Below are 57671 nucleotides of genomic sequence, written 5' to 3' on the forward strand. Positions count from 1 at the left end.
AGAAGCTGGCCGATCAGAGCCGCTTCTCCTCGAAGCCTCCTGAAATTCTGCTGACGCATCCCCTGCCCGACAGCCGTCTGGCGGATGCCCGCAACCGCGCTAACCAGATGCGGCCGGTGGTGGTGCAATCTACAGAAGATTTCTATCTGGCAAAAGTGCGTTCACTGGGCATGTACTCCACCGGGCGTAATCAGCTCACCGACGAACTGCTGAGCCAGTATGCCAGCGGCAATTCTCGTGAGCAGCTGGCGTCACAATATGGCAAAGCCATACAGTTTTTGCAGGCGAAAAGCTTTGCCGATGCGAAGCGGATTATGACGCCGCTGCTGGCGAAACAGCCTAATAACGTCTGGTTCCTGGATCTTATGTCAGATATCGATATCGGCCTGAATCAGCCACAACAGGCGATCGCCCTGCTCAGCGCCGCCACCAGTGCAAAAAACAGCCCGGTGGTGCAGCTCAACCTGGCCAATGCCTACGTTGAAGCGAAACAGTATGCCAATGCCAGCCGCATTCTGAATCGCTACACCTGGGCTAATAAAGATGATCCCAACGGCTGGGATTTGCTGGCCCAGGCGTCTGCACAGCAGGGACTGAATGATGAAGAGTTATCGGCGCGGGCAGAGAGTCTGGCGCTGAATGGCCAGCTCGATCAGGCGATCACCGCGCTTGGCAGCGCCAGCGCACAGGTGCCGCTCGGCAGCCTGAAACAGGCGCGCTACGATGCCCGTATCGATCAGCTGCGCCAGTTACAACAGCGCTTTAAGCAATATCAGAAAGGTTGAGCATTCACGCTGCGAATAAAGGAGAGTCTGAGATGGTGACGATTTACCACAACCCGCGCTGCAGCAAGAGCCGCGAGACGCTGGCACTGCTGAACGCCCGCGGGATAGAGCCGGAAGTGGTGCTCTATCTGCAAACGCCGCCCGATCGCGAGACGCTGCAAATCCTGTTACAGAAACTGGGAATGCAGAGTGCACAGCAGTTGATGCGGACTAAAGAGGCGATCTATAGCGAACTGGCACTCAGCGACAAAAGCGAAAGTGCACTGCTGGATGCGCTGGTGGAACATCCGGTGCTGATTGAAAGGCCGATAGTGATCAATGGCGACAAGGCGCGGATCGGACGTCCGCCCGAAGCGGTGCTCGACCTGTTTTAAAGGCCGAGTGTCTCTTTCACAAACGGAATGGTGAGTTTACGCTGGGCGCTGATCGAGGCGCGATCAAGCCGATCCAGCGTATCAAACAGGGTGCGCATTTCACGATCCAGTCGCTTCAGCAGGAAGCGTCCCACATCTTCCGGCAGCTCAAATCCGCGTAACCCGGCGCGCAGTTGCAGCGCCTGTAATTTGTCTTCGTCGGAGAGAGGCTGCAGGCGATAGATCTGCCCCCAGTCCAGCCGCGAGGCGAGATCGGGCAGTTGCAGATTAAGCTGGCGTGGTGGACGATCGCCGGTAATAAACAGCCGCGTATTGCCGGTTTCCAGAATACGGTTATAGAGATCGAAGATCGCCATTTCCCATTCAGGCTCGCCTGCAATGCACTCGATGTTATCGATGCAGACCAGTGACAGCTGCTCCATCCCTTCCAGTACTTCCGGTACAAACCAGGTGCGTTTGTCCAGCGGAACGTAACCGACCGCTTCGCTGCGCGCTGACATCTCGGCGCACGCGGCGTGCAGCAAATGGCTCCGCCCTCCGCCTTCGCGTGACCAGAAGTAGAGATAGCTGCCATGTTGTTGGTTGAGAGCGCCTTTCAGCGCGGCAATCAGCGACGGGTTTTCCCCCGGCCAGAAGCTGGAGAAGGTTTCATCGTCAGGTAAATAGAGTGGCAATGACAATTGTGCCGGCGTGTTCAGAAGCACCTCAGCAAGAGAACAAGCAAAAAATCGGGGGAAGTCTAACACAGTTTTCAGAAAGAGATGAATGGGGCGTCCCTGCCCCGATCCTGTCAGGCTTGCTGCGATCACGGCTCGCGCGATTCTTCAGCCTCCAGCACCACTTCTTCCGGACGCAACAGCGAGATCACACGGAAGATCAGCGCTAATCCAACCCCTACGATTGTCGCCAGCGCCATGCCTTTCAGCTCCGCAGCACCGATATGTACCTTCGCACCGCTGACGCCGATGATCAGGATCACCGAGGTCAGGATCAGATTTTGCGCTTTGTTGTAATCGACTTTGGATTCGATCAACACCCGGATACCGGATGCGCCGATCACGCCATACAGCAGCAGCGACACGCCGCCCATTACCGGTACCGGGATCGCCTGGATCACCGCCGCCAGTTTGCCGACACAGGAGAGCAGGATCGCCAGAATCGCCGCGCCGCCAATCACCCAGGTACTGTAGACGCGGGTAATCGCCATCACACCGATGTTTTCACCGTAGGTGGTGTTAGGCGTTGAACCAAAGAAGCCGGAGATGACCGTTGATAAGCCGTTGGCGAACATCGAACGATGCAGGCCAGGGTCGCGAATCAGATCTTTCTTTACGATGTTGGCGGTGACCACCAGATGCCCGATATGCTCGGCAATCACCACCAGCGCCGCAGGCAGGATCGTCAGCATCGCCACCCATTCAAAACGCGGGGTATAGAAGGTTGGCAGCGCAAACCAGGGGGCTTTGATCACGCCGCTCCAGTCAACGATGCCCATAAATGCAGAGAGCAGATAACCCGCCACCACCCCGACCAGAATCGGGATGATCGCCAGGAAGCCACGAAACAGCACGGAACCGAATACCGTCACTGCCAGCGTGACCAGCGAAATCAGCACGGTTGTACTGTCGGGCGCACTGCCTTCCGCGGGCAGCAGACCCGCCATATTAGCGGCTACCCCTGCCAGCTCCAGACCGATGACGGCGACAATCGCGCCCATCGCCGCCGGGGGAAACATCACATCGAGCCAGCCGGTGCCCGCGCGTTTGACAATCAGCGCCACCAGACAGAACAGCACGCCGCACAGGATAAATCCGCCCAGCGCGACCTCATACCCCAGCGGCAGCAATAGCAGTACTGGCGAGATAAAGGCAAAACTGGAACCGAGGTAAGCGGGAATTTTGCCTTTACAGATAAAGAGGTAGATCAGCGTGCCTACGCCGTTAAATAACAGCACCGTCGCCGGGTTGATGTGGAACAGAATCGGTACCAGTACCGTGGCACCAAACATGGCGAACAGGTGTTGCAGGCTGAGTGGAATGGTTTGCAGTAACGGCGGTCGTTCACTGACGCCAATGGCGCGACGAGTCATCATTTATCCCCTTGTGTTATTTATCCCCCAGGGCGCGCGCCTCTGGCACAGCAGCAGGCACGCCGGTGAGCCTCGCAGCCACACCAAACCCGTTCGGGGATCTTTTTTTTGCCAAAAAAAAGCCGACTCTCTGGTCGGCTATGCGATTTATTTGGTTCCGAAAATCTTGTCCCCGGCATCGCCGAGCCCGGGAATGATGTAACCCTTCTCATTCAGTCCCTGATCCACTGACGCGGTGTAAAGCTCAACGTCAGGATGCGCTTTCTCCAGCGCGGCAATCCCTTCTGGTGCGGCAACCAGTACCAGCACTTTAATGCTGGTGCAGCCCGCTTTCTTCAGCAGGTCGATGGTGGCGATCATGGAACCGCCTGTCGCCAGCATAGGATCGACGACCAGCGCCAGGCGCTCTTCGATGTTAGAGACCAGCTTCTGGAAATAGGGAACCGGCTCCAGTGTCTCTTCATCACGGTAAACACCCACCACGCTGATACGGGCGCTGGGAACGTGCTCCAGCACCCCTTCCATCATGCCCAGGCCGGCACGCAGAATCGGCACCACCGTGATTTTTTTGCCTTTGATCTGATCGATCTCTACCGGGCCATTCCAGCCCTCAATGGTTACGCGCTCTGTTTCCAGATCGGCGGTCGCTTCGTAGGTCAGCAGGCTGCCCACTTCAGACGCCAGCTCGCGAAAACGCTTTGTACTGATATCATGCTCACGCATCAAGCCCAGTTTATGTTTGACCAGCGGGTGTCTGACTTCCACGATCTTCATTGGTGTTCTCCCGGAATGAGTTGAGCTAAAAAAAATCGCGGGATTATACCGCCTTTTGCGCTCCACGCCACCTGCTCTTGCGCAAAGCCGCGGGTTTTACCGGGACAAATAGAGGATCAATGAAAATCGCCCGATGCGCAATCCCGGACTCGCAAACGTTTGCCTGCACTGATAGAATTGCCGCGCTTTATTTTAAACCACCAACCGCAACTCGCGTGGGGACCTCGCAGTGACCGACAAAACCTCTCTCAGTTACAAAGACGCCGGTGTTGATATTGATGCTGGTAACGCTCTGGTTGACCGTATTAAAGGCGTAGTGAAAAAGACGCGTCGCCCGGAAGTGATGGGTGGACTGGGCAGTTTTGGTGCGCTTTGCGCGCTGCCGCAGAAATACCGTGAACCGGTGCTGGTCTCCGGCACCGATGGCGTTGGCACCAAGCTGCGTCTGGCGATGGATCTCAAACGTCACGATGCCATTGGTGTTGACCTGGTGGCGATGTGCGTCAACGACCTGGTGGTACAGGGCGCCGAGCCCCTCTTCTTCCTCGACTACTATGCTACCGGCAAACTGGATGTGGATACCGCCTCTGCGGTGATCACCGGCATCGCCGAAGGTTGTCTGCAGTCGGGTTGTGCGCTGGTGGGCGGTGAAACCGCTGAGATGCCAGGCATGTATCACGGTGAAGATTACGATGTGGCCGGTTTCTGTGTTGGCGTGGTGGAAAAGTCAGAGATCATTGATGGCAGCAAGGTGCAGGATGGCGACGTACTTATCGCCCTCGGCTCCAGCGGCCCGCACTCCAACGGCTATTCGCTGGTGCGTAAGATTCTGGAAGTCAGCAACACCGATCCGCTGGCTGAACAGCTGGAAGGCAAACCGCTGGCCGATCATCTGCTGGAACCGACCCGCATCTACGTGAAAAATATCCTGAGCCTGATTGAGCAGGTCGATGTGCACGCTATCGCACACCTGACCGGCGGCGGCTTCTGGGAGAATATTCCGCGCGTGCTGCCCGACAACACTCAGGCCGTCATCGACGAGAAGAGCTGGCAATGGCCGGCCGTCTTCAGCTGGTTACAGCAGGCAGGCAACGTCAGCCGTTTCGAGATGTACCGCACCTTTAACTGCGGCGTCGGCATGATCATCGCCCTGAGTCCGGCAGACGCGGACAACGCGATTGCGCTGATGCAGGCTGCGGGCGAGAAAGCCTGGAAGCTCGGCGTAATTAAAGCGTCTGATGCCGAAGAGCGTGTGGTCATCAACGGATGAAAAAGCTGGTTGTACTGATTTCCGGCAACGGAAGTAACCTTCAGTCCATCCTTGACGCCTGTGCAAGCGGGCGGATTCACGGCAGCGTGGCTGCCGTGTTCAGCAACCGCGCCGCCGCTTATGGCCTGACGCGGGCGCAGGAGGCAGGCATTCCTGCCCACTCGCTTGCCGCCAGCGACTTCACTGACCGCGAAGCCTTCGATCGCCAGCTCATCGCTGAAATCGAAGCCTACAGTCCAGACCTGATTGTGCTGGCAGGATATATGCGCATTCTCAGCAGCGCGTTCGTAGCCCATTTTCACGATCGCCTGCTGAATATCCACCCTTCCCTGTTGCCGAAATATCCGGGTCTGCATACGCATCGTCAGGCGCTGGAAAATGGCGATAGCGAACATGGCACCTCCGTGCATTTCGTCACTGATGAGCTGGATGGGGGTCCGGTGATCCTGCAGGCAAAAGTCCCGGTTTTTCCCGGCGACAGCGAAGCGGAGATTACGGAGCGGGTGCAGCATCAGGAGCATGCCATCTATCCGATGGTAATCGGCTGGTTTGTTGAGGGTCGTCTGGCGATGCGTGACGGCCAAGCCTGGCTGGATGGCGAACCGCTGCCGCCGCAGGGTTATGCTAACGACTGACGCGACAGGGGAAGCCGGGGCTTCCCCTGAAGTGCTGGCGGTCGGGGTAAAGGCTCAGGGAACCTTTGAGCCGTCTGACATAACAACCTGCTCTGCTCCCGTTACTGACTTAACCGTAGCGCCCCGTAATATAATCTTCGGTCCGTCGCTGTTTTGGCGCGGTAAAGATACGGTCAGTCTCATCAAACTCCACTAACGCGCCCTGATGCATAAACGCGGTGTAATCTGACACGCGAGAAGCCTGCTGCATGTTGTGCGTCACCAGCACCAGCGTGAAATGCTGCTTGAGCGTGGTCATCAGCTCTTCAATCACCAGCGTGGAGATGGGATCCAGCGCGGAGGTCGGCTCATCCAGCAGCAGAACTTCCGGTTCAATCGCAATGGCGCGGGCAATCACCAGCCGCTGCTGCTGTCCGGTCGAGAGCGTCAGCGCATTCTGTGACAGCTGATCTTTGACCTCACTCCACAACGCCGCCGCGCGCAGCGCACGTTCACAGGCTTCGTTTAGCACCCGCCGATCGCGTACACCCTGTAAGCGCAGCCCGTAGACCACATTTTCATAGATCGATTTTGGAAAAGGATTGGGGCGCTGAAACACCATGCCGACCCGACGACGCAGCGCCGAGAGATCCTGCTCAGGTCGCAGGATCGGCTGCGATCCCAGCAACACCTCACCCTCGACCCGGCAATGATCAATCACATCATTCATGCGATTAAAGCAGCGCAGCAGCGTCGATTTGCCACAGCCGGAGGGCCCAATCAGCGCGGTAATCTTGTTTTTCGGCACCTGCAGCGAAATAGCCTGCAGCGCCTGGCGCTCGCCATACCACAGCGATAGCTGGTTAACGGTCAGCGCGATATCCGTGTCGGACGTCATAGTCATAGCCTGTTATTGAGTCATAAGGCGATAGCGTTCACGCAGACGGTGACGCAGTCCCATCGCCAGCAGATTAAGCGACAGAATAATCAGCACCAGCAGCAGCGCGGTGGCGAACACCAGCGGCCGGTCAGCTTCAATATTCGGACTCTGAAACGCCAGATCGTAAATCTGGAAGCCCAGATGCATAAATTTGCGATCCAGATGCAGATAAGGAAACACCGCGTCGACGGGCAGTTCCGGCACCATTTTTACCACGCCAACCAGCATCAGCGGCGCGGTTTCACCAGCGGCACGCGCCACCGCCAGAATCAGGCCGGTCAGCATGGCAGGCACCGCCATCGGCAGCACCACGTTCCACAGGGTTTCCGCCTGAGTCGCGCCCAGCGCCAGCGACCCCTGCCGCAGGCTGTTGGGAATACGGGATAGTCCCTCTTCGGTCGCCACAATCACCACCGGCAGCGTTAGTAACGCCAGAGTCAGCGACGCCCACAGCAAACCAGGTGTCCCGAAGGTGGGATTGGGCAGCGCGCTGGCGAAGAAGAGCTGGTCTATCGTGCCGCCCACCAGCCAGACAAAGAAGCCCAGACCAAATACGCCATAGACGATTGAAGGAACGCCTGCCAGATTGACCACCGCGATGCGCACCAGTCTGGTCAGCGCATTGCGTCCGGCATATTCATGCAGCCAGATGGCGGCGATGACACCCAGCGGCATCACGACCACCGACATCAGCAACACCATCAGCACGGTGCCAAAGATCGCCGGGAACGCCCCGGATTCACTCTCGCCTTCAGCGGGTGAATCACTGACGAAACGCCACAGCTGATGCAGAAAATGCAGCGTTTTGCCGGTCAGCGTCATCGCGTTCGGCTTCCAGCTGTCAACGATTTCGGTCAGCGGGATCGCATGTTCGGTGCCATGCACATCCCGCAGGATTAACAGATCGCGCTGACTCTGCTGTTGCAGCGAAGCCAGTGTCTCGCTCAGCTGATTAAAACGGCGCTGCAAAGCGGCCTGATTGGCCTGATATTCTGACTCGGCCTGCAAATCAAAGCGCCCGGCAGCACGGTTTGTGGCCGCCTGCTCATCAAGCTGCTCACGCTGGCTGTTGAGGCGCGCCATATCGACCCGGCGAATCTGATTAGCCTGCCGCACCAGCATCTGCACCTGTCCGAGCCGCTGATGTAGCAGTGCATCAGGATCCTGCGCAGTCAGCTCTTCATTATCCTCACGCAGGCCGACAAACCAGCCGTATGCCTGACCGTGGCTGCGGCGCTGCAGCACCATGATGTCCGCAGGCTGGCTGACCTGCGCTGCCGTGCGACTGTAAACCACCCGGAAATCGGGTGCGTCCCAGTCACGGTTACCGGTTTTAATCAGATAACGATTAACCTGTCCGCCGCTGTTGCCCTGCTCATCTGCCGGGGCCGGAAAGCGCCGCTGATGTTCCAGGGTTTCACCCAGCAGGCGCGTCTCGGCCCCTTCAGGCTGGCTAAAAGTGTAGAGATCGACGCGCTGCGGCCAGAAAGCGCGCACGCCCTGCCAGGCCAGTAACCCAATCAGCAGCGTAAAGGCCAGCAGGCAGACGGCTACGGCACCGGCGGTTAGCCAGCGCCAGCGATCGTTCTGTTGCATCGCTTTCATGCCTGCTCCTCGTGCTGGCTGTAGCGCTGGCGCAGCCGCTGACGGATCAGCTCGGCAACCGTGTTGATCACCAGCGTAAACAGCAGCAGCATCAGGGCGCTAAGAAACAGCACGCGATAATGAGCACTCCCCGCCGCCGCTTCCGGCATCTCAATGGCGATATTGGCGGACAGCGCGCGCAGGCCGCTGAACAGGCCACCTTCACTTTGCGGCGTGTTGCCGGTCGCCATCAGCAAAATCATGGTTTCTCCTACGGCACGCCCCAGACCAATCATCAGAGCGGCAAAAATACCGGCGGAAGCACCCGGCAGCACGACGCGGGTCAGGGTTTGCCACGGCGTCGCGCCCAGTGCCAGCGAGCCCTGCCCCAGTGCAGCCGGCACGCTGAACAGCGCATCCTCAGAGAGGGTAAAGATCAGCGGTACCAGCGCAAAGCCCATCGCCAGTGCGGCTACCAGCAGATTGCGCTGTTCGTAATGCGGCAGCCAGTCGCCCGCATCCGGTATCAACAGCGTGGGCAGCCACAGCGTCAGCAGCGTGACCAGCAGTAACAGCGGCAGCAGAATCAGCACTTCATGACCCGGCTGACGCCAGCGCGGCGGTAAACGCGCGCTGAATACGCCGCACAGCAGCAGCGTGCCCGCCAGCGTCAGCGGCAGCAGCAGCACACCCACCAGCGCCTGACCAATATGCGGCGCGAGCCAGATCCCGGCAATCAGCCCCACCACTACGCTTGGCAGCGCACCCATCATCTCAATGGCCGGTTTGACCCAGCGTCGCAGGCCTGGCGCCATAAACCAGGCGGTGTACATCGCCGCCGCCAGCGCCAGCGGTGTGGCAAACAGCAGCGCTAAACTCGCCGCTTTCAGCGTACCCATCACCATCGGCATCAGGCTGAACTTGGCCTGATAACTGTCACCCGCCGCGGTCGATTGCCAGATCCAGTCCGGTCCGGGGTAATTTTCATACCAGATTTTTTGCCAGAAATTGCGCCAGGTGACGTCCGGCCACGGATTATCAAGCCGCAGGGTCTGCCAGCTTCCCGCCCGTTCAATCAGCAGGCTGTCGCCTCGTGGCGAAAACTGCGCCTGCACAATGCCAGGTTCCAGCTGACGCTGCAGTATCGGGCCATTCTGCTTGCTGGCGAACAGCCTTAACAGCCCCTGTTTGCTGAGCGTCGCAAACACGCGGCGTTGTGATTCCGTCACCAGAATGGTCTCGCCGTCGCTGTTGGCAAAGGTACGAATGCGCTGCAGGCGCGGCCCCTGTTCGCTGGCGATAGCAAACCACTGCGTGACGCCGCTGCCATCCTGGATCAGCAGGCTTGTGCCGCCCACCAGCAGATGCAGACTTTTTGGCCGCTGCGGCAGGGTGTGCGTTTCGCGCAATAGTGCACGGTCATCGTCAAGTTGCCAGACCCGCAGCAGATTGCCTTCGGTGGTGTAGAGCAGATCGCCGGCCGGAGAGAGCGCCAGCAGATCCAGCTGGCGTTGCGGCAGCGGGATAACCGAGGCCTGGCGATCGGTGCCAAGCGTCAGCACCCGGAGTCCGGCCTCAGTAAGTGCGGCTATACGCCACTGACCCGCATGGCGCGTCGCCAGCGCCATCTTCGTCACTGCGCCATCGGGCAGATGAAAAGGTTTATCTCCCAGCGGAAAACGCCACTGCTGGTCGGCGGTTGGCTGCATCAGTGTCAGCGCACCCTGCATATTCAGCAGTAGCGTCTGCTCATCGGCACTCCGCACTATCTCCCCGGGCGGCGGGGTCAGCGCCAGTGCCGGTTCCGCAGGCTGACCATCCAGCGGAATAAAACGCGCCGCACCGCGCTCGCTGATGCGCCAGCCGACCTTCCCCTGATTGCCAATCGCTAAGGCTGGCGCACGATCCCAGAGTTGCTGGCTGGCCGCAACCTGCAGGCCCGGCGCATTAAACAGCGGTAATACCACGCCAATCAGCCAGCAGAAGAGCAGCAGCATCAATAGCAGGATCGCCACGCCACAGCAGGTGACCAGCCGCCGCGTCAGACGGTCAACAGCACGACGCTTACGATCGCTGAATTGGACAGGAATGTGGTTTGCGCTCATGCGGTTCCGCTAGCAGGCCAAAATAAGCCGCTATGTTGCCCGTAGCCGATTGATAAGACAACTCCTGGCGTTGGACAACGCTGCCATACTCTCGCCATAATGTTGGTGGATACTGGATCTTCAGTCCTGCAACCGCTAAATGGAGTGAGAATGGGTCAGGTAAAGCTTTATATTGAAAAAGAATTAAGCTGGTTATCCTTTAATGAACGGGTTTTGCAGGAAGCAGCAGACAAAAGCAATCCACTGATTGAGCGGATGCGCTTTCTGGGTATCTACTCCAATAATCTCGACGAATTCTATAAAGTGCGTTTCGCCGACCTCAAACGCCGCATTCTGATTGGTGAAGAGCAGGGTTCCGCCAGTACACCACGCCATCTGTTTAAGAAAATTCAGCAGCGGGTAATGAAGTCCGATCAGGAGTTTGATGCGTTATATAACGATCTGCTGCTGGAGATGGCACGTAACCAGATCTTCCTGATCAATGAACGTCAGCTTTCATCCAATCAGCAGGCGTGGCTGCGCCACTACTTCAAGCACGAGCTGCGTCAGCATATCTCGCCGATTCTGATCACCCATGAAACGGATCTGACCGAATTCCTTAAAGATGACTACACCTATCTGGCGGTAGAGATCATTCGCGGTGACAATATTCAGTATGCGCTGCTGGAAATTCCGTCCGACAAAGTCCCGCGTTTCATCAATTTACCGGCTGAGCCACCGCGCCGCCGTAAACCGATGATCCTGCTGGATAACATCCTGCGTTACTGCCTGGATGACATTTTTAAAGGCTTCTACGACTACGACGCGCTCAACGCCTATTCAATGAAAATGACGCGTGACGCCGAGTACGACCTGGTCACGGAGATGGAGTCGAGCCTGCTGGAGCTGATGTCCTCCAGCCTGAAGCAGCGACTGACGGCGGAACCGGTGCGTTTCGTCTACCAGCGCGATATGCCAGACACGATGGTGTCGCTGCTGTGCCACAAGCTTTCCATCTCAAACCTGGACTCCATCCTGCCAGGCGGCCGCTACCACAACTTCAAAGACTTTATCGGCTTCCCGAACGTCGGCAAAAACAACCTGGTGAACCGCCCGCTGCCGCAGATTCGCCACATCGGCTTTGATGGTTTCCGCAACGGCTTTGATGCGATTCGCAATCGCGACGTGCTGCTCTACTACCCGTACCACACCTTTGAGCATGTGCTGGAGCTGCTGCGTCAGGCGTCGTTCGACCCCAGCGTGCTGGCGATAAAAATCAACATCTACCGCGTTGCTAAACATTCCCGCATCATGGATGCGATGATCCATGCCGCCTATAACGGTAAAAAAGTCACGGTGGTGGTGGAACTGCAGGCGCGCTTTGATGAAGAAGCCAATATTTACTGGGCGAAACGCCTGACTGAAGCGGGCGTGCATGTCATTTTCTCCGCACCAGGCCTGAAGATCCACGCCAAGCTGTTCCTGATTTCACGCCGCGAAGGCGAAGAGATTGTGCGCTACGCGCATATCGGTACCGGCAACTTTAACGAGAAAACCGCGCGTCTCTATACGGACTACTCATTGCTGACCGCGGATGCGCGCATCACCAATGAAGTGCGTCGGGTGTTCAACTTTATTGAGAATCCCTACCGGCCCGTGACGTTCGATCATCTGATGGTCTCGCCGCAGAACTCGCGCCGGATGCTGTATGAGCTAATCGACACCGAAATTGCTAATGCGCAGCAGAATAAGCCCTGCGGCATTACTCTGAAAATCAACAATCTGGTGGACAAAGGTCTGGTTGATCGGCTTTATACAGCCTCCAGCGTAGGGGTGAAGGTCAATCTTCTGGTGCGCGGAATGTGCTCATTAATCCCTGACTTGCCCGGGATCAGTGAAAATATTCGTGTCATCAGTATTGTTGACCGTTATCTGGAACACGATCGCGTCTATATTTTTGAGAATGGCGGCGATAAGAAGGTGTTCCTCTCCTCCGCTGACTGGATGACACGTAACATTGATTACCGTATCGAAGTGGCAGTGGCGATTCTCGATCCCCACATCCGGCAGCGCATACTCGACATTATTGCTATTCAGTTGAGTGATACGGTGAAAGCCCGCATCGTCGATAAAGAGTTGAGTAACCATTACGTCCAGCGCGGCAATCGTCGTAAAGTGCGATCGCAGCTGGCCATTTATGATTACATCAAGAAACTGGAACAACCTGAATAAATCCTATGCCAATTTCTCATAAAAGTACGCCAAAACCCCAGGAGTTTGCGGCGATTGACCTGGGCTCGAACAGTTTCCATATGGTGATTGCGCGGGTTGTCGATGGTGCGATGCAGGTACTGGGCCGCCTTAAGCAGCGCGTCCATCTGGCTGACGGGCTGGATGCCCGGCACAACCTCAGCGAGGAAGCGATGGAGCGGGGGTTAGCCTGCCTGGCCCTGTTCGCCGAGCGCCTGCAGGGGTTCAGTCCGAGCAACGTGACGATTGTCGGTACCCACACGCTGCGCGAGGCGGTCAACGCCGAAACCTTCCTGCAACGTGCGGCCGAGGTGATCCCCTATCCGATCGAGGTGATTTCGGGCCATGAAGAGGCTCGCCTGATCTTTATGGGCGTTGAACATACCCAGCCGGAGAAAGGCCGCAAGCTGGTGATCGATATCGGCGGCGGATCAACCGAGCTGGTCATTGGCGAGGATTTTGAACCGCAACTGGTTGAGAGCCGACGCATGGGTTGCGTCAGTTTCGCCCAGCTCTATTTCCCGAAAGGTGAAATCAGCCGTGAAAACTTCCGTCGCGCCCGTTTAGCGGCCGCGCAGAAGCTGGAAACGCTGGCGTGGCAATATCGTCTGCATGGCTGGCAATATGCGCTGGGCGCGTCCGGCACCATCAAAGCCGCCTGCGAAGTGCTGCTGGCGATGGATGAAAAAGAGAAGCTGATTACGCCTGAGCGCCTCGAAAAGCTCTATGACGAGGTGATGAAACACAAATCCTTTGCTGCACTCAGCCTGCCGGGTCTGTCGGAAGAGCGTAAAGGTGTGTTTGTACCCGGGCTGGCGATTCTTTGCGGCGTATTTGATGCGCTGGCCATTCGCGAATTGCGCCTCTCCGACGGTGCGCTGCGTGAAGGCGTGCTCTATGAGATGGAGGGCCGTTTCCGCCATCAGGATATTCGCAGCCGTACGGCACAGAGTCTGGCGAACCATTACGCTATCGACAGCGATCAGGCACGACGCGTGCTCGACACCACCGAGCAGCTTTATCTGCAGTGGCGCGAGCAGAATCAGAAACTGGCGAATCCACAACTGGCCGCACTGCTGAAATGGGCGGCGATGCTGCACGAAGTAGGCCTGACCATCAATCACAGCGGCCTGCAACGCCATTCAGCCTATATTCTGCAAAACACCAACCTGCCGGGCTTCAATCAGGATCAACAGATGCTGCTGGCGGCGCTGGTCAGATTCCATCGTAAAGCGATAAAGCTTGATGAGCTGCCGCGCGTGACGCTGTTCAAGAAAAAGCAGTTTGTGCCGCTGATCTTCCTGCTGCGCCTGGGTACCCTGCTGAATAATCAGCGACAGGCCACCACGCGTCCGGAGGCGTTAACCCTGAAATGCGATGACGGCCACTGGACGCTGACCTTCCCGGCGGGCTATTTCACGCAGAACAACCTGGTTCAGCTCGATCTTGAACGGGAGCAGGTTTACTGGAATGACGTCACGGGATGGAAACTGATCCTCGAAGAAGAAGTCTGACAACACGGGCGCCTGGCGCCCGTTTAACTGAAATGATGAATATGACACAACCAACCGCACCCCTTTCAGGCGAAAACTATTTTGCCGAAACCTATGGTTTAACGCCGCCCCACTCCGAAGTGGTTGCGGCGCTGCCCCAGCTCAACGTCGGCAAGGCGCTTGACCTTGGCTGTGGCGTGGGACGCAATACGCTGTTTCTGAATCAGCACGGTTTTGACGTCACGGCGTGGGATCATAATCCGCAAAGCCTGGCGCGCCTGCAGGAGATTATTGCGCAGGAAAATCTCAGCGGCATTCATATCGAGCAGCGCGACCTGAACAACACGCGCTTTAATGGCGGCTTCAACTTTGTGCTATCGACTGTGGTGATGATGTTCCTGCAGCCGCAGACTATTCCGCAGCTGATTGCCGACATGCAGGCCTGTACGGTCAGAGACGGTTTTAACCTGATCGTGGCGGCGATGAACACGGACGATATGCCCTGCCCGGCTGATTTCTCCTTTGCGTTTAAATCAGGTGAGCTCAGCCACTACTACCGCAACTGGCACATCGTGAAGTACAACGAGCACCCCGGTCAGCTGCATCGCACAGATGAAAATGGCAACCGCATCACCTGTCGGTTTGCGACGCTGCTGGCGCAAAAAGCGAGTTACTGATCTTTATCTGCTGTTTTTTTCAACAGCGATTGATTTCATCAGGCGACTGTGACTAAATATTGCAGTCGCCCCAGATGGGGTCATTACAGGAACCACCCCGCGTGAACAGCGCTATTTCTCCCCGAAGACGTCAAAAAACCGGCACCATGACCCGCATTGTGTTGCTGATTAGTTTTATCATTCTTTTTAGTCGCCTGATTTTTATCCTGCCTGCTGCCTTCGAGCATCATCAGCAACAGAAAGCTATTCCTGAACCGGTTGCCATAACATCAGGCGATACGCGATAGCGAATAACCAATAACGACATTTCGCCTGAAACGCACCTGACACTTAAACGTTATCCAGATAACTGGACTCTTTTTTGCATCCCTTTTTCAGGCGAAACGCTACACTTCGTGCTGGTGCTTTCAGACTTAAGGGATCCAATGTGTCTGCCTCTCACTCTCAACGTTTAAGTGAAATACGTCATCGCATTCTGACGCTGCTGCTCAGCGAGCACGATCTGGTTGATGCCCTGCTGGAGAAATCGGGCGATCTCAATCCTGAACAGCAACGTGAAAATGCGGCCCAGCGTGACGCGCTGGAGCAGGACATTCTGCAACTGCATGCCGCTGACCTCGCGGATATTCTCGAAGCCCTGCCCGAAGAAGAACGTCAGGCGCTGTGGCGGCTGGTGCCGAACGAGCGGCGCGGCCATGTGCTGGTTGAAGCGTCTGAAACGGTCTGGGCAAGCCTCACCGAAGAGATGAGCGACCGCGATATCCTGCGCGCTATCCAGCCGCTGGATATCGACGATCAGGTCTGGCTGGCGCGTTATCTGCCACGTGACCTGACCGGACGCCTGCTGGCAACGGTGGAGCCCGCCCTGCGCGCCCGCATGCTCGATATGGTGCAGCTTGACCGTGACCGCGTAGGCCGGGTGATGGATTTCAATATCCTGACGGTGCGTGAAGATGTCACGCTTGCAACGGTGCAACGCTTTCTGCGCAAGCGCAAAAGCATGCCGGGCGGTACCGATAAACTCTTCATTACCAATAAAGATAATCAGCTGCTGGGCGAACTGCTGCTGACGGACATCCTGCTTAACAAACCCAAAACCCTGGTGAGCGACGTGATGAACGCGCGCCCTACCACCTTCCAGCTTAACGATAAGGCCGAAGACGCTGCCAGTGCCTTTGAACGTTATAACCTCATTTCAGCCGCCGTCACCGACGCCAAGGGCAAGCTGATTGGCCGCGTGACCATTGAAGACATCATCGACCTGGTGAATGCCGAAAACGAAAGCAACATTCGTAAAATGGGGGGTATCAGTCAGGAAGAGGATGTGTTCGCGCCGGTGCGTAAATCGGTACGTAAACGCTGGGCCTGGCTGGCGATTAATCTCTGCACTGCCTTTGTCGCCTCCCGGGTTATCGGGCTGTTTGAAGGGACGATTTCGCAAATCGTGGCGCTGGCCACGCTGATGCCGATCGTCGCGGGTATCGGCGGCAATACCGGTAATCAGACCATCACCATGATTGTGCGGGCGCTGGCCTTACATCAGGTTGAACCGGGCAACTTTTCGTTTTTGATCGTCCGCGAGCTTGGCGTGGCGCTGATCAACGGCCTGTTCTGGGGCGGCATCATGGGCGGCATCACCTGGCTGATGTATGACAATATGGCGCTGGGCGGCGTTATGATGCTGGCCATGGCGCTGAATCTGCTGCTGGCCGCGCTGATGGGCGTGCTGGTGCCGCTGGTCATGACTAAAATGAATCGCGATCCCGCCGTCGGCTCCAGCGTATTGATCACTGCCCTTACTGACACCGGCGGCTTCTTTATTTTCCTGGGGCTGGCGACGATCTTCCTGCTGCCGCACTAATCGTCAGGCTTGCAGGCCGTAACGTTGCAGCGACCCGTTAAGATTGCGCTGCCGCGTTACCTGTGCCAGCTCTCGGGTCGCCGCAGGCAGCGTATAGTTACCACGCTGACTCAGCCACTCCAGCACATCCGCTAAGTGCCAGATGGCGGTTTTACCGTCATGCACCGGCAGCGGAAACGGCGGGCGGTGGCTGAGCATCAGCTTACGCATATTCTGACGCGTCATGCCGATGATGTCCGCAACATCCGTCAATCCCACAAAATCGGGTGCGGCTTCCACCAGCGTGGCCCCCGGTATCGCACGCAGCACATCCTCTTCTGCCTGCTTCAATACATCCGTTGCAGAGTCGGACTCCCGGGTGAACTCCAGTGCAATTCTGCCCGGCATGCCCAGGCCGATTAGCGCATCATCACAGCCTGCCGCTGCCAGCGTTTCCAGCAGTTCATCCACCGGCGCATGCCCTTCCGGCAGGCTGAACCGTAATGTGAAACAATATTCCATATGCTTCTCCTTGTGCTGCATCAGGACTTCAGATAGTGACAGTTGTCGACCACGCGTCGCAGCGCGCGGGCATGCTGATGTGCGTTTTTTGGTGTGATCCAGATACAGGTCAGACAAAACTCCCCACATCGGCACATCAACAGATTTTTCGGACAGTACATTTTGCCCCAGGCGTGATGGCCTCCCGTGACGACCAGCCAGCCATGGGATTCGGCGTAACGTAACGCCGTTTCGATCTCTTTGTTGGGATGCCGCTTCCTTGCCATGTTTTTCCCTATCCTGACGCCGAATTGATAAGTTGTCAACTGACAACCTGATGAAATTATCTTAGTGCGGCTCAGCATGCGCAGACTTTTTCTCGCAGTAAAACAGTCAGGGTATAAACTGGAAAACGTCACACAAAAAACGATCAGCGCCAGAAGTCATCTGGCAGCAGAAACGATTAACAACGGAGGCAATATGTTTAAAGCAGATGATTTTGTTCAGTCGAAAACCGGCGGCCCGAAAATGCAGGTGCTGCGCGTAGAAGGCGACACCTTATGGTGTGCACGCGTTGATGATGCGGCGAAAAAAGAGATCGAAGTGAAAGCAGAGAGCGTCAATCTCTATCACGAAGAGGGTGACTTTGGCGTGTGCTGAGGTGAAACGGCCCCTGACGGGGCCAGACTGTCAGGGCTTATCCTGCTGAAGGTTGTCATTTCCCAGACCGCCAATAAACGGCAGACGCAGCCGGAACGGTGTGAAATCGACTCCCATGTTCAGACCCAGCAGATTGACTTCAAGTCCCTCTTCTGCACCCAGCGTCACTCCCGCCACGCCCAGAATCGACACCTGCAGGCCGCGCCCGGATGGCGGCAGCCCGACCGGACGCCACAGTGGCCGGTAATCTTTTCCCAGCGCGTTAGCGGGCAGATCAAGCCTTAAAGCGGGTACTTCGCGGCCAATATGCGCCAGGAAGGTGTTGCTGTTTGGTCCAGGCCAGGCGCGATAGGTTGTCGGCCACGGATAGGATTTAATGGCGGCTTCAATCTGCGGGATCATCGCTTCTGCTTCCGGTCCGCGATGTTCCACCAGCAGCCGCGGTTTTGCGCCATACCAGTAGCCATCAGGCAGGTTGGTGTTGCGCCGGACTTTATCGCCGCTGCCCCAGCTAATCACTTCGTAGCGAGTGAAACGCGTTTCACCTGCGCGCTTGAAGATGATCCACGGATGCACCGCCACCGCCCCTTTCCAGCCGTAAGTCGGCGCAGCATAGACCTGTACGATAGCCAGGCTATATAAAGCGCGCGGGTCGGGCGCTATCCCGGCCGAATCGCGGCGAGCCGACCACCAGCCGCCCTGCTCTGTGGTATCGCTGTGACGCGTCGCCTGCGCGATGCTGGCTCCCAGCGATAGCAGCAGTACGGCAACAAAAAACAGGCTGAACACTTTAAGTGAGAGCATGACAACATTCCTGGTGACGTAAGAATCGCGAAACGCCTGTTCAGCAGGCAGTTTCAGTAAGCGGCGGCTTTGGGATACGGACGATCGATGAAAGCGGCGGATAAAAGCGGGACACAAATGACGTCAGTTGCGGGCTTTTACTGCATGGAGGATAGCGTAATTTCCGGCAAAGTGAATAATAAAACGCCAGCGGCGAGGCGGGATGCGCTGAAAAGTTAAAACGGCGAGTCTGCGCACGGTCAGAGCAATAAAAAAAGCCCGCTGAGGAGCGGGCTGCAGACTTATCAGGGATTAACTGGCTGAGGCCAGGTTATCCCACTCCATTATAAAATAAATTAAAATTAATCGAAATAACAGTCACTTAGAAAGTCGATCTTTCTCGATACCATAATCTATACCATGCGGAGATTTTTTTTATTTTTTCTGCTCATCGACGTTTATTAAGCTCAGGCTCATACTGAGAAGACTCTCGCACAACATGAATCAAATATAAAATTAAAAATAAAAATCAGTATGTTAGGAAAATTTATGCACAACCTCCATTTGAACTCCTAAGCAGATTCTACCGTCCATGACATCTCTTGTATTTCATGCCACTGCCACATGGACAAGGGACATTACGGCCAATCTTTTTGCTCTTGCGACCAAAGTGGACTTGTTTTTCCCGTTCGAGATTGACCGTACGTTCAGGATTGGCAATTCTCGCCGCGTCTTCATAAATGTGTGCGTTTTCTGCTGTTTGCTCCGTCGGTATGTAAATTTTGAAAGACCGCGCCTGGACATAAGTACCATCGGCACTAACTTCAGCCACAACGCCAATGACGTTAGTAGCCTTGGCGCTCAACGCAACTGCGCTAGCCTTATTGTTCACCTTAGTCCAGTCAATTGGATGACCATGCCGTTGAAGCCAAACGAAGAGCGGTACACCGTCCCCGCCCAGAACAAAGTAACGAACGGGATGCTGAATCAGTGTTTTTCGAAGGTCGGACAGCATCTTGGCCAGATTATTCCGGCCTTCCTCTCCTAGGTCACGGATATGACTCTCTGCTGAAAGCCAGCCGCTAGCTCGGGTGCTATCGAGTGCTCCAAGCAGCTTCAGAACCTCCTCCGGGAACTTCTGACTTGGGAACGGTTTGCTTTCCCACTCCTCACCTTCGAAGGTCCTGTCGACGATGTCACTCATGCCATCCCAGATAACCATGTTCGCTTTCTCTTCCTTCAACTGCTCGATAATATCCTGATCAAAACGGTTCTTCTTCAGGTAAGCACCCAAGTGATCGAACTCGTCGAAGAGATGAGCCCCGCGTATTCCGGCCACGGTTTGCCGCACCTCCAAGTAATGGACGAACTCCCCGGGTGTGGGCAAGAGTCGCTTGAGCACAAACAAATCGTCGATGGACAGTGAAATGAAAGCATGCTTTCCAAGTAAAGGCTCAACCTGCGGTAATTCTTTACAGTACGTGGAAAAGGGCGAGAACGACTCGACTGTCAACCCAATCGGCACCATCACCCGGTAGTCAGAGCGACGCACACGACAACACTCTTCGTATTTGCCATTCACGAGGTGATAGAGGGACACTTCATCCGCCGAATTCATATAATTGAAGAAGCGCGCACATTGTTTATATGCCTTGAGTACTAAGTCCTGCACTGATTGAGCATGGCGGCCAAAATCAAGCGCCGGTGATGCAATGGTGGCAGCTGCACCAGCCTTAGCCTCAACTAGTAACAGCACATCATCGACCAGGATTAGAGTATCGTTTTCGGACCACTGCTTGCTATCAGGATCCTTGTAGTAAACCTCCTGAAGAACTGTGGCTCCCGGAAGCTGGGCATAGAGAATGTCGGCAAAGGCTGCTTCGCTCATCATTTTCTGCCTATCTTTAAAGGCCTTATTGTAATCCGGCTTTCGCTGAAGGAGATTAAATAGGAGCGCACGATACCCCGCATCGCGAGCAAAACAGGGATCGACCGCGTAGTAGTCCGACCCAAGCTGAATTAGAGGTTTCTTACGTGCTGGCAGTGTCCGAAAGGGTGTCCCCTTAAAATCGCCCGCTGCGAAGAACTCAGTATCTTCTCCTCGCTGGTATGACAAGTCTGCTAGCAATGTCGGTGGCAAATTCGTGTGACGGCTTACATTGGCAATACCGCCGCGAAGCATATCCTCCATCGCCCCCCGGGCCGCTTTGGACTGCTCCTCATTTTCAGCAATCCATGACTCCATAGCGTCTTCCATAGACTTACTTTGCTCTATAGAAAAAGCTTTTACCGCCTCAAACTGCTTCATCATCTCAATGATTGCGTTGGCCTGCCCAGAACGAGTAGCGTCGGCAATGGCCTGAAAGCCTTCCGCAATATCGGTGGCACCAATGCCGTACACCTCCTCCAAAACATCATTGTGAGGCGCCAGAACGTAGCGATAGAACTCGCCCTCCAAAACTTGATAACGATTCCCGCGTATCATGACCCAAGTGGATTTCGCACGGAATTCAATGTCGGCCGTATTAGGACCGAAGATGCCATCTTTGGTATCAGCAGAGGTGGCCATAGCATAGAACATGGCCTGCTCTCTCAGTTTTCGGCTACGTTCAAACAACTCAGCGCACAGTGCTTCGTCGAATTCCATATCCGCAGGAGCGGCCTCAGATGCCAGAACCGCGTGAACATACTCCAGTAAGAACTGGGTTTCATTAACTACGTCAGCTGGGCTACCCTCTTGGCCTTGCTTTTCGCCCCCAATTTGGTTTCCCATTTTTTTCATCATGTGCTGAGCGTAGATGTACCCGAGCAAATCATGCGGAGGCATTTTGACAATCAACTCACGCATTCGGTCAGCAATGGATTCCATATCCTTCAATAAAGAAGCTACAGCCTTCTTTCGATCTACTTCCATATTCATTCTTATCACCCCATTTTGAACTACTGATCTTTCGAGCACCATAATGCTCACTCGTCAATCATATCAGCTCAGTCCTGCATCTTGGCTTTACGCTGTTCACGATAATCAGCTTTCTTATATATCGCCCTTACTCTGGTTACGTCGAGGTTTCGAGCACTTACTGTAGTGGATAATTTTTGTCGGGGTGCCTACCTTGTGATTGCATACTGAATATGGCCGCCTGCATAGTGGGGATATTGTAAATAGACCCGTTTTAGTTACACGCACTTTTTGAGATCTCGGCCGGATGGTTTTGCAATCGATATTCCTCCGGTGTCAGGTTGTTCAGTGATTCATGTGGACGTTAATAGTTATATTCTAAAAACCACCGCCCTGTAGTTTGTCGTACTTTGTTCAGTGTCCTAAACATATTGACATCGAGTATTTCAGTGCGATATGTCCGGTTAAATCGTTCAATAAATGCGTTCTGAGTCGGTTCACCCGGTTTAATAAATTTTCGCTTCACTGCGTGCTTTTCTGCCCACTAAGCCAGAGTCAGTGAAATAAATTCCGGGCCGTTATTCATGCGAAGCATCGCGCGAAATCCCCGGTTTGCTGCGATCCTGTCGAGCGCCCGAACCACTCATTGAGACGGCAGGTTCATGGTTCGATAGACAAAGCCTCGCGATTAAATTCATCGACTACAATGAATGTGCGAAATCAATGGCCGCAAATTAGCGCGCCATGCATCAAATCAACAAACAAACTCTGGTTCAGATCTTCAGGTGTGGTCGTCGGCGATGGGTTACGTACCGGAAGACGCTGTTTGCCTTTGCGACGAAAATTCAGTTTGAACAGGCAGTAAATACGGTGGGTCCGTTTATGGTTCCACTGGTATCCCTGCTGCCGCAGAACCTTAAACAGCTTCGGGAAGCCGTATCGTGGATATTTTTCTGCAGCCGTCTGCAACGTGCAAATAACGGGTTCGTCACGTGTGCGAGCGACAACCTTTACTAATGACGTTCACCGGTAAATCCAGTTTCAGCGCCGGCACTCCATGAGCATTGTGCGCCAGAAACGTATTGCTGTTGGGTCCTGGCCACGCATGATAAGTGGTGGGCCACGTATAGGAATTTATCGCAGCTTCAATCTGCGGGATCATCGCCTGCGCGGCAGCACCGCGGTGCTTAACCAGTACTCGTGGCCGCGCTCCGTTCCAATAACAGTCCAGCAGATTGCAATTCAGCCGCACTTTATCGCCGCTGCCCTAGCTGATTACATGATAGCGGTTGTAGTACGTTTCGCCGGCACGCTTGTAGATGATCCACGGATGAACCGCCACCACGCCTTTCCAGCCATAAGTGGGTGCGGCGTACACCTGCACGATGGCTTAACGGGCGTAACGCTGCGGATTGAGTTCCAGTCTGGCGGAATTAGGCCGCGCGCTGGCACAGCCGCCGCGTTCACTATTCAGCTCGCCGCTGCGCGTGGCCTGCACCAAGCTGGTCGCCAGCGACAGCAGCACCACGGCAAGAAAAAGCGAGTAGAAACGCTTTCAGTGGAAACCTCGACTGCATTTTTTGAGTAATAATTCACCCGCCATTAGAATCGAATCGTGGTAAGTTATATTGTCCAAAAAAAGCAACTTTAAGTATCAAAATATATAATATTTTTAACCACTTTCATTAACTAAAAACTGACTCAAACTTTAAATAATAATCACTCCATCTTTTACACCTTGGATAATATTCTGATATCACTTTTAATAGTCTCGAAGAAATTAATAAGGCAATCTGGCGTTCTCACGTATTGCGCCAAAGAAGAAAGCATATGATCATGCAAAGATGGATTATCAAGTTTTAAGTTATAAGAAAATCGATCTTCAACCTCTTTAGTGAGAAAACTATTATCTTTAAGGAGCTTCACAAATTCTTTTAAAAAACCTATCTCCTGCTTGCCTCTAAACCTTGCTCCTGGATTACTCAGAACTTCCTTAACCTGAGCATTACTCTTCAAAAAATGAATAAACTTTATCCTTTCTATTTTTTTTAAATTATTAAACTCGCTTTTCCAGTTCAATTTAATTAAAACATCACCCTCTACAATATCGATATTTATTTTTAATATTTTATCGAGACTTACTTTTTTAGTGATAAATCCCTTCCTAATGTATAGAAATATAATATTTGCAATAATTAGCCTTCTGTTACTGTGAAATAATGACTGAAGTTCAAGGTATCTCACCGTAAGATATTCTAAAATTTCACTGCGATGGGGGATTTTATAGTTACTTAAACCGCATTCACCAACCAACATCTTCCTTACAGTCGCTGGTTCACAATAAATATTTTCAATAGAATAAGAAGGCGTGGTATAAACATCTTTCTCGCGTATCTCCTCATCAAAATCTTTATCAATCATAAAAAAAGTCTTATCCGTACAATATATAGGATTATCTTTGATAGCACGTCGTAACTCTAAGACTTTACTTTTTCCACCAACAGAGAGAAAATCCCATTTATCATAAAAAAAATTTGCTATCTTAGATGTATAAAACTTTGGATCATCTTTTCCTTCAATTATAAATATTAGCTGTTCATTTCCCCTAACCCTAGAGTATTCTAAGAAGAACACTTCAGTATCATCCATACTTTCTGTCAGGTATTTTACTCGTGACATTACTCCCCCTCCTTTTCCAAAAAGTAGGATTGGAGATCAGACGTATACTTTGTTAGTCCAGAAAAAATAAACGGACTATGTGTCATAGCCAACAACATTGAACAACTTTCACACTCCATAACATCTTTGATAAGAATTTTCTGCCATTCCACTGAAAGAGACAACTCAGGTTCATCAAATAATATGAAATACCGGCTATCTCTTTCAAGGATTAGTGTCGAAAATAATGAAACGATCTGTTTTTCACCGGAAGATAACTCCCCAAATTTTATTTGCTCATCTCTCTCTAATGAAGTAATGACAACACTAATCGATGTTGCATCATAGGTCATTTTTTTGTTCTTAAAATATTTAGAGCAAACTTCCGAAAATCTCGTTAAAGCTTTATCTTTAGTTTGCTGTTCAAAAAAAGCATTATACATCTTTGAAAGGAAGTAGATGAGGGTGTCATTTTCCTTTTTGCCAACTTCATATTTATTCTTAACTAAACTTATTATTTTATTCTTATCAGATGGTGTTAATGAGCGACCAAATCGATTAAGTAAAAGCTCAATATCATCAGAATTATTGATAATAATAGATCTATCATCATCATTAACTGTTAGGCCATTGACAAGCCTATTTAAAATTTCACTATTAATACGTGACATTGAATCGTTCGATGAAGTGAGTATTTCCTTCTTTATAGACTCTAACTTGTCTTCAACATCCGTCAAACCAAACTGAATATAATCCTGACCTTGTTTTTCCTTATCAACATTCAAAGAAGACAATAAATCCTCTACTCTCCTATAAGTTGGAAGATACAATGTCTTAAGAGTAAACTTCTCTTCTATTTGTTGAAAAAAATCCATTTTTTTAACACCCAGAAGAAGTGATTCCTTTTCTTCAAAAAGATCTCTTATTGCCATCATACTAAAAGGCAAAGAGGATCTTATTCCTTCTGGATGACTTAGTTGAGATTTAGAATTCACTTCATAATAATTTTTTAGTTTAGTTCTAATGGCATTCAAATTACTTTCTGACATTATTATTTCAATTATATTTGAAAGCTCCTCTTGAGAAACTCTTTCAGAAATATGCCGATAAGCCTTTGATTCCCAATCATAGTCCAAATCTGACTTCATAATAGAAATTGGTTCAGATGAACTCGCGAATTTTATCTCTACACTACCAAAATTAACATCTCTAAGTTTTTTAATATTCCCATTTAATGTAGCATCAATAATTTTTAATATAGTTGTTTTGCCTTGACCATTTTCGGACAGCAATATTTTATATAAATCGTAAAAATCCAATCTAACATTTTTGTATCCATGCATATTTCCAATGAAAAAGTACTCAATTGGTGGAACCATCCCAAACTCCTTTTATTATAAATAAAATAAATACAAGCATCATATATTTATACAAAAAGATGCATGAAGGCAAGAAAAGACGCATAAAAAAGCCCGCAGTTACGCGGGCTTAGAGATGTTTTACTGCTTATACGTGCAGGCTGTTGCCAGACGTTAAATCATTCCCACTCAATCGTCGCTGGTGGCTTACCGCTGATGTCATACACCACGCGGGAGATGCCGTCGACTTCATTGATGATGCGGTTAGAGACACGACCCAGGAAATCATACGGCAGGTGTGCCCAGTGTGCGGTCATAAAGTCGATGGTTTCCACCGCACGCAGCGAGACAACCCAGTCATATTTACGGCCATCGCCCATCACGCCGACTGAACGTACCGGCAGGAAGACGGTGAAGGCCTGGCTGACTTTGTTATAGAGATCCGCTTTATGCAGCTCTTCAATGAAGATGGCATCGGCACGGCGCAGCAGGTCGCAATACTCTTTCTTCACTTCGCCCAGCACGCGCACGCCCAGACCTGGGCCCGGGAACGGATGGCGATAGAGCATGTCGTAAGGCAGGCCCAGCTCCAGACCAATCTTACGCACTTCATCTTTGAACAGCTCACGCAGCGGCTCAACCAGGCCCATCTTCATCTCTTTCGGCAGGCCGCCGACGTTGTGATGCGATTTGATGACGTGCGCCTTACCGGTTGCAGAGGCCGCAGACTCAATAACATCCGGATAGATGGTGCCCTGTGCCAGCCACTTAACGTCCTGCAGCTTCAGCGCTTCTTCGTCGAAGACTTCCACAAAGACGCGACCGATAATTTTACGTTTCGCTTCCGGCTCATTCTCACCTGCCAGCGCGTCGAGGAAGCGCGCTTCGCCTTCAACGTGAATAATGTTAAGGCCGAAGTGGTCGCCAAACATATCCATAACCTGTTGTGCTTCGTTCAGGCGCAGCAGCCCGTTATCTACGAACACGCAGGTCAGACGGTCGCCAATGGCGCGATGCAGCAGCATTGCCGTCACGGAGGAGTCAACACCACCAGACAGGCCGAGGATCACTTTGTCGTTGCCGACCTGAACACGCAGGCGTTCAACCGCATCTTCAATAATTTTGGCTGGCGTCCACAGGGCTTCACACTCACAGATGTCGATAACGAAGCGCTCAAGCATCCGCAGGCCCTGGCGGGTATGGGTCACTTCCGGGTGGAACTGCACGCCGTAGAAACGCTTCTCTTCGTTAGCCATGATGGCGAACGGACAGGTTTCTGTGCTGGCAACGGTCACGAAGTCAGCCGGGATCGCCGTGACTTTGTCGCCGTGGCTCATCCAGACATCCAGCAGCGGTTTGCCAGCGGCGCTGATCGCATCTTCAATATCGCGAACCAGGGCGCTTGGCGTCGTCACTTCAACCTGCGCATAACCAAACTCGCGCTCGGTTGAGCCAGCAACGGTGCCGCCCAGCTGCATCGCCATCGTCTGCATACCGTAGCAGACACCCAGCACCGGCACGCCAGCGCTGAAGACATATTCAGGCGCACGCGGGCTGTTCAGTTCGGTGGTGCTTTCCGGGCCACCGGAAAGGATGATGCCGCTTGGATTGAACTGGCGAATCTGCTCTTCGGTGACATCCCATGCCCAGAGTTCACAGTAAACGCCCAGCTCGCGCACGCGACGTGCAACCAGCTGAGTATATTGTGAGCCGAAATCGAGAATCAGAATGCGATGCTTATGGATATTTTCCGTCGTCATTGAGGGTTTTCCAGAACGGTGACTTGAACAATAAAAGCGCCCGGCTGAAGCCGGGCGGGAAATCGTGATTATGAACCCATGCGGTAGTTCGGTGACTCTTTGGTGATGGTCACATCATGCACGTGGCTCTCATTGATGCCGGCGCCGCTGATGCGGACAAACTCCGCCTTAGTGCGCAGGTCATCAATGGTCGGGCAACCGGTCAGGCCCATGCACGAGCGCAGGCCGCCCATCTGCTGATGCACGATCTCTTTCAGACGGCCTTTATAGGCCACGCGACCTTCGATACCTTCCGGCACCAGTTTGTCAGCGGCGTTATCGGTCTGGAAGTAGCGGTCAGAAGAGCCTTTAGACATCGCGCCCAGTGAACCCATACCGCGATAGGATTTGAACGAACGGCCCTGATAAAGTTCGATCTCGCCCGGTGACTCTTCGGTCCCCGCCAGCATCGAACCGACCATGACACAGGACGCACCGGCGGCGATCGCTTTCGCGATGTCACCGGAGAAACGGATACCGCCATCGGCAATCACCGGAATACCGGTGCCTTCCAGCGCGGTGACTGCGTCAGAGACGGCAGTGATCTGCGGAACGCCCACGCCGGTCACGATACGGGTAGTACAGATAGAGCCCGGGCCGATACCCACTTTAACGGCGCTGACACCTGCCGCAACCAGCGCCAGTGCGCCGGCACCGGTGGCTACGTTGCCGCCGACGATTTCAAGGTCCGGGTATTTGGCACGGGTTTCACGGATACGTGACAGCACGCCTTCAGAATGGCCGTGTGAAGAGTCAATCAGCAGCACGTCAACGCCCGCTGCAACCAGCGCATCGATACGCTCTTCGTTACCTGCACCTGCGCCAACTGCCGCACCGACACGCAGACGACCCTGCTCATCTTTACAGGCGTTAGGTTTACGTTCGGCTTTCTGGAAATCTTTAACGGTGATCATGCCCAGCAGATGGAAGCTGTCATCCACCACCAGCGCTTTCTCAACGCGCTTTTCATGCATCCTGTGCAGCACCACATCGCGCGCTTCGCCCTCTTTTACCGTCACCAGACGATCTTTCGGGGTCATGACTGCAGAGACAGGCTGTGAAAGGTCAGTGACAAAGCGCACGTCACGACCGGTGATGATACCCACCAGTTCGTTGTCGCGGTTAACCACCGGATAGCCCGCAAAGCCGTTGCGCTCGGTCAGCGCTTTAACGTCAGCCAGTGGGGTGGTTGGCAGAACGGTCTGTGGTTCAGTCACCACGCCGCTTTCATGTTTCTTCACCTTGCGCACTTCGTCCGCCTGGCGTTCGATTGACATATTTTTATGGATGAAGCCAAGGCCGCCTTCCTGTGCCAGCGCAATCGCCAGACCCGACTCGGTCACGGTGTCCATGGCAGCGGAGAGCATAGGAATATTTAAACGGATATTTTTGGTCAGCTGAGTGCTGAGATCGGCCGTATTCGGCAGGACGGTGGAGTGTGCAGGGACGAGCAGAACGTCGTCAAAAGTGAGTGCTTCTTTAGCGATTCTTAACATGGCAATACTCCACCTCGGGTGATTGAGAATAGATAAAATATTGCCGCGGCATTATACAGGCCGTAATCGATTGCCTCCAGCATTATTTACGAAAAACTCTTGATCCGCACTGACAGCCCTGTAGTATCGATGAATTAACCTGCTGATTTGGAATTTGATCTTCGTCACATGTCGCTGCCACCCATCGCCAATATTTTTACCGTCAGCCGTCTCAATACGACAGTGCGTCAGCTGCTGGAGAAAGAGATGGGCCTGGTCTGGATCAGCGCCGAGATCTCCAACTTCACGCAACCGGCATCCGGTCACTGGTACTTCACGCTGAAAGATGATGGCGCTCAGGTTCGCTGTGCTATGTTCCGCAACAGTAACCGACGCGTTACCTTTCGTCCGCAGCATGGTCAGCAGGTGCTGGTTCGCGCCAACATCACTCTCTATGAGCCACGCGGTGACTATCAGCTGATTGCAGAAAGTATGCATCCGGCGGGTGAAGGCTTGCTGCAGCAGCAGTTTGAACTGCTGAAAGCAAAACTGGCTACCGAAGGACTGTTTGATCCGCAGCATAAGCAACCGCTGCCGGAACCGGCGCGTCAGGTCGGGGTGATCACCTCTTCCACCGGCGCGGCGCTGCACGATGTGTTACGCGTGCTGCATCGCCGTGATCCCTCTCTGCCCGTGGTCATCTACCCGACCGTGGTTCAGGGCGTCGATGCGCCAGCGGCTATCGTCCGCGCAATTGAAATCGCCAACCTGCGCAACGAGTGCGACGTCTTAATTGTCGGACGCGGCGGCGGTTCGCTGGAAGATTTGTGGGGCTTTAACGATGAACGCGTGGCGCGCGCCATTTTTGCCAGCCGCATTCCCATCGTCAGCGCGGTGGGTCATGAAACCGATGTCACCATTGCCGACTTCGTTGCCGATTTACGCGCGCCCACCCCTTCCGCCGCGGCTGAAATTGTCAGCCGTAACCAGCTGGAGTTGCTGCGTCAGTTGCAGTCACAGCAACAGCGGCTGGAGATGGCGATGGATTACTACCTGGCACGTCAGCAGCGGCTTTACTCCCGCCTTGAACATCGTCTGCAACAGCAGCATCCGCAGCTGCGTCTGGCCCGTCAGCAGACCGCCCTGTTCCGCCTGCAGCAGCGACTGGGAGAAGCGATGGAAACCCGCCTGCGTCAGGCCACGCGTCAGCAGGATCGCCTGTCGCATCGACTCAATGCCCAGCAGCCTCAGCAGCGGCTGTTCGATGCGCAAAAACAGCTGCAAAGCTGGCACTACCGCCTGCAGCAGAGCATGACAAAACAGCTGAGCACCAGCAAACAGCACTTTGGTCAGTTGGTGGCGCAGCTGGAAGGCGTCAGCCCGCTGGCGACGCTGGCGCGCGGTTTTAGCGTGACCACCGACACCGCCGGACAGGTGGTGAAGAAAACCGCACAGCTCCAGAGCGGCGACCTGCTCCGTACCCGTCTTGATGATGGCTGGGTTGAAAGCCAGGTGACGCAGTTACTGCCTGAGAAAAAGCGCCGCCGCAAAACCGCCTCCTGACTCTGCCCGTCAGCTCACACTTTTACACTTAACGCTGGCCTTACTAATGAGGTCTAACCAGCCTGACGGGTCTATACTTTCTGGCACATTCTCTGTCGCCAGGGCGTTTCAGATGGCTTGCCAACGTTGTTGCCTAAGAAAAGCGCCGCCGCAAAACCGCCTCCTGACACTGCTCGTCAGCTCACACTTTTACACTTAACGCTGGCCTTACTAATGAGGGCTAACCAGCCTGACGGGTCTATACTTTCTGGCACATTCCCTGTCGCCAGGGCGTTTCAGATGGCTTGCCAACGTTGTTGTCTCAGAAAAGCGCCGCCGCAAAACCGCCTCCTGACTCTGCCCGTCAGCTCACACTTTTACACTTAACGCTGGCCTTACTAATGAGGTCTAACCAGCCTGACGGGTCTATACTTTCTGGCACATTCCCTGTCGCCAAGGAGTTTCAGATGGCTTATTGCGTTATTCCTCCCTATATCCTTCGCAAAATCATCGCGCACGGTTCCGGCCACCAGCAGGAGCAGGCGCGTCGCACCCTGACACACGTCCAGCACCTGATGGCGGAACACTGGCAAAAGCAGCCGGTGGCAAAATCCGCGGCAGGCGGCCACGTGGATCGTGAAATTTATGATGCGCAAAGTCAGCAGACCCTGCCAGGTAAGTTGATTCGTCAGGAGGGCCAGCCCGGCAATGACGACGTGGCGGCTGAGGAAGCCTGGAACTATCTTGGCGTAACCTATGACTTCTTCTGGCAGGCTTATCAGCGTAATTCGCTGGATAATCAGGGGCTGAAATTGCTCGGTACCGTGCACTACGGTGACAAATACCAGAACGCCTTCTGGAACGGTCAGCAAATGGTATTTGGTGATGGTGACGGCGAAATCTTTAATCGCTTCACCATTGCGATTGACGTTGTGGCGCACGAACTGGCGCATGGCGTGACGGAAAATGAAGCCGGCTTGATCTACTTCGAGCAGGCTGGTGCACTGAACGAGTCGCTGTCAGATGTGTTTGGCTCGCTGGTGAAACAGTTCAGTAAAAAACAGCGCGCCGATGAGGCGGACTGGATTATCGGCGAAGGCCTGCTGGCAAGCGGCATCAATGGGCGTGGTCTGCGATCGATGTCTGAACCTGGCTCGGCCTATGATGACCCGATGCTGGGCAAAGATCCGCAACCGGCACACATGGATCACTACGTGAAGACACGTGAAGATAATGGCGGGGTTCATATCAACTCCGGCATCCCTAACCGGGCTTTTTATCTGGCAGCAACAGCGCTGGGTGGTTATGCGTGGGAACAGGCGGGATATGCCTGGTACGATACGGTGTGTGACGACGAACTGCCACAGGATGCTGACTTTAAGACCTTTGCCCGCTTCACCGTTCAGCATGGTAAAAAACGGTTCAACGAATCGGTCGGCAGTGCCATTGAACAGGCGTGGAAGGAGGTTGGCGTGCTATGAGTGACCTGCCCGAACTCACTGATGACGCCACCATCATCGTCGCGCGTGAAGGCGGCATGGCCTTTATTCCGGGGCTACGCGCCGAACGACGCTTTATGCTGGGCGATCTGCCGCCGCCAGAAAGAGAACGCGTCTGCCATGCGCTGCAGCAGGCGATGCCGCTGGGCGAACCTGAGGAGAAAGCCGCGCAGGTGGGCAGTGGCGACCAGCGCTATTTTCGCATCCAGATTCAGTATGCAACCCACCGCGAGGTCGGGACGATAGTGCTGTTGATTCCGGAACAGGTGGCGCCACCTGAGTTGCAGGCGCTGTGGCGCGACGGCAAATAAGCAAAAAAAAGGGCCGACTATGTCGGCCCTCAGACTGCTGATAATTCGATGTGCATCTGTTAGCAACAAATGAGCTTAAAGCGAAGGTAATACGTTCAGAGGAGGAAAGCGTCCCGCGCCATGGACGGCGCGGGCCGAGCAGTCATGGATGACGATTTTGCGACTTTCCGATCTGACCGTGTTCCCTGAGCATGCTCGGTCTTACAGCGAACCAGGCAAGACTTTTCCGTAAAAAAGGGCCGACTATGTCGGCCCTTTTCATTAAGTGTTGTTACTTACTGTCTGGCAGTGCGTAAGCAATCACATAATCACCACGGTCCGGTGACTGACGTGCGCCACCTGCCGAGATCAGGATGTACTGCTTTCCATCTTTCGGTGAGACGTAGCTCATCGGGCCACCCTGACTGCCCACCGGCAGACGTGCTTTCCACACCTCTTTCCCGGTTGAAGAATCAAAGGCGCGCAGATAGTAATCCTGCGTACCCGCGATGAACACCAGGCCGCCCTGCGTGGCCAGCGTACCGCCCAGCGTTGGCATGCCAACCGGCATTTTCACGCGCATCTTGATACCGAATGGTCCGGTATCCTGCACCGTGCCGACCGGCACCTGCCAGACGATTTTCTGCGTTTTCATGTCAATCGCCGACAGCGTACCAAATGGCGGTTTCTGACATGGGATACCCAGCGGTGACATAAAGCGATTTTTATTCACAGCATATGGCGTGCCTTTCAGCGGAACGGCACCCATACCGGTGTTGATCGCTTCGCCGCCGTTGCTGCCACGCGCAATATTGCTGGTATCAGCCGGAATCATCTGAACCCACAGACCCAGACGCATATCATTGACGAACAACAGGTGGTTGTTCGGATCGACCGACATGCTGCCCCAGTTCATACCGCCCAGCGAACCCGGGAAGCTCAGAGACTTGTCGGTGTCCGGCACGGTGAACAGGCCATCATAGCGCATGGATTTGAAGCCAATGCGGCAGGCCAGCTGATCAAACGGCGTGGCACCCCACATGTCAGACTCTTTCAGCGTCTGGTTGCCAATCTGCGGCATCCCGGTCGAGTGTGGCTGCGTTTTGGTGTACTGCTCGTTCGGGATATGACCCTGCGGCATCGGCAGTTCTTCGACTTTGGTCAGCGGCTTGCCGGTCATACGGTCAAGCACGAAGATCATGCCGGTTTTGCCGCCAATCACTACCGCAGGTGTGGTAGTGCCATCTTTTTGCGGGAAGTCGATCAGGCTTGGCTGCATCGGCAAGTCAAAGTCCCACAGATCGTTATGCACGGTCTGATAAACCCACTTCTCTTTACCGGTCGTGGCATCCAGCGCCAGAACCGATGCGCCATATTTGTGATCCAGTTCAGTACGGTTCGCACCCCAGAGGTCAACCGACGAACTGCCCATTGGAATGAACACGGTGTTCATTGCCGGGTCGTAAGACATTGGCGCCCATGAGTTCGGCGTACTGCGGGTATAATCTTTACCCGGCATCAATATCGCATTCGGGTCAACATTGCCTGGGTCAAACGCCCAGCGCATCTGGCCGGTGATAACGTCAAAGCCACGCAATACGCCACCCGGCATATCCGTCTGCACGTTATCCGCTACGCGACCGCCGACCACCACAGTGGTGCCAGCCAGGGTTGGCGCTGAGGTCAGCTGATATTGCGGATCCGGTGCCTTGCCCATGCCCGCTTTGAGATCAACGATGCCGTGATCGCCAAAGTTTTCACAGAACTCACCGTTGTCAGCATTGATCGCAATCAGACGCGCGTCGATGGTGTTCATCAGAATACGACGCTGACAGCTGTCACCGGCTGGCAACACTGCGGCAGTCACAGGTGAAGACCCCGGCTTATCTGGCTGCTGCAGCGGTTTTGTGGCGTCAAAGTAAGCCAGACCACGACAGCGCGGCCAGACTTCCGCTTTGGCATTGATTTCACGTTTCCAGATCTGCTTACCGCTGTTGGCTTCAACGGCGATGACGTTGTTGTGCGGTGTGCAGAGATAAAGGGTGTTGCCAATCTGCAACGGTGTCTGCTGATCTTCTGCGCCGTTGCCGGTCGGGCTGACAGGGGTATCACCGGTGCGGAAGGTCCAGGCCACCTGCAGATCTTTCACGTTGTCGCGGGTGATTTGATCCAGCGCCACAAAGCGGCTGCCCTGCGGAGTATTACCGTAGTTATCCCAGTCTTTCTGCTGTTTCGCTTTATCTACCGGGATCAGCGGCAGCTCTTCGCCCGTGCCTGCAACGGTAGGATGTGGCTGGAACATCTGCACCAGCGTAACAACCATGCCTGCCGCCAGCAGCGCAGAGAACGCATAAGAGGGTTTTGCCAGTGAGTGCTTACCTTCATGCTTACGCAGTGAAGGCCAGATCAGGAAGGCAAGCAGCATCAGTCCGGCAGGCACCATCAGGCGTGATACCAGCGGCCAGAACTCCAGGCCCGCGTCGAACAGCGACCAGATCAGGGTGCCGACAAAGACCAGCAGGAACAGAACCACTGCCGAGGATTTGCGACGGAAGAACTGAATTGCGGAGAGTACAGTGACGATACCCGCAATTAAAAAGTACCCGCTGCCACCAAGTGCAACCAGTTTGCCGCCGCCAATTGTAAAAAACAGACCGGTGGCAAGCAGCACCAGTCCGAGCAGCACGGATGCTATTCCCAGCCCCTTTCCGGAGCGGGAGGATGTTTCAGCCATAATACTTACTCTCCTGAATAAACAGAGCGCCCGGACAGATGCCATCCGGACGCCGGCGCGTTAAGACAGTCCGCGCCAGGCATCGCTCGGTTTCAAATCGAATATAAACAGACCCGCGTCCGTGAAATCGAGGGGCCGGAAGAACACGGATGTGGCTTGCCCCTCCCACGACGCGGCAGGATTGTACCACCTGGTACATTACAGAGTGAACATCTACAACCCATTTGTTACGGCGCAATAGCATTTTTGCTACAAAATGAGCCAGTCGTCGCTCTGAATTCTCAGACGTTTTAAGCGTAGCTGAAAGCGGCGTCAGTGACCTGGCGGCTGGAAAAGGACGCGCTTGCGGGAGATAAGGCCATGTCCGTTCCGGCAAAAATAGTCCACCGCGCCGCAGGCTTTGAGCACCTCAAGCGGTTGATGACACGCCGGACAGCAGGGTTGTGCGGGGTAATGCGTACCGCAGGTATTACAGATAAATTCACCGTCACTGAGCGACAGCGGTTGCTGACATTTTTCGCAAATAATAGTCACTATTTTCTCCCTGCTCCGGTTTATTCAGAGCAAAAAAAAGAGGGCCAGATGGCCCTCTATTCTTAACGCTTGTTCTTTTTCATATGCGCCAGCAGACGCTTACGTTTACGCTGCTGCGTTGGCGTCAGCAGGTTACGTTTGCCTTCATAAGGGTTATCACCCTCTTTGAACTGAATACGAATTGGCGTTCCCATCACGTTGAGTGATTTACGGAAATAGTTCATCAGGTAGCGTTTGTAAGAATCGGGCAGATCCTTAACCTGATTACCGTGGATTACCACGATAGGCGGGTTATATCCCCCCGCGTGCGCGTATTTGAGCTTAACGCGACGACTGCGTACCAGCGGTGGCTGGTGATCGTCTGCCGCCATGTTCATGATACGGGTCAGCAGCGAGGTGTTTACACGCTTCGTCGAACAGTCATAGGCTTCAGTGATCGACTCAAACAGATTGCCGACGCCGCTGCCGTGCAGCGCAGAGATAAAGTGAATGCGGGCGAAATCGATAAAGCCCAGACGGTAGTCCAGTGTCTCTTTCACTTCATCACGCACTTCCTGCGACAGGCCATCCCATTTGTTGACCACAATCACCAGCGAACGACCACTGTTGAGAATGAAGCCAAGCAGCGACAGATCCTGATCGGAAATACCGGCATGGGCATCAATCACCAGCATCACCACGTTGGCATCTTCAATCGCCTGCAGCGTCTTGATCACCGAGAATTTCTCTACGGTATCAGAGATTTTGGCACGCTTACGCACGCCCGCCGTGTCGATCAGAACGTATTCACGTCCATCACGCTCCATCGGAATATAGATGCTGTCGCGGGTGGTACCCGGCATATCGTAGACCACCACGCGGTCTTCACCGAGAATACGGTTGGTAAGCGTTGACTTACCTACGTTAGGACGGCCAACAATCGCCAGTTTGATCGGCAGGCCCGTCGGGTCGAAGTTTTCTTCTTCCTCGGCGGCTTCCTGCTCAGCAATCTCGTCAGCTTCAAGCGCAGCCCAGTACGCCTGGTTCTCTTCTTCTTCCGTGAGCTCGACCGTCTCAACTTTGTCCATCCATGGCAGCAGTGCCTCTTCTATCAGGCTGCTCACACCACGACCATGCGATGCCGCAATGGCGTGGATCTCGCCCAGGCCCAGTGAATAGAAGTCCACAACCGCCTGATCAGGATCCATCCCGTCAGTTTTGTTGGCCACCAGGAAAGTCGCTTTCTGGCGGGAACGGAGATGCTTAGCGATTTGCTGATCGGCGGCCATCATGCCCGCACGCGCATCGACCATAAAGAGCACGACATCCGCTTCTTCAATCGCCAGCAGTGACTGCTCGGCCATCCGCGTTTCAACACCCTCTTCGGTGCCGTCGATACCACCGGTATCAATAACAATAAATTCGCGCCCTTCCACTTCGGCGCGACCATATTTGCGATCGCGAGTCAGTCCAGGAAAATCCGCTACCAGCGCATCACGTGTGCGGGTTAAGCGGTTAAATAGCGTAGATTTTCCCACATTGGGACGCCCAACCAGCGCGACCACAGGTACCATAACAAAATGCCTCAATAAATAATTAATCGCCCGAATGGCGTGATTATAACGGCTCTGGCCGTCAAGTTCAGGCTTAAGGCGCAAAGAATACCATGCCTGACTAAAAACGAAACGGCCCCTGATTAAATCAGGAGCCGTCGGAACGGAGGATTTCACCTGCCAGACGTGTACCCGTTAACGGGTAATCGCATAAACCTCACCATCTTTCGACTGGATCAGCAGCTTATCGCTGGCGACCACCGGCTCGGTCTGGAAGCCTGAGCTATCCAGTTTCTGCTGCGCAACAAAACGACCATCCGTGGTGTTCAGCCAGTGCAGATAACCTTCACTGTCGCCGACAACCAGATAGCCGTTGTAGAGCACCGGCGAAGTCAGGTTGCGATGCAGTAGATCGCTTTGACGCCAGATGGCGACACCGCCGTCAGCGTTGAGCGCAATCACACGATCGTCCTGATCGACCAGATAGATGCGGCCGGCATCCACAATCAGATCTTTCACACCGCCAATTTCGCGTTTCCACAAAATCTGGCCGGAACGCAGATCCAGTGCTGTCAGATTGCCGTTATACGCCAGCGCGTAAACCACGCCGTTGACGATAACCGGTGTGGTATCGACATCGTTAAGACGATCGATCTCAGTGGCACCGCTGACCTGGGAAATACGCTGCTGCCAGACCAGTTGTCCCTGGTTCAGCACCACGGCACTGACACGACCATTGTCGCCACCGACAATCGCGCCACCAAAAGCGACAGCCGGAGCAGATTCACCGCGCAGAGACAACGCTGGCATATCCAGGTTAACGCTCCACTTCACGGCACCGCTGCTCTGATCCAGGCCCTGCAACATGCCGTTGCTGGTATGAACCAGCACCAGACCATCGCTGACTACCGGACGTGACAGGGCTTCACCGGCGACTTTCGTCTGCCACGCCAGGCTACCATCACTGCTGTTGAGGGCATAAACCTGGCCGCGCTCGCTGCCAACATAGACCCGATCGCCATCAGCCGTCAGGCCACCTGATAACATGGCTGAGCGATTTTTAGAGAAGAAGCCGGTTTTCTCAGAGAGATCGACTTTCCATTTTTCTTTACCGTCTGCGGCATCGAGCGCTTTGACGATACCAAAGCGGTCGGCAGCATAAACCGTATTATCCTGCCAGGCAGGATGCAGATTTGAGTAGAAATCACCGACACCATCGCCTACCGAGGTGCTCCACACTTTCTGTGGCGTGAACTGATTTTCCACCTTCGGCAACGGGGCCATTTTTACTACATCTTCTTCGCCGCTAAACAGCGAACAACCGCTGAGCAAAGTGACTGAAATCAGTCCCGGCAGCAGGTATTTACGTAATTCCATGCGCTCTCTCTTGACTGGCTTAGCTTAAGTTATTCATCTTCATCTGCATCATTTGCTTCAATGCCGGAGAGGCGTCAGATTCAACCCCTTTACTCCAGGCATCGCGCGCGCCCTGCTTGTCGCCTTTGGTCAGCAGCGCTTCGCCGCGAATATCGGCCACAATGGCTGTCCAGCCATCACCCTTCACACCGTCAAGGGTTTTAAGCGCCGCATCCGCTTGATTCTGTTGCAGTTGAATGCGTGCCAGGCGCAGGTTAATCACCGCCTGCAGATTGGCATCTTTGGTATCTTTCAGTCCGTTTTGCAGCAGCGTCGCGGCTTTATCAAGCTGACCGGCGTCAACATACTGCTTCGCCAGATCCATCGCAGCCAGCGCACCGTAGGTGTTGCTGTTTTCACTGGCAAAACGGTTTACCGCTTCCAGCGTCTCCGGTTTGCCCGCCTGCATGGCGCTGGTGAGCTGCTGATACTGCGCTGATACTGTCTTCGCCGTATCGTCCTGATGACTGCTCCAGTAACGCCAGCCGCCCAGCGCAGCAATGCCGATCACCACGCCAATAGCTAACGCTTTGCCATTGTTGGCAAAAAAGTTGCGCAGCGCGTCGGTCTGCTCGTTCTCATTGCTATACACTTCCACGCAATCCCTCTCCTTTCTATGGTTGGTGCTGTGTCACGCTTACTGTAACAGCGAGCGCAAGACAGCAGCAGCCTCTGCCTGATCCAGCGTTTGCTGCTCGCCACGGCGCAGATCTTTAATCACGACCTGACCGGCTTTGACCTCGTCCTCGCCTAACACCAGTGCGACGCGAGCGCCCCACTTGTCAGCACGGGCAAACTGTTTCTTGAAGTTGCCGCCGCCAAAGTTGGTCATCAGCCTCAGTTCTGGCGCTTCATCACGCAATTTCTCAGCCAGCTGCATTGCTGCAGACTGCACGCCCTGACCTGAAGCGATAACATAGACATCCACATTGCTCGTCGGTTCAAATTCAGGATTAACCGCCTGAACCAGCAGCACCAGACGCTCCATGCCCATGGCAAAGCCAACGGCAGGTGTTGCGCGGCCACCGAGCTGCTCAACCAGGCCATCATAGCGACCGCCACCACATACCGTGCCCTGTGAACCCAGGCTATCGGTGACCCACTCAATCACGGTGCGATTGTAATAATCAAGACCGCGTACCAGACGCTGATTGACGGTGTAGCTGATCCCGGCGTCATCCAGCAGGGCACACAGGCCGCTGAAATGTTCACGTGATTCGTCATCAAGATAGTCGCCAAGCTGTGGCGCATCATTCAGTAACTGCTGAATATCGGGATTTTTAGTGTCGAGAACGCGCATCGGATTGGTGTACATGCGGCGTTTACAATCCTCATCCAGCACCTCTTTATGCTGTTCAAGGAAGGCGACCAGCGCGTCGCGGTAATGCGCGCGTGCTTCCAGCGAACCGATAGAGTTGAGTTCCAGACGAACGTGCTCAGAGATACCCAGGGCTTTCCACCAGCGGGCGTTCAGCATGATCAGTTCAGCATCGATGTCCGGTCCCTGCAGACCAAACACTTCCACGCCAATCTGGTAGAACTGACGATAGCGGCCTTTCTGCGGACGCTCATAGCGGAACATCGGGCCCATATACCACAGGCGCTGCTCCTGGTTGTAGAGTAAACCGTGTTCAATACCGGCTCGCACGCAACCTGCAGTGCCTTCCGGACGCAGCGTCAGGCTTTCACCGTTGCGGTCTTCGAAGGTATACATCTCTTTTTCAACCACGTCGGTGACTTCACCGATGGCGCGTTTAAACAGTGGGGTTTGTTCCACCAGCGGTAAGCGAATTTCGCTGTAACCGTAACTCGCCAGCGTCTGCTTGAGAACGCCTTCAATCCGTTGCCAGAGGGCGGTATCCGCAGGCAGGTAGTCATTCATCCCGCGAATCGCCTGAATATTCTTCGCCACGTTAGAATCTCTTAATGCAAAAAAACCTGTCCGGCATCATACCTTATGAGGATGAAACCGCACAGGTTCAGTCAAAAAAGTCACGCACGCAAACCGCGTACGCCATTATTTTTCCAGATGCTGCACATCAATACGGCGACTGGCATCCAGCATCGACGCTTTAGCACGAATGCGCGCTTCCAGCTGATCGATCATGTCATTGTTGTCGAGACGATCGCGCTGACGCACACCATCCTCGTAGAAACCACTCTTCTTGCTGCCGCCGGTCACGCCCAGCGTAGAGAGGGTCGCCTCGCCAGGTCCGTTGACCACGCAGCCGATAATGGAGACATCCATCGGGGTGATGAGGTCTTCCAGACGCTGCTCCAGCGCGTTGACCGTGCCGATAACGTCGAACTCCTGACGTGAGCAGGTCGGACAGGCGATGAAGTTGATGCCACGAGAACGGATGCGCAGTGACTTGAGGATATCGAAACCGACTTTGACTTCTTCTACCGGATCGGCGGCCAGCGAGATACGCAGCGTATCGCCGATCCCTTCTGACAGCAGCAGACCCAGTCCAATCGCCGATTTCACTGCGCCAGCCCGCGCGCCACCCGCTTCGGTGATACCGAGATGCAGTGGCTGTTCAATCTGTTTCGCCAGCAGACGATAAGATTCAACCGCGAGGAAAACGTCAGAGGCTTTAACGCTGACTTTAAATTGATCGAAGTTAAGACGGTCGAGATGATCGACATGGCGCATGGCAGATTCCAGCAACGCCTGCGGCGTCGGCTCGCCATACTTTTCCTGCAGATCTTTCTCCAGCGAACCGGCGTTCACGCCGATTCGAATCGGAATATTGTTGTCGCGCGCGCAGTCGACCACCATACGGATGCGCTCATTGTTCCCGATGTTACCGGGATTGATGCGCAGGCAGTCGACGCCATACTCGGCGACTTTCAGGGCGATGCGGTAGTCAAAATGAATATCTGCAACCAGCGGGACGTTTACCTGCTGTTTGATCAGCCTGAATGCTTCTGCGGCATCCATGGTAGGCACCGAGATACGAACGATGTCGACACCGACTCGCTCAAGGGCTTTGATCTGATTTACCGTCGCCTCCACGTCAGTGGTGCGGGTGTTGGTCATCGACTGGACAGCGATGGGTGCGCCGTCACCGACCGGCACCTTGCCGACGTAAATGCGTTTGGATTTACGACGGATAATGGGTGCTTCGTTATGCATATTTCTTCTCCACAATTGCCCGGTACGCGATACGCTGTTATTGCGCACCCAACGTCAGGCGAGCAACCTGGTTATTACGGATAAAACGACTTAAATCAACGGGCTGATTCTGATATTGCAACTGAACAGCGGAAGGCGCGCCAATTTTCAGACGATACGGAGGCGTTCCTGCGAGGCTGAGTTTACCACCACTGCGCTGAATGCCGCTGAACAGTTTTTTGCCGGTGGCATCGCTCACTTCCAGCCAGCAGTCGGCGTTAAAGGTCATCACCACCGCATTAGGGTCAGCAGCCGGTTCACTGACCGCCGCTGCACCTACTGGCATCTGAGGTGCCGTGCTGTTATTGGTATTGGTGTTCGCGGCCGCAGGTGCAGCCGCTGAGTTGTCCACGGGCGCCTGGCTCGGTGAAACCACGGCATTGCTGGTGGTATCCGGCTGTGCGGTGGTCGCGCTATTGCTGCCAGTGGCGGCCGGAGCCGCACTCGCTGGCGCACTGGCTGCGCTGTTGTCACTGGTGGTATTGCTTTCGTCAGGCGCGGCAGGTGCCGCGCTGTCACCACTGGATTCACCCAGCGGAATCGACTGGCCGCTATCACCGCTGCTGCTGTTCTGATCGGTCATCGGCACCAGATCATCCTGCGACTCTTTATGATTCTGCCACCACCAGGCACCGGTCAGCCCCACCACCACAAACACCACCAGCCAGGTGAAAATCATCAACCAGCCGTCGCGTTTCTTGCGGCGTTTGCCCAGCGAGAAACTTTGCATCGGCTCGATCTTTGAAGCCCGAATCGGTGTCTGTTTCGCCATCATCGGCAGCAGTTCCTCTTCAGGAATGTGCACCAGACGCGCGTAGGAGCGAATGTATCCGCGCAGGAACGTGGAGGCCAGATCGGCAGGCGATTTGTCTTCCTCGATATCACGCACGGTAGAAAGTTTCAGGCACAGGCGTTCAGCGACGTTCTGCTGCGTCAGCCCCATCTGCTCACGGGCCAGACGCAGGCGTTCACCTGTTGAATGTAATGCAGAGTTTTCTTGAGTGGCTTCAGTATTCATTAGCTAAATAACGCTGGTACTGTATCGATTGCGGAAAACGTCGCGCTAACTGGTCGCCATAACGTGAAACGTCAGCGGCATCTCCCTGTAGCGCGGCGAAACGTAAGTGTAACGCCAGACTTCGTGCCGTTGCGGGCAGCTGTTGCTGGTAAATATCAAGCAAAACCTGCACCTTCGCCAGATGGTTATCTGCCAACTGCTTTTCAGCTTCCGACAGCAGCGAATCAGCTTTGCGTCTGTCAGCCTCAATGGCCTGGCGTAGTGTCCTGCGGGCAGCGGCAATATCGCCAGCCTGCAGATAACAAAACCCTGCCAGTTCAAGCGCGTCATTGCGTGCATCAAACTGCGGTGCTGCGCTTGCCCGACTAAACTGTTGATGCGCTTCGCCATACTGCCTTAAAGCGCAGAGAAACGCACCGTAATTGTTAGCAACAAAACCATTATCCGGGGCCTGCTGCTGTGCCAGTATAAACCGTGCCTGCGCCGCTGTCTGATTACCCTGCTTCTGCGCCAGTCGAGCCAGCGCAAGCGAGACCCGGTAATCCTCTGGCGCGGCGGCCTGTGCCCGCAGAAAGTTTCGCTCAGCTGCGGCATAGTCGCCACCCGCCAGATAGTGCATCCCTAACTGCAGACGCACCTCTTCTGCTCCGGGTTCGTGATGCTGGCTGACACACCCGCTTACAACAAACAGCGCCAGTAAAACTGCAGGTAATCCGTTACGCATAATCGTTTCCATCCGGTTGACGTTGACAGGCTGCAGCCTGCCACGCGTCATCACTTCAGGAAACGCTCTGAGTCACTCTTCTAGAGAGCCTTCACAGAGATGGCTTCACCCGCCATTTTTTTACGCATCGTACGCTTGGTACGGTCGATCACCTCACCGGCTAACTGACCACAGGCGGCATCGATATCGTCGCCACGGGTTTTACGCACGATGGTCGTAAAACCATAGTCCATCAGGACTTTGGAGAAACGATCGATGCGGCTATTGGAGCTACGGCCATAAGGCGCGCCCGGGAAGGGGTTCCAGGGGATCAGGTTGATTTTACACGGTGTTTCTTTCAGTAATGCGGCGAGTTCATGCGCATCATCTGTGCTGTCATTGACGTGATCCAGCAACACGTACTCGATGGTCACGCGTCCCTGATTGGCGTTAGATTTGCCAATGTAGCGTTTCACCGCCGCCAGGAAGGTTTCGATATTGTACTTTTTGTTGATCGGGACAATATCATCACGCAACTTATCGTTAGGCGCGTGCAGGGAAATCGCCAGCGCGACGTCGATCATATCGCCCAGTTTATCCAGCGCAGGTACCACACCCGAGGTAGAGAGGGTCACGCGACGCTTCGATAGACCAAAACCGAAGTCATCCAGCATGATCTCCATCGCCGGGACCACGTTATTGAGGTTGAGCAGCGGCTCGCCCATGCCCATCATCACCACGTTGGTGATAGGACGCTGGCCGGTGATTTTGGCTGCGCCGACAATTTTCGCCGCGCGCCACACCTGACCAATAATTTCTGACACCCGCAGGTTACGGTTAAAGCCCTGCTGTGCGGTCGAACAGAATTTACACTCCAGCGCACAACCCACCTGTGAAGAGACACAGAGCGTGGCGCGGTCCCCTTCCGGGATATAGACCGTTTCCACCAGCTGGTCGCCCACGCGAATGGCCCATTTGATAGTGCCGTCGGTAGAGCGCATCTCTTCTGCCACTTCTGGCGCACGGATCTCCGTCAGCTCCATCAGCCGGTTACGCAGCTTTTTGTTGATGTCGGTCATCTGCTCGAAGTCATCGCAGCAGTAGTGATAAATCCACTTCATGACCTGATCGGCGCGGAAAGGCTTTTCGCCCAGCGACAGGAAGAATTCGCGCATCTGCTGACGGTTGAGATCCAGCAGGTTTATTTTCTGGCTTTTGGGGGAGACGACAATAGGGGATGCTGACGCGGACGTCACAATCTGTTCGGACATAATATTCTCTGGCCTCGTTGTTACACGTTATGGCGCTGTTCAGGGATAGGTGAAAAAAATTGCGCCTTCATTAAGCTGAGTCAATGAAGGCGCAATATTGTACAACATCTGCAGCCTGATAACAGGCGGGAGTGACCTCCCCTACGCAGATTTTTGTAAAGCCGACGTAACGTTTATCGCCAGGCGATTAACGGGTACGTGGGCAGATCTCGTTTTCGCCAAAGAAATAAGCGATTTCGCGGGCAGCGGATTCAGCAGAATCTGAACCGTGCGTGGCGTTTTCGGTGAAGCTGTCAGCGTAGTCAGCACGCAGTGTGCCAGCCAGTGCGTTTGCCGGGTTAGTGGCACCCATCAGGTCACGGTGACGCTGAACGGCATTTTCACCTTCCAGCACGGAAACAACAACCGGGCCAGAGGTCATGAATTCAACCAGACCATCGAAGAATGGCTTGCCCTGGTGCTCAGCGTAAAAACCTTCAGCCTGCTCTTTGCTCAGCTGCAGCATTTTTGCGCCAACGATTTTGAAGCCAGCGCTTTCAAAACGGTTGTAGATAGCACCAATCACATTTTTAGCGACGGCGTTTGGCTTGATGATAGAAAAAGTACGTTCGATTGCCATGATGACCTCTGTCTTAACGTTCTGAAGAAACCGGTGGCGTCCGCCCCGGTTAAGAAACGGCGCCGATTATAGGGGCTGAGTCCGGCATTGCCTATCAGAGATCCCTAATTTGATGAAAATTCTTGATCTGAGTCGAAGCAGACGCGCCATAGTTATGATTTAGCGCAAAAAAGCGTCAGCCCCGGCTGAAGGTGACGGAGACAAGTTGCCCCTCTTCATCCATCACCACCAGCTGATACTCGCCCGGATGATCGAGCTGCAGCGACAGGCTGTCTGCGGCGTTCTGCGTCATCAGAGGCTCACCATTCAGGAACCACCAGCGCTGTGTGCCCTGCCCTCCCTGCACCGCGACCGGCATTGTCAGCGCGCTCCTGCCCGGCAGCGGTCTGACAATTTGCCCCTCAATCACGCCGGTAACGATCAGCGGTGCGCTGCTGCCCTGCTGTAACGGCGGACACCGGGCATCGACAGGGGGCAGACGTTGCGCCCGCCGCTCCTGAGGCGGCAGCCAGGCCTCCAGCGGCAGCGGCCAGACCAGCCGTTCATGGCGGGTGGCGTCGGGGCAGTCTGCTGCGACGCGCAGTCCCTGCGCATTCTGCCAGTAGCCCAGGCGTAATCCGCTGAGGCTCTCCTGACCGGGAGCCAGCAATGTAGGCGGCAGCGTGTCGGCGGCAACCCAGCTTTGCCGCCGCTGGCGACAGTTTTCGTCTCCGGCGGGCAACGGCTGACCGCCAGGCCAGCAAATGGTCGCCACCGTCACCGAGGCCGGCCGCGGATCGCCCGGAACGTCACGTCTGCCGAGGCGACTCATCAGCAGGCTGTTGATCTGATTCATGACGGGCACGGCAGAGGCAAAACCAAACTGCCCGGCAACCGGCGTCGCATCCGGTCTTCCGACCCAGACGCCAATCAGATAACGGGGATTGATCCCCACCGACCAGGCGTCGCGGTAGCCATAACTGGTGCCGGTTTTCCAGGCCAGTGGCACCACATCGGGTACGCTGCCATTGCCCGCGGGCTGCGCTTCCCCGGCCAGGATACGCCGGATGATCCACGCCGACTCAGGCGAAAGCAGCGGCCGCTGCTGTAAGGGTTGATCGGGCATCCAGCGCAACTGGCCGGCGTTACCGTGGCGGGCAAAGGCGCTGTAAGCTGCCACGATCTCATCCATGCGCGCTCCGGTGCCGCCGAGAATCAGGGAAAGATTAGGTTCAGCGCCGGGGGGAAAACGTAAGTTCAGACCGACGTTGCGCAGGCGCGCTGCAACGTTTTTCGGTCCCAGCGCCTCCAGAAGCTGTACCGCAGGCAGATTCAGCGACCGCACCAGCGCGTCACTGGCGCTGACCGGTCCGTGAAATCCGGTATCGAAGTTGCCTGGCCGGTAATCACCAAAGCGACGCGGCACATCCTGCAGCAGTGATTCAGCATGAATCAGCCCCTCATCCAGCGCCATGCCGTAAATAAAGGGTTTTAACACCGAGCCTGGCGAACGCACGCTGGCGATCATATCCACATGGCCAAAACGGCTGTCATCGGTAAAATCAGCCGAGCCGACGTAGCCGCGAACCGCCATAGTGGTGTGATCCACCACCAGCATCGCCAGCGAGGTTCGTGGTGGAAGCTGATTTTTAACATTCAGCGCCAGACTTTCCAGTTCGCGCTGCAGTGAGGGGTCAAGCGTAGAGACAATCTTATCGCTGTGGCTGATCGACAGCAGCCGCCGGGCCAGCAGCGGCGCCATCTGTGGCATCTGGCGCGGCGGCAGCCACACCGGCTCCTGACGGATTTCCGCCACCTGTTCAGCGGACCAGATGCGGTATTCCGCCAGCCGATCCAGCACTTTGTTGCGTGCGGCTTCTGCCCGCTCAGGCCAGCGATCGGGCCGCAGACGGCTGGGTGCCTGCGGCAAAACGGCCAGCAGCGCCGCCTCGCCCGGCGTCAGCTGTGACGGGGCTTTTCCCAGCCAGCTCCAGCTGGCCGCGCCCACCCCTTCCAGCGTGCCGCCAAAGGGCGCACGGTTAAGGTAGAGCGTCAGGATGTCACGTTTGGAAAGATGCCATTCCAGCTGCAGCGCCCGCCACGCCTGAATCAGCTTGCCGCGCAGCGTCCGGGGTTGCGGGTCGATAAGGCGTGCCACCTGCATGGTCAGCGTGCTGCCTCCGGAAATCACGCTCTGATGGCGCAGATCCTGCCAGGCGGCGCGCAGCAGAGCCAGGGGATTGATGCCGGGGTGATACCAGAACCAGCGATCTTCGTAGGTCAGCAGCGCCTGCAGATAGGCCGGAGCCACCTCCTCTGGCGTGACCGGATAGCGCCAGATCCCCTTGCTGTCAGCAAAGCGCCACAATGGTGTACCGTCGCTGGCAACAACCACCCGCGCAGGCTGCACCTGTTTAAGCGGCAACGGGAAAAGCCGATCCAGCCCCCATATAGCCAGCCACAGCGCCAGAAAAAAAAGCGGCAGCGCGAGCCACCACTTTTTGATGCTGCTGACGTTTACCACGCGTCGCGTCACTTACTGAATATGCAGCTGTGACGGCGTGCTGCCGGTGGCGCGCCACTCCGGCACATACATCGACTCGACCTGCGGTGGTGGCATCAGATAGCGACCCGGTGTGACCGCCCGCGCCAGGTAGACCAGCGTCGCGGGACGATAAGTATCCACCGCCAGTGCCGCCACAAAGCGATCGTCACGGAACTCAATGTGTCTGATGTCAGCCTGCTGCATGTCACCCATGCTCTCCTTCAGCGCATCCGCACTGTCGCCGAGGCTGGCGCTGCTGTCAGCCAGGTTCTGGTTTTCCAGCTCCAGACCGGCAGGCAGCAGATCCACCACCAGCGCATCGGTGATGCTGCGCTTCGACGAAACGGTCAGACGCACCACCAGCAACTCGCCGCTGCGCAGATTGCTGAGATCGGCGGCTTTGCCATCCAGCGTAAAGTATTCACGTTTTATCCCGAGCACATTGCTCTCCGGCTGTGGCGCGGCCAGCGGATAACCGGTGACATCCAGACGACCATACAGCGGCGCACTGCCCGGATTACTGATGGCTAAGCCCTGCAACAGTCGTTCAGCCCCCAGCCCTTTATTCAGTGGCGCATCACCCTGCAGAGGCTGTGCATTGCCCGACAGTTGCGCCTGCCAGCTTCCGCCCTGCGCACGCTGCAGCGTATGCGCCGCTGAATAGAGCGCGTTATTCTCCTGAGTCGAGAACCAGCGCTTGCCGTTGACCTCTTTTGACAGCGACAGCAGCAGACTATTCTGTAGATCGGGCTGCAGCTTATTCTCTGCTAACAGGGATATCATCATCCCCTCATCGCGCACCGTGCTGCCATAGTCGCCATACCACTCTTTATCTGAGCGCGTCAGACTGGCACCCTGCATGATCGCAAGCGATGCGCGCTGCCCGTCACCCATCAGCTTCAGCGCCACGCCAAGCTGCATCAGCGCCAGGCCGGAGCGGGCCTTCTCACGCTTTTCATACAAGGCGCGCAGCGCCCCCAGCGGCGCACGCTGCTGACGCGCCAGCACCAGTCCGGCGTAAGCCTGCACGCTGAACTGCAGCGCGGCGTTGTTATCACTGCCGCCGCCGCTGATCTGCGCGGGATCCTGCAGATAGCGCAGCAGCCGTGCGTTAGCGCGATCAACGATATTATCCGGCAGCGCATAGCCCGCCTCGCTGGCGCGAAGCAGGAAATCGGTCACGTAAGGCGTCAGCCAGAACTCCTCCTCACTCTGTTTGTCCCACAGCCCGAAGCTACCGTTGGCCCGCTGCATGCCCGCCAGACGGGCAATGCCGGTGTCGACGGCGGCCCGGCGCGCCTCGTCACTGCTGGTTTTTATCCCCATCTCGGTCAGCTCGGCATGGCTGGTGTAGAGCGACGGCCAGAGGCCGCTGGTGGTCTGTTCCAGACAGCCGTAGGGATAGGCGTAAAGCGCACTGATATAGCTGGCGATATTGAGCGGCGGACGATTGCTCAGCGTCAGCTGTCCACTCAGGGTCTGAGCATCAAGGCCGGTAAACGCGGTTGCCGCGACCTGCCAGGGCTGATCGGAATTGATGACGGCATCGAAATTCAGCGTCCGGGCCGGATAAGGTGGTCTGACGCCGATTTTCCACTGCTGTTTGCTGGGCTTCACCTGCTCGCCCGGCAGGTTCAGACCGGAAATCTGCACGGCAACCTCGCCATCACCAAAGCCGGTTTTCGCCATGACCGGAATCTGAAGTGTGGTACGCGCGCCTTTGGCCAGCGTCACACTCTGGCTGGCAGCCCCGGCCAGATCCACTAAGCCACTGCTGCTCAGATCCACCTTCAGAGTTTGCGGCAGATCGGTCAGGTTAGTGAGATCCAGCGCCAGTGAGGCTGTATCGCCGCTGGCAAGGAAGCGCGGGGTGGCCAGTTCGCTGATCAGCGGCGCCGCGACCACCAGTTTACGTTCGGCCGCGCCGAAGCTGTCGTCGCTCCATGCCTGGGTCATCAGCCGCAGTTCACCGTTAAAGGCCGGGATCGGCAGCGTAATCGATCCGTTGCCCTCTTTATCCAGCGTCACCGCCTGTAACTGCTGCGCCACGATATTGACGTGCGTCACTGGCTTTTTGCCGCCGCGCGTCATCGATTCATCTTCGCCATCACCACCAAAACGCAGTGCCGCGAGCCGGCCACCGCCTTCGATCAGCTGGCCAAAGACGTCGTACTGATCGACGTTATAGCGTTTACGGCCAAAGAACGCCTGCCACGGATCGGGCGTTTTAAAATCCGTCACGCTCAGAACGCCGCTGTCCACCGCTGACAGCAGTACATTCACTTTTTCAGGCAGCGGGCCGCCATCACGACTGGCGTGGACTTTTACCGTCAGGCGTTGCTCAGGACGGATTTTATCGGGCGCATCCAGCGTCAGATTTAAGCGGCGCGCCTCCGTCGCCATCGGCAGATGCAACAGCCCCACCGCGCGTTTTGGCGTTGCGCCACTGACCTTATCGCCGTCTCGCACCACGATGGCGCTGAAGTAGAGATCGTGACGCTGCCAGCTCTCAGCAACAGGGACATCCACCGTTGTGCCGCCCTTTGGTACGGTCAGTGGCTGCCACCAGAGCGTGCCGCTGCTCGACTCCACCATCAGGTAACCTTTACCGGCCGCCGGTGACTCAACCTGCAGATGCACGGTGTCGCCCGGCTGGTAAGCCGCTTTGTCCAGCTTCAGTCTGACCTGATCCGGGCGCAATGCACCCGTGCCGTTGGTGTTATCCTGCCAGTCATAACCCGCCTGGAACCGGACGCTGCTGACGATCTTCTCGCCCGCCTGCACTTCCAGCCGGTAGTGGCCCCACTCGACCGGGAAGCTGACTTTGGTGCTGCCATCAGCCGGGACAGAGATGGCGCGTTCATCTTCCTGCAGATCCTTGTCGCTATACTGCGACTGCCAGCCTTCGCTGTCAGAGAAGCTCCAGTAGTAATCATGGCGTTCACGGATCAGGCGAACATCCAGCTTCTCTGCCGCCAGTTTTTTGCCCTGACTGTTGGCATAGACAATGTCGAATTCGGCCAGGCTCTGTTCCGGCACGGTCGGCTCATCGTGATAGCTGTCACTGCGGTAGTCATAAACCGCCTTGTTACCAAACAGCGGCCGGATACCCGGCAGCGCTTCAGCGGGCCAGATGGCCTGGGTGGCACTACGGGTGACCGGACGTCCGCCGGTTTCCAGCAGGCTGGCCTGCAGGATCAGATTGAGCGGAGAGTGGAGCTGATCCCACTGATTTTCTACCGTGAGTTGTGCTTTACCGCTGGCATCGAGCTTGAGATCCACCTCATCCAGCGTCCGCTTTAACCCCTCTTCGGTGATGTCACCAAACTGGTAGCCTGGCAGTGCAGTCACCGCCTCGCGTGCCGGTCGCAGATAGAGTTGACCCTGTAGCGTGTTACCTGCCGCTGGGGCGCCATAGAGATAGCGCCCCTCAATACCGAACTCAACACTGGCATCAGCGGCCTGTGGCTGAGGGTCATTTTTCAGGGTTAACGCCATACGCTCCGGCAGAAAATCTTCGACGTGAAACTTCCACTCTCGCTTGAGGTTATCGCCGGTATTCAGTCGCAACATCCAGTCGCCGGTCATGGCCGACGCGGACAGCGCCAGTCGCTGCTGGTAGAATCCCGCTTCAGGCTGCCAGACAAAAGTCCGCATCACCTGGCCATCGGGCTGCACCAGCTCCGCTTTGATCGGCTGCGCGGGCAAGGGGTGTCCGTCGGCATCGCGAAGCAGCGCATTCACGATGACCGTTTCGCCAGGACGATAGATATCGCGTGGACCAAAAACAAACAGCTGTTTGTCATAGCCCTGCGGCCCCGCGACCGGGAATTCAGCGAGATCCAGCGCCGGACGCGCCAGGTCGATCATTGAGGTCTGTTCTCCCTGAATTGCCAGCAGGAGCTTGCCTTTTTCATCCGCCTTGAGGCTCAGATGACCGGTGCTGTCACTGGTTCCGCTTTGCAGCACCTGCCCCTTCTCATCCAGTAACCTGACGCTGACCCCGGAAAGCGGCTGACCGTCTGCCAGACTCTGGGCGAACAGTTCGAACCGGGTCGGGAAGCGATGCAATGACAGGCCAATATCGCTGAGGGTGAAAAGCGTGGCGGGCTGGCTGTAGCGATAAGTCCCGGCCTGCTTCATCACCGCCAGATAGACGCCCGGCTGCTGAAGTGCGGTAATGTCACGCATCGGCAGCTGCAATTTTTCACGCGTGTTACGCGCCGGATTGAGCTCAAAGCGTCCGCTATAAACCAGCTGGCTGCTTTTCAGCAGCTCCTGCGACTGCCAGCTTGAGAGGTTGTTGCCGTAATTCCACTGCGAGAGGAATTCCGCCAGGCCGGCATTCTTTATCCGGAAGAAATCGACATCGACCTGGTCAACATTCAGCGCCAGCACCGGCAGTCCCTGGGTGATACGCAGCGGCAGCAGTGAACCGCGACTGGCAAAGCCCACCATCGGCTGGATATCACGGGTGGCGATTTTCTGGCTGTAATCGGCGGCAAGCGTCTCTCCGCTGGCCGCGCGCAGTCCCGCATCCACCGTGACGGTGAAGTGACGTGACGGCTCGGGATGGCGGAAGCGCAACGTTTTGCGGTTAGCAGAAAGCTCCCAGCCGCCATCCACCCGGCCCTGTTTATCGTCGGTCAGCCTGACTTTTTGCGCGATATCCTGTTTATCATCAAGCGGCTGACTGAAGGTTAAGACCAGCGCAGCGGCATTATCGATCTGCAGTTCCGAGAGATCGATAATCGTCAGCGGTTTGCTGACCTGGGAGGTTGCGGGTGCTTCTGCCGCCTGGAGAGGCAAAACAGGTAACAGGGTCGCTGACAGCAGCGAACCACCGATCAGCATGCTGAGCAGCAGCCGGGTATTGCGTTTCTTCATGGTAGTTCCTTCACCGGGACGCAGGGAGTGTCGTTTGATTACGCAGCGCAATTTCATATCAATGCTCGCATTTAATCAACGCTTCTCTTGAGATGGTGCGCACATTCCCTGACACTGGTATGACAGATTGCTGAGATGAGGTTGTTATGACGACGCCACTGTTTGTGTCCGCCGACTGGTTACAAGAGCACTACAACGATGAGCGGCTTCAGGTGCTGGATGCACGGTTGTTGCCACCCGGTATGGAAGCGGTTCGCGATATCCAGGCCGAATATCTGGCGGGTCATTTACCCGACGCCCCTTACTACGATATTGAAGCGCTTTCCGATCACACCAGCCCTTACCCCCATATGCTGCCCCGCGCCGAAAGTTTTGCCGTCGCGATGCGTGAACTGGGTGTCAGCAGTGATAAGCACCTGGTGGTGTATGACGAGGGTAATCTCTTTTCTGCGCCACGCGCCTGGTGGATGCTGAAAACCTTTGGTGTGGCTCAGGTGTCGATTCTGGCCGGGGGCTTGCAGGGCTGGAAAGAAGCCGGTTTTGCGCTGGCAACCGGCGAAGTGAATCTGCCGGAAGGTGAGTTTGAGGCCCACGCAGATGAAAGCCGGGTGAAGCGCCTGACGGACGTACTGCTGATCAGCCATGAAGGCGGCGCACAGATTATTGATGCGCGTCCTGCCAATCGCTTTAACGCCGAAGTGGATGAACCACGTCCCGGATTGCATCGCGGACATATTCCCAACAGCCTGAACGTGCCGTGGAACAGCCTGGTTGAACAGGGAAAACTCAAGCCGGAGGCGGAACTTCAGACGCTGTTTGCCGATGCGGGCGTCGATATTACCCAACCGGTGGTCGCCAGCTGTGGCTCAGGCGTGACGGCGGTGGTGGTGATTCTGGCGCTGACGGCGCTGGGCGCACGGGATGTCACGCTGTATGACGGATCCTGGGGCGAATGGGGCAGTCGCGACGACTTACCTATCGCGAAATAAAAAACAGGCGGCCCATGAGCCGCCTGTTTTTTTAATAATATCGGATTCGATCAGCTGTAAGAACGAGGTAGCACAGGAAACAGGGTCAGATCGGAAAGTCGCTAAAGCCACTCCCTGGCCGCTCGGCCCGCGCCGTCCATGGCGCGGGACGCTTTCCTCCTCTGACCCTGTTCCCTGCGCGTTAAGCTTATTCGTTGCGGCCAGATTCCCCCTGATTCGGGATATCAGCTATATGAGGCGGCTCGTGAGCCGCCTGTTTACTTTGTTGTCTCAGATAATCCGCTCACTGCCCTTGAAGTCGCGCAGGAAACTGCCCCAGCGACGCTCATAGAATGGCGTGATGTGGGCGGTAAAGAAGTGGCTGATGCCGCGATCGTTCAGCGTCACCTCACAGATATCAACCGGCGCATCGTCCGGCAGCGTATCGGTTGCCACGCTGCCCGCCGCCTGAATGATCGTCTCAATATTGCTGTCCGCTTCAATGCCAATCAGCAGATTGGGCGCTTCGTCAGCCCGCTCACGGATACTGGCGATAAACGCGCGACGCACCTGCTTATGCTTGCTGAAGAGCTGAGTCAGTGAGTCGATCATCTGCGCAGGGGGTTCAGCCACCTCAGACAGCAATAGTGACTGTCCGCCTTCCAGCACGGTTTGCTGGCTTAGTGCACTGCCCTCTTCAGCCAGCAGATGGGTGATCTCGGCCGCAGTAAACTCTTTACCGGAAGGCAGTTTGGGATTGAGAAACAGCGTCTCGCCGCGCGTAATCTCAAACAGCGTTCGTACCGGCAGACGCAGCCAGGACTGCTCACCGCTCACCGCTTCACTCATCGCCTCTTCTGACGTGAAAAAAGGAATGATGCTGCTGCCATCCTCTTTTTCCCAGTGCTGCAGATCAACGGGCGTGCTGGCATCAAGCTGTTGCGTGGTGCTTTCACCTGGCACCCAGGCATCAGATTCCAGCAGCAGCTGAAAAAACTCGGGCCGATGGGCAGGCTCAGTGGCCGCCAGCTTCAGCACCTCTTCAAGACGATTCATAGTTTCCCTCTGAACAGCGGCGGCATCAGCCACCGCTGAGATCGGCTTATTTCAGTAACAGATTGGCGAGTGTACGCACGCCAAGACCTGTTGCACCCGCCGCCCACTGGTCAACTGCGCCTTTGCGATAGGTCGCGGAGCAGTCGATGTGCAGCCAGCCCTGCTGATAGTTACTGACGAAGTGTGACAGGAACGCTGCCGCGCTACTGGCACCCGCCGCATGTGACGGGCTGGCGATATTATTGAGATCGGCGAAGTTAGACGGCAGATGGCTGCGATGGAATTCGGCCAGCGGCAGACGCCAGAAAGGTTCGTTCTCACTCACCGCGCTGCCCATCAGCGACTGTGCCATCACATCATCAAAGGTAAACAGCGCATGGTAATCGTTGCCCAGCGCCGTCTTAGCCGCACCGGTCAGCGTCGCAGCATCGATGATCATCGTCGGGTTCTGCTCGCTGGCGTCGATTAAACCGTCGGCCAGGACCAGACGCCCTTCCGCATCGGTGTTCATCACTTCCACCGATTTACCGTTGCGATAGCGAATGATGTCGCCCAGTTTAAAGGCGTTGCTGCTGACCATGTTATCGGCACAGCAGAGGTAGAGTTTCACGCGCTTGTTAAGACCGCGCGAAATCGCCATGGCCAGCGCGCCGGTGACGGTCGCCGCGCCGCCCATGTCAGATTTCATTGAGTCCATGAAACTGCTCTGCTTCAGGCTGTAGCCACCGGTATCAAAGGTAATGCCTTTACCGACCAGACAGGCGTAGACCGGGGCATCGTCGTCGCCGATCGGGTTGTAATCGAGTGCCAGAAATACCGGCGGACGATTTGAACCGCGTCCAACAGTGTGCAGGCCCATATACCCCTGTACCCGCAGATCGTCGCCTTTGGTGATGCGATAGCTGACGGCGCTGCCGCCCACTTCACTGATCAGATCGACTGCATTGTGCGCCAGCTGTTCCGGCCCCAGATCTTCCGCGGGCAGGTTAATAACGTTGCGAACCCAGTCGATAATTTTCAGACGGCGATCAAACTCCGCCTGCTCATGTTCGCCCAGCGCCGGCCACTCAACCTGACGCTGGCCTTTCGGACCACGGAAGCCCTGCCAGAATGCCCAGCACTGCTCAAGGTGCCAGCCTTCGCCGGTCAGCGCCACATGGCGGATCCCCTGGCTGTCGATTTTGTGAGCCGCACGCTGAATGATATTCAGCGCATCCGCGCCGGTCAGATGCAGTGTCATGCCGCTGTCGTTGCTGCTGAGAATCGCTTTTTCGCCCCAGCGCGCATCGGCGGGCTGGCTGCTAAGCGTAATATTCATGGGTTGTGTGGTCATCGAAAAGCTCCATAATCGTTATCTGTTTCATCCAGCCTGATTGTTATAACGGCTTTAATAAGATGTTAAATATAATTCGCAGAGAGACCTGATAACAGATTCCGTCAGGTGTTGCCAGCGAAGTGCAAATATAGGCGCAATTTCCGGACTATGACCGGATATCAGGATTTCATTAAGGCCCGCAGACGGGTCACTGATTTCTGCACCAGGGCAATGGCGTAGTCGATCTCTTCTTGGGTTGTGAAGCGTCCCAGCGAGAAGCGCAGCGAACTGTGCGCCAGCTCTTCACTCAGGCCCAGCGCCCGCAATACATAGGAAGGCTCCAGGCTGGCGGAGGTGCAGGCCGAGCCGGAAGAGAGCGCCAGATCTTTCAGCGCCATGATCAGTGATTCACCCTCAACGTCAGCAAAACTGAGGTTAAGAATGTTCGGTGCGCTCTGCTGCAGATCGCCATTGAGGGTGACGTCGGGCAGTGTGCTGATGCCCTGCCACAGGCGATCGCGCAGAGTCTGCAGGCGCGCCATCTCGGTTTCGCGCTCTTCTGCTGCGATACGATACGCCTCGCCCATGCCGACAATCTGATGCACCGGCAATGTCCCGGATCGCATACCGCGTTCATGTCCGCCGCCGTGGATCTGCGCAGCAATCTGCACACGCGGTTTACGCCGGACATAGAGTGCGCCGATGCCTTTCGGGCCATAGAGTTTATGGGCAGAAAAGGACATCAAATCAACCGGTAACTGGCTGAGATCGATAGGCAGCTTGCCGACGCTCTGGGTCGCATCCACATGAAACAGAATCTCACGTTCGCGGCAGAGTTCGCCAAAGGCGGCGATATCCTGAATCACTCCGGTTTCATTATTAACGTGCATCAGGGTGACTAAAATCGTGTCGTCGCGCAGCGCCGCACGCAGCTGGTCAGGCGAGATAATGCCGTTAGCCGCCGGGGTGAGATAAGTGACAGCAAAGCCTTCACGCTCAAGCTGCTGGCAGCTATCAAGCACCGCTTTATGTTCTGTCTGGCTGGTGATGATATGTTTGCCGCGCGCCTGATGGGCGTGAGCTGCACCTTTAATCGCGAGGTTATCGGATTCAGTGGCGCCAGAGGTAAAGATGATTTCACGCGGATCGGCATTGACCAGTTCGGCGATCTGATTACGCGCAACATCAACCGCTTCTTCAGACTGCCAGCCAAAACGGTGCGATCGCGAGGCCGGATTACCGAACGTGCCATCCAGCGTCAGAAACTGCATCATTTTGCTGGCCACACGCGGATCGGCCGGCGTGGTGGCGGCGTAATCCAGGTAAATCGGTAATTTCATTGCGCTACAGCTCCGTATAAAAAATCATACGTCTTTATAGCAGATTCGGCCCTGACCGCGTTAGCAGTAAGGGCCGCAACAGCGGGGATTACGAGGCGCGTTGGTTGACGTTAATTTCCTGCGTGCGCGGGCTCTGGAAGCGACGATTATCAATCGCATTCTGACGATCGGCTACATCCAGGATCTCCTGATTATTCACCAGCTCAGCCAGTGTAATATTGTTCAGGAAGTCACTGATACGCACGCTCAGATCGCGCCACAGCACGTGAGTCAGGCAACGCTCGCCGCCCTGGCAGCCTTCTTTACCCTGACATTTGGTGGCATCAACAGACTCATCA

General features: G+C 55.3%; 45 protein-coding genes and 2 pseudogenes (2 of these 47 running past the window's edge). 14 read left to right on the plus strand and 33 right to left on the minus strand.

The features are described from left to right. Window positions 1–785, plus strand: the 3' portion of a protein-coding gene (locus tag NR195_RS15465) for a M48 family metallopeptidase (RefSeq protein WP_010260049.1). 679 nt of this gene lie to the left of the window's left edge; the window shows 785 of its 1464 coding nt (coding positions 680–1464); its start codon lies off the left edge, out of view; the stop codon is at window positions 783–785. A gap of 32 nt (window positions 786–817) precedes the next feature. Beyond that, window positions 818–1159 carry an arsenate reductase (glutaredoxin) gene (gene arsC, locus NR195_RS15470; protein ID WP_086906249.1) on the plus strand — a complete coding sequence of 114 codons (342 nt, stop codon included), beginning with the start codon at window positions 818–820 and terminating at the stop codon, window positions 1157–1159. On the opposite strand, the gene hda is transcribed toward arsC, so the two are convergent. From hda to upp, 3 genes are all read right to left on the minus strand, one after another. Beyond that, window positions 1156–1857 carry a DnaA inactivator Hda gene (hda, locus tag NR195_RS15475; RefSeq protein WP_195719715.1) on the minus strand — a complete coding sequence of 234 codons (702 nt, stop codon included), beginning with the start codon at window positions 1855–1857 and terminating at the stop codon, window positions 1156–1158. The two genes, arsC and hda, sit on opposite strands and share 4 nt — an antisense overlap. A gap of 107 nt (window positions 1858–1964) precedes the next feature. Beyond that, a complete protein-coding gene (gene uraA / locus NR195_RS15480) occupies window positions 1965–3248 on the minus strand; it encodes a uracil permease (RefSeq protein ID WP_010260058.1) in 1284 nt (427 codons plus the stop codon). 147 nt (window positions 3249–3395) lie between these two features. After that, window positions 3396–4022, minus strand: coding sequence for a uracil phosphoribosyltransferase (gene upp / locus NR195_RS15485; protein ID WP_009088774.1), 627 nt, complete (start codon window positions 4020–4022; stop codon window positions 3396–3398). Window positions 4023–4251: 229 nt separating this feature from the next. Between upp and purM the strand changes: the two genes are divergently transcribed. Both purM and purN read left to right on the plus strand, forming a co-directional pair. Then, window positions 4252–5292, plus strand: coding sequence for a phosphoribosylformylglycinamidine cyclo-ligase (purM, locus tag NR195_RS15490; RefSeq protein WP_256844688.1), 1041 nt, complete (start codon window positions 4252–4254; stop codon window positions 5290–5292). After that, entirely contained in the window at window positions 5289–5927 is a 639-nt protein-coding gene (gene purN / locus NR195_RS15495) for a phosphoribosylglycinamide formyltransferase (RefSeq protein WP_010671336.1), read from the plus strand. Before purM ends, purN begins: the two co-directional genes overlap by 4 nt. A 109-nt stretch (window positions 5928–6036) precedes the next feature. Here the strand turns inward: purN and pstB are convergent, their stop codons facing one another. Genes pstB through NR195_RS15510 form a run of 3 tightly spaced genes read right to left on the minus strand, consistent with a single transcriptional unit; the run spans window position 6037 to window position 10535 of the window. Continuing rightward, window positions 6037–6804, minus strand: coding sequence for a phosphate ABC transporter ATP-binding protein PstB (gene pstB, locus NR195_RS15500; protein WP_010260068.1), 768 nt, complete (start codon window positions 6802–6804; stop codon window positions 6037–6039). A 12-nt stretch (window positions 6805–6816) separates the two neighbouring features. Further along, window positions 6817–8451, minus strand: a complete 1635-nt coding sequence (gene pstA, locus NR195_RS15505) for a phosphate ABC transporter permease PstA (protein ID WP_010260070.1) — start codon at window positions 8449–8451, stop codon at window positions 6817–6819. Continuing rightward, on the minus strand, window positions 8448–10535 hold the full coding sequence (locus NR195_RS15510) for an ABC transporter permease subunit (RefSeq protein ID WP_256844689.1): 2088 nt from the start codon (window positions 10533–10535) through the stop codon (window positions 8448–8450). The genes pstA and NR195_RS15510 overlap by 4 nt, the downstream gene beginning before the upstream one ends. 150 nt (window positions 10536–10685) lie before the next feature. Here NR195_RS15510 and ppk1 point away from each other — a divergent pair, with 150 nt between their 5' ends. The 5 genes from ppk1 to mgtE all read left to right on the plus strand — a co-directional run bounded on the left by ppk1 (window position 10686) and on the right by mgtE (window position 16795). Continuing rightward, window positions 10686–12746, plus strand: a complete 2061-nt coding sequence (gene ppk1, locus NR195_RS15515) for a polyphosphate kinase 1 (protein WP_010260075.1) — start codon at window positions 10686–10688, stop codon at window positions 12744–12746. Between the two features lie 5 nt (window positions 12747–12751). Next, a complete protein-coding gene (gene ppx / locus NR195_RS15520; protein ID WP_010260078.1) occupies window positions 12752–14278 on the plus strand; it encodes an exopolyphosphatase in 1527 nt (508 codons plus the stop codon). Window positions 14279–14319: 41 nt separating this feature from the next. Beyond that, entirely contained in the window at window positions 14320–14934 is a 615-nt protein-coding gene (gene tehB, locus NR195_RS15525; protein ID WP_256844690.1) for a tellurite resistance methyltransferase TehB, read from the plus strand. A gap of 101 nt (window positions 14935–15035) precedes the next feature. After that, a complete protein-coding gene (locus tag NR195_RS15530; RefSeq protein ID WP_010671331.1) occupies window positions 15036–15221 on the plus strand; it encodes a YfgG family protein in 186 nt (61 codons plus the stop codon). A gap of 140 nt (window positions 15222–15361) precedes the next feature. Next, on the plus strand, window positions 15362–16795 hold the full coding sequence (gene mgtE / locus NR195_RS15535; RefSeq protein WP_010671330.1) for a magnesium transporter: 1434 nt from the start codon (window positions 15362–15364) through the stop codon (window positions 16793–16795). A 3-nt stretch (window positions 16796–16798) separates the two neighbouring features. On the opposite strand, the gene NR195_RS15540 is transcribed toward mgtE, so the two are convergent. Together NR195_RS15540 and NR195_RS15545 are read right to left on the minus strand one after the other, a co-directional pair. Beyond that, a complete protein-coding gene (locus tag NR195_RS15540; RefSeq protein WP_256844691.1) occupies window positions 16799–17296 on the minus strand; it encodes an AlpA family transcriptional regulator in 498 nt (165 codons plus the stop codon). Window positions 17297–17316: 20 nt separating this feature from the next. Then, window positions 17317–17562 carry a hypothetical protein gene (locus NR195_RS15545; protein WP_256844692.1) on the minus strand — a complete coding sequence of 82 codons (246 nt, stop codon included), beginning with the start codon at window positions 17560–17562 and terminating at the stop codon, window positions 17317–17319. A gap of 193 nt (window positions 17563–17755) precedes the next feature. Here NR195_RS15545 and NR195_RS15550 point away from each other — a divergent pair, with 193 nt between their 5' ends. Further along, window positions 17756–17935, plus strand: a complete 180-nt coding sequence (locus NR195_RS15550; RefSeq protein ID WP_256844693.1) for a DUF2158 domain-containing protein — start codon at window positions 17756–17758, stop codon at window positions 17933–17935. Window positions 17936–17965: 30 nt separating this feature from the next. On the opposite strand, the gene NR195_RS15555 is transcribed toward NR195_RS15550, so the two are convergent. The 8 genes and pseudogenes from NR195_RS15555 to guaB form a co-directional block, all read right to left on the minus strand. Beyond that, a complete protein-coding gene (locus tag NR195_RS15555) occupies window positions 17966–18739 on the minus strand; it encodes a DUF3750 domain-containing protein (protein ID WP_033788083.1) in 774 nt (257 codons plus the stop codon). Between the two features lie 562 nt (window positions 18740–19301). Next, entirely contained in the window at window positions 19302–21638 is a 2337-nt protein-coding gene (locus NR195_RS15560) for an SEC-C metal-binding domain-containing protein (RefSeq protein WP_256844694.1), read from the minus strand. Window positions 21639–21891: 253 nt separating this feature from the next. Continuing rightward, window positions 21892–22613, minus strand: a pseudogene (locus tag NR195_RS15565) (IS3 family transposase); the annotation flags it as partial. 4 nt (window positions 22614–22617) lie between these two features. Next, window positions 22618–23145, minus strand: a pseudogene (locus tag NR195_RS15570) (DUF3750 domain-containing protein); the annotation flags it as partial. Window positions 23146–23348: 203 nt separating this feature from the next. Next, window positions 23349–24296 (minus strand): DUF4435 domain-containing protein, encoded by a 948-nt coding sequence (locus tag NR195_RS15575; RefSeq protein ID WP_256844695.1) that lies wholly within the window; start codon window positions 24294–24296, stop codon window positions 23349–23351. Beyond that, complete coding sequence (locus NR195_RS15580) at window positions 24296–25654, minus strand: AAA family ATPase (RefSeq protein WP_256844696.1); 1359 nt, start codon at window positions 25652–25654, stop codon at window positions 24296–24298. The genes NR195_RS15575 and NR195_RS15580 overlap by 1 nt, the downstream gene beginning before the upstream one ends. A 158-nt stretch (window positions 25655–25812) precedes the next feature. Then, window positions 25813–27393 (minus strand): glutamine-hydrolyzing GMP synthase, encoded by a 1581-nt coding sequence (guaA, locus tag NR195_RS15585; RefSeq protein WP_010671325.1) that lies wholly within the window; start codon window positions 27391–27393, stop codon window positions 25813–25815. A 68-nt stretch (window positions 27394–27461) separates the two neighbouring features. After that, complete coding sequence (gene guaB / locus NR195_RS15590; protein WP_010671324.1) at window positions 27462–28928, minus strand: IMP dehydrogenase; 1467 nt, start codon at window positions 28926–28928, stop codon at window positions 27462–27464. Between the two features lie 168 nt (window positions 28929–29096). Here guaB and xseA point away from each other — a divergent pair, with 168 nt between their 5' ends. The 3 genes from xseA to NR195_RS15605 all read left to right on the plus strand — a co-directional run bounded on the left by xseA (window position 29097) and on the right by NR195_RS15605 (window position 32259). Then, window positions 29097–30470: an exodeoxyribonuclease VII large subunit gene (xseA, locus tag NR195_RS15595; RefSeq protein ID WP_033758621.1), complete on the plus strand. Its 1374-nt coding sequence runs from the start codon at window positions 29097–29099 to the stop codon at window positions 30468–30470. A 446-nt stretch (window positions 30471–30916) separates the two neighbouring features. Continuing rightward, a complete protein-coding gene (locus tag NR195_RS15600; RefSeq protein WP_022624128.1) occupies window positions 30917–31930 on the plus strand; it encodes a M4 family metallopeptidase in 1014 nt (337 codons plus the stop codon). Continuing rightward, complete coding sequence (locus NR195_RS15605; RefSeq protein ID WP_010671321.1) at window positions 31927–32259, plus strand: protealysin inhibitor emfourin; 333 nt, start codon at window positions 31927–31929, stop codon at window positions 32257–32259. The genes NR195_RS15600 and NR195_RS15605 overlap by 4 nt, the downstream gene beginning before the upstream one ends. A 271-nt stretch (window positions 32260–32530) precedes the next feature. Here NR195_RS15605 and NR195_RS15610 read toward each other — a convergent pair whose 3' ends face one another. The 13 genes from NR195_RS15610 to NR195_RS15670 form a co-directional block, all read right to left on the minus strand. Then, the gene (locus NR195_RS15610) at window positions 32531–34972 is read right to left on the minus strand and encodes a glucose/quinate/shikimate family membrane-bound PQQ-dependent dehydrogenase (RefSeq protein ID WP_256844697.1); all 2442 of its coding nucleotides are present in this window, start codon (window positions 34970–34972) and stop codon (window positions 32531–32533) included. Between the two features lie 312 nt (window positions 34973–35284). After that, on the minus strand, window positions 35285–35506 hold the full coding sequence (locus NR195_RS15615; protein WP_010257531.1) for a zinc ribbon domain-containing protein: 222 nt from the start codon (window positions 35504–35506) through the stop codon (window positions 35285–35287). A 62-nt stretch (window positions 35507–35568) separates the two neighbouring features. Next, window positions 35569–37059 carry a ribosome biogenesis GTPase Der gene (gene der, locus NR195_RS15620; RefSeq protein WP_010257536.1) on the minus strand — a complete coding sequence of 497 codons (1491 nt, stop codon included), beginning with the start codon at window positions 37057–37059 and terminating at the stop codon, window positions 35569–35571. Window positions 37060–37233: 174 nt separating this feature from the next. Then, on the minus strand, window positions 37234–38415 hold the full coding sequence (gene bamB / locus NR195_RS15625) for an outer membrane protein assembly factor BamB (RefSeq protein WP_033769690.1): 1182 nt from the start codon (window positions 38413–38415) through the stop codon (window positions 37234–37236). Window positions 38416–38434: 19 nt separating this feature from the next. Further along, complete coding sequence (locus tag NR195_RS15630) at window positions 38435–39052, minus strand: YfgM family protein (protein ID WP_010257542.1); 618 nt, start codon at window positions 39050–39052, stop codon at window positions 38435–38437. 39 nt (window positions 39053–39091) lie between these two features. After that, window positions 39092–40366, minus strand: coding sequence for a histidine--tRNA ligase (gene hisS, locus NR195_RS15635; protein ID WP_010257545.1), 1275 nt, complete (start codon window positions 40364–40366; stop codon window positions 39092–39094). Window positions 40367–40471: 105 nt separating this feature from the next. Further along, on the minus strand, window positions 40472–41593 hold the full coding sequence (gene ispG, locus NR195_RS15640; RefSeq protein ID WP_003848692.1) for a flavodoxin-dependent (E)-4-hydroxy-3-methylbut-2-enyl-diphosphate synthase: 1122 nt from the start codon (window positions 41591–41593) through the stop codon (window positions 40472–40474). Between the two features lie 37 nt (window positions 41594–41630). Continuing rightward, window positions 41631–42650, minus strand: a complete 1020-nt coding sequence (rodZ, locus tag NR195_RS15645) for a cytoskeleton protein RodZ (protein WP_256844698.1) — start codon at window positions 42648–42650, stop codon at window positions 41631–41633. Continuing rightward, window positions 42640–43374, minus strand: a complete 735-nt coding sequence (pilW, locus tag NR195_RS15650; RefSeq protein WP_031292207.1) for a type IV pilus biogenesis/stability protein PilW — start codon at window positions 43372–43374, stop codon at window positions 42640–42642. Before pilW ends, rodZ begins: the two co-directional genes overlap by 11 nt. 80 nt (window positions 43375–43454) lie before the next feature. Beyond that, window positions 43455–44624, minus strand: a complete 1170-nt coding sequence (locus tag NR195_RS15655) for a bifunctional tRNA (adenosine(37)-C2)-methyltransferase TrmG/ribosomal RNA large subunit methyltransferase RlmN (RefSeq protein ID WP_010257560.1) — start codon at window positions 44622–44624, stop codon at window positions 43455–43457. Window positions 44625–44811: 187 nt separating this feature from the next. After that, complete coding sequence (gene ndk, locus NR195_RS15660) at window positions 44812–45243, minus strand: nucleoside-diphosphate kinase (RefSeq protein WP_003848684.1); 432 nt, start codon at window positions 45241–45243, stop codon at window positions 44812–44814. Window positions 45244–45418: 175 nt separating this feature from the next. After that, a complete protein-coding gene (pbpC, locus tag NR195_RS15665; protein WP_010671318.1) occupies window positions 45419–47758 on the minus strand; it encodes a peptidoglycan glycosyltransferase PbpC in 2340 nt (779 codons plus the stop codon). Continuing rightward, on the minus strand, window positions 47759–52654 hold the full coding sequence (locus tag NR195_RS15670; RefSeq protein ID WP_256844699.1) for an alpha-2-macroglobulin: 4896 nt from the start codon (window positions 52652–52654) through the stop codon (window positions 47759–47761). Window positions 52655–52800: 146 nt separating this feature from the next. Between NR195_RS15670 and sseA the strand changes: the two genes are divergently transcribed. Further along, the gene (sseA, locus tag NR195_RS15675) at window positions 52801–53643 is read left to right on the plus strand and encodes a 3-mercaptopyruvate sulfurtransferase (RefSeq protein WP_033772412.1); all 843 of its coding nucleotides are present in this window, start codon (window positions 52801–52803) and stop codon (window positions 53641–53643) included. A 270-nt stretch (window positions 53644–53913) separates the two neighbouring features. Here sseA and sseB read toward each other — a convergent pair whose 3' ends face one another. From sseB to iscR, 4 genes are all read right to left on the minus strand, one after another. Continuing rightward, window positions 53914–54678: an enhanced serine sensitivity protein SseB gene (gene sseB, locus NR195_RS15680; protein ID WP_010257582.1), complete on the minus strand. Its 765-nt coding sequence runs from the start codon at window positions 54676–54678 to the stop codon at window positions 53914–53916. A 46-nt stretch (window positions 54679–54724) separates the two neighbouring features. Then, window positions 54725–56011, minus strand: coding sequence for an aminopeptidase PepB (gene pepB / locus NR195_RS15685; RefSeq protein ID WP_122889746.1), 1287 nt, complete (start codon window positions 56009–56011; stop codon window positions 54725–54727). Between the two features lie 161 nt (window positions 56012–56172). After that, window positions 56173–57333, minus strand: coding sequence for an IscS subfamily cysteine desulfurase (locus NR195_RS15690; protein WP_256844700.1), 1161 nt, complete (start codon window positions 57331–57333; stop codon window positions 56173–56175). 88 nt (window positions 57334–57421) lie between these two features. Continuing rightward, window positions 57422–57671 carry the 3' portion of a Fe-S cluster assembly transcriptional regulator IscR gene (gene iscR, locus NR195_RS15695; RefSeq protein ID WP_010257591.1) on the minus strand. 248 nt of this gene lie beyond the right edge of the window, so 250 of the gene's 498 nt are visible here — the last part of the coding sequence; the start codon falls outside the window, past its right edge; its stop codon occupies window positions 57422–57424.

It is taken from the genome of Pantoea sp. Ft-CA_14, from assembly GCF_024520875.1.
Taxonomy (GTDB): domain Bacteria; phylum Pseudomonadota; class Gammaproteobacteria; order Enterobacterales; family Enterobacteriaceae; genus Pantoea; species Pantoea agglomerans.

What these genes read in the sequence shown, in the direction of transcription:
- der (WP_010257536.1), bottom strand. Translation starts at nt 37,059, where the DNA reads ATGGTACCTGTGGTCGCGCTGGTTGGGCGTCCCAATGTGGGAAAATCT.
- NR195_RS15655 (WP_010257560.1), bottom strand. Translation starts at nt 44,624, where the DNA reads ATGTCCGAACAGATTGTGACGTCCGCGTCAGCATCCCCTATTGTCGTC.
- NR195_RS15670 (WP_256844699.1), bottom strand. Translation starts at nt 52,654, where the DNA reads ATGAAGAAACGCAATACCCGGCTGCTGCTCAGCATGCTGATCGGTGGT.
- ppx (WP_010260078.1), top strand. Translation starts at nt 12,752, where the DNA reads ATGCCAATTTCTCATAAAAGTACGCCAAAACCCCAGGAGTTTGCGGCG.
- NR195_RS15605 (WP_010671321.1), top strand. Translation starts at nt 31,927, where the DNA reads ATGAGTGACCTGCCCGAACTCACTGATGACGCCACCATCATCGTCGCG.
- guaB (WP_010671324.1), bottom strand. Translation starts at nt 28,928, where the DNA reads ATGTTAAGAATCGCTAAAGAAGCACTCACTTTTGACGACGTTCTGCTC.
- upp (WP_009088774.1), bottom strand. Translation starts at nt 4,022, where the DNA reads ATGAAGATCGTGGAAGTCAGACACCCGCTGGTCAAACATAAACTGGGC.
- NR195_RS15690 (WP_256844700.1), bottom strand. Translation starts at nt 57,333, where the DNA reads ATGAAATTACCGATTTACCTGGATTACGCCGCCACCACGCCGGCCGAT.
- NR195_RS15575 (WP_256844695.1), bottom strand. Translation starts at nt 24,296, where the DNA reads ATGTCACGAGTAAAATACCTGACAGAAAGTATGGATGATACTGAAGTG.
- tehB (WP_256844690.1), top strand. Translation starts at nt 14,320, where the DNA reads ATGACACAACCAACCGCACCCCTTTCAGGCGAAAACTATTTTGCCGAA.
- NR195_RS15540 (WP_256844691.1), bottom strand. Translation starts at nt 17,296, where the DNA reads ATGGAATATTGTTTCACATTACGGTTCAGCCTGCCGGAAGGGCATGCG.
- xseA (WP_033758621.1), top strand. Translation starts at nt 29,097, where the DNA reads ATGTCGCTGCCACCCATCGCCAATATTTTTACCGTCAGCCGTCTCAAT.
- arsC (WP_086906249.1), top strand. Translation starts at nt 818, where the DNA reads ATGGTGACGATTTACCACAACCCGCGCTGCAGCAAGAGCCGCGAGACG.
- pepB (WP_122889746.1), bottom strand. Translation starts at nt 56,011, where the DNA reads ATGACCACACAACCCATGAATATTACGCTTAGCAGCCAGCCCGCCGAT.
- NR195_RS15560 (WP_256844694.1), bottom strand. Translation starts at nt 21,638, where the DNA reads ATGAATATGGAAGTAGATCGAAAGAAGGCTGTAGCTTCTTTATTGAAG.
- NR195_RS15600 (WP_022624128.1), top strand. Translation starts at nt 30,917, where the DNA reads ATGGCTTATTGCGTTATTCCTCCCTATATCCTTCGCAAAATCATCGCG.
- NR195_RS15580 (WP_256844696.1), bottom strand. Translation starts at nt 25,654, where the DNA reads ATGGTTCCACCAATTGAGTACTTTTTCATTGGAAATATGCATGGATAC.
- rodZ (WP_256844698.1), bottom strand. Translation starts at nt 42,650, where the DNA reads ATGAATACTGAAGCCACTCAAGAAAACTCTGCATTACATTCAACAGGT.
- NR195_RS15550 (WP_256844693.1), top strand. Translation starts at nt 17,756, where the DNA reads ATGTTTAAAGCAGATGATTTTGTTCAGTCGAAAACCGGCGGCCCGAAA.
- NR195_RS15610 (WP_256844697.1), bottom strand. Translation starts at nt 34,972, where the DNA reads ATGGCTGAAACATCCTCCCGCTCCGGAAAGGGGCTGGGAATAGCATCC.
- sseA (WP_033772412.1), top strand. Translation starts at nt 52,801, where the DNA reads ATGACGACGCCACTGTTTGTGTCCGCCGACTGGTTACAAGAGCACTAC.
- pilW (WP_031292207.1), bottom strand. Translation starts at nt 43,374, where the DNA reads ATGCGTAACGGATTACCTGCAGTTTTACTGGCGCTGTTTGTTGTAAGC.
- bamB (WP_033769690.1), bottom strand. Translation starts at nt 38,415, where the DNA reads ATGGAATTACGTAAATACCTGCTGCCGGGACTGATTTCAGTCACTTTG.
- purN (WP_010671336.1), top strand. Translation starts at nt 5,289, where the DNA reads ATGAAAAAGCTGGTTGTACTGATTTCCGGCAACGGAAGTAACCTTCAG.
- guaA (WP_010671325.1), bottom strand. Translation starts at nt 27,393, where the DNA reads ATGACGACGGAAAATATCCATAAGCATCGCATTCTGATTCTCGATTTC.
- ispG (WP_003848692.1), bottom strand. Translation starts at nt 41,593, where the DNA reads ATGCATAACGAAGCACCCATTATCCGTCGTAAATCCAAACGCATTTAC.
- pstB (WP_010260068.1), bottom strand. Translation starts at nt 6,804, where the DNA reads ATGACGTCCGACACGGATATCGCGCTGACCGTTAACCAGCTATCGCTG.
- NR195_RS15545 (WP_256844692.1), bottom strand. Translation starts at nt 17,562, where the DNA reads ATGGCAAGGAAGCGGCATCCCAACAAAGAGATCGAAACGGCGTTACGT.
- ppk1 (WP_010260075.1), top strand. Translation starts at nt 10,686, where the DNA reads ATGGGTCAGGTAAAGCTTTATATTGAAAAAGAATTAAGCTGGTTATCC.
- pstA (WP_010260070.1), bottom strand. Translation starts at nt 8,451, where the DNA reads ATGAAAGCGATGCAACAGAACGATCGCTGGCGCTGGCTAACCGCCGGT.
- ndk (WP_003848684.1), bottom strand. Translation starts at nt 45,243, where the DNA reads ATGGCAATCGAACGTACTTTTTCTATCATCAAGCCAAACGCCGTCGCT.
- NR195_RS15510 (WP_256844689.1), bottom strand. Translation starts at nt 10,535, where the DNA reads ATGAGCGCAAACCACATTCCTGTCCAATTCAGCGATCGTAAGCGTCGT.
- sseB (WP_010257582.1), bottom strand. Translation starts at nt 54,678, where the DNA reads ATGAATCGTCTTGAAGAGGTGCTGAAGCTGGCGGCCACTGAGCCTGCC.
- NR195_RS15555 (WP_033788083.1), bottom strand. Translation starts at nt 18,739, where the DNA reads ATGCTCTCACTTAAAGTGTTCAGCCTGTTTTTTGTTGCCGTACTGCTG.
- uraA (WP_010260058.1), bottom strand. Translation starts at nt 3,248, where the DNA reads ATGACTCGTCGCGCCATTGGCGTCAGTGAACGACCGCCGTTACTGCAA.